The sequence below is a fragment of the Limnochorda sp. genome (assembly GCF_047459355.1).
In the GTDB taxonomy this organism is placed as follows: Bacteria; Bacillota; Limnochordia; order Limnochordales; family Limnochordaceae; genus Limnochorda.
On record NZ_VSCV01000013.1, the window covers coordinates 1 to 57,448 of the forward strand.

The 57,448-nt window shown below is 71.9% G+C and carries 49 protein-coding genes; 46 read left to right on the forward strand and 3 right to left on the reverse strand.

Features of this window, described 5'->3' with window-relative positions; translation table 11 throughout:
• Nucleotides 1-80: 80 nt before the first annotated feature.
• The 41 genes from FWJ67_RS06180 to hemC all read left to right on the forward strand — a co-directional run bounded on the left by FWJ67_RS06180 (nt 81) and on the right by hemC (nt 49,423).
• Nucleotides 81-2,084, forward strand: a complete 2,004-nt coding sequence (locus tag FWJ67_RS06180; protein WP_414482045.1) for a sigma-54-dependent Fis family transcriptional regulator — start codon at nt 81-83, stop codon at nt 2,082-2,084.
• 173 nt (nt 2,085-2,257) lie between these two features.
• Complete coding sequence (locus FWJ67_RS06185) at nt 2,258-2,971, forward strand: MIP/aquaporin family protein (protein ID WP_304174461.1); 714 nt, start codon at nt 2,258-2,260, stop codon at nt 2,969-2,971.
• A gap of 82 nt (nt 2,972-3,053) precedes the next feature.
• Nucleotides 3,054-4,055, forward strand: a complete 1,002-nt coding sequence (gene dhaK, locus FWJ67_RS06190; RefSeq protein WP_414482046.1) for a dihydroxyacetone kinase subunit DhaK — start codon at nt 3,054-3,056, stop codon at nt 4,053-4,055.
• A gap of 19 nt (nt 4,056-4,074) precedes the next feature.
• Nucleotides 4,075-4,713, forward strand: a complete 639-nt coding sequence (gene dhaL, locus FWJ67_RS06195; protein ID WP_304174465.1) for a dihydroxyacetone kinase subunit DhaL — start codon at nt 4,075-4,077, stop codon at nt 4,711-4,713.
• Nucleotides 4,714-4,751: 38 nt separating this feature from the next.
• Complete coding sequence (gene glpK, locus FWJ67_RS06200) at nt 4,752-6,266, forward strand: glycerol kinase GlpK (protein ID WP_304174467.1); 1,515 nt, start codon at nt 4,752-4,754, stop codon at nt 6,264-6,266.
• Between the two features lie 111 nt (nt 6,267-6,377).
• A complete protein-coding gene (locus FWJ67_RS06205) occupies nt 6,378-7,553 on the forward strand; it encodes an FAD-dependent oxidoreductase (protein WP_304174469.1) in 1,176 nt (391 codons plus the stop codon).
• Nucleotides 7,550-8,293 (forward strand): succinate dehydrogenase/fumarate reductase iron-sulfur subunit, encoded by a 744-nt coding sequence (locus FWJ67_RS06210; protein ID WP_304174471.1) that lies wholly within the window; start codon nt 7,550-7,552, stop codon nt 8,291-8,293. The genes FWJ67_RS06205 and FWJ67_RS06210 overlap by 4 nt, the downstream gene beginning before the upstream one ends.
• Nucleotides 8,294-8,298: 5 nt before the next feature.
• Nucleotides 8,299-8,703 (forward strand): succinate dehydrogenase, cytochrome b556 subunit, encoded by a 405-nt coding sequence (gene sdhC / locus FWJ67_RS06215; protein ID WP_304174473.1) that lies wholly within the window; start codon nt 8,299-8,301, stop codon nt 8,701-8,703.
• Between the two features lie 22 nt (nt 8,704-8,725).
• A complete protein-coding gene (locus FWJ67_RS06220) occupies nt 8,726-9,091 on the forward strand; it encodes a hypothetical protein (RefSeq protein ID WP_304174475.1) in 366 nt (121 codons plus the stop codon).
• A gap of 48 nt (nt 9,092-9,139) precedes the next feature.
• Nucleotides 9,140-9,673: a type 1 glutamine amidotransferase domain-containing protein gene (locus tag FWJ67_RS06225; protein WP_304174477.1), complete on the forward strand. Its 534-nt coding sequence runs from the start codon at nt 9,140-9,142 to the stop codon at nt 9,671-9,673.
• Between the two features lie 5 nt (nt 9,674-9,678).
• A complete protein-coding gene (gene ptsP, locus FWJ67_RS06230; RefSeq protein WP_304174479.1) occupies nt 9,679-12,261 on the forward strand; it encodes a phosphoenolpyruvate--protein phosphotransferase in 2,583 nt (860 codons plus the stop codon).
• Nucleotides 12,262-12,391: 130 nt separating this feature from the next.
• Nucleotides 12,392-12,982 (forward strand): glycerol-3-phosphate 1-O-acyltransferase PlsY, encoded by a 591-nt coding sequence (gene plsY, locus FWJ67_RS06235; RefSeq protein ID WP_304174481.1) that lies wholly within the window; start codon nt 12,392-12,394, stop codon nt 12,980-12,982.
• 251 nt (nt 12,983-13,233) lie between these two features.
• Nucleotides 13,234-14,184, forward strand: a complete 951-nt coding sequence (lipA, locus tag FWJ67_RS06240) for a lipoyl synthase (protein ID WP_414482047.1) — start codon at nt 13,234-13,236, stop codon at nt 14,182-14,184.
• A 74-nt stretch (nt 14,185-14,258) separates the two neighbouring features.
• Entirely contained in the window at nt 14,259-15,536 is a 1,278-nt protein-coding gene (gene yfmF / locus FWJ67_RS06245; RefSeq protein WP_304174485.1) for an EF-P 5-aminopentanol modification-associated protein YfmF, read from the forward strand.
• The gene (gene yfmH, locus FWJ67_RS06250) at nt 15,536-16,810 is read left to right on the forward strand and encodes an EF-P 5-aminopentanol modification-associated protein YfmH (RefSeq protein WP_304174487.1); all 1,275 of its coding nucleotides are present in this window, start codon (nt 15,536-15,538) and stop codon (nt 16,808-16,810) included. Before yfmF ends, yfmH begins: the two co-directional genes overlap by 1 nt.
• A gap of 26 nt (nt 16,811-16,836) precedes the next feature.
• Nucleotides 16,837-17,808 (forward strand): DMT family transporter, encoded by a 972-nt coding sequence (locus FWJ67_RS06255; protein ID WP_414482048.1) that lies wholly within the window; start codon nt 16,837-16,839, stop codon nt 17,806-17,808.
• Nucleotides 17,808-19,091: a tetratricopeptide repeat protein gene (locus FWJ67_RS06260; protein ID WP_304174491.1), complete on the forward strand. Its 1,284-nt coding sequence runs from the start codon at nt 17,808-17,810 to the stop codon at nt 19,089-19,091. The genes FWJ67_RS06255 and FWJ67_RS06260 overlap by 1 nt, the downstream gene beginning before the upstream one ends.
• A 74-nt stretch (nt 19,092-19,165) precedes the next feature.
• Nucleotides 19,166-19,810, forward strand: coding sequence for a class I SAM-dependent methyltransferase (locus FWJ67_RS06265; protein WP_304174493.1), 645 nt, complete (start codon nt 19,166-19,168; stop codon nt 19,808-19,810).
• 106 nt (nt 19,811-19,916) lie between these two features.
• Complete coding sequence (cwlD, locus tag FWJ67_RS06270) at nt 19,917-20,654, forward strand: N-acetylmuramoyl-L-alanine amidase CwlD (RefSeq protein ID WP_304174495.1); 738 nt, start codon at nt 19,917-19,919, stop codon at nt 20,652-20,654.
• Nucleotides 20,655-20,753: 99 nt separating this feature from the next.
• A complete protein-coding gene (gene murA / locus FWJ67_RS06275; protein WP_304174497.1) occupies nt 20,754-22,028 on the forward strand; it encodes a UDP-N-acetylglucosamine 1-carboxyvinyltransferase in 1,275 nt (424 codons plus the stop codon).
• A 271-nt stretch (nt 22,029-22,299) separates the two neighbouring features.
• On the forward strand, nt 22,300-23,322 hold the full coding sequence (gene argC, locus FWJ67_RS06280; protein WP_414482049.1) for an N-acetyl-gamma-glutamyl-phosphate reductase: 1,023 nt from the start codon (nt 22,300-22,302) through the stop codon (nt 23,320-23,322).
• A 30-nt stretch (nt 23,323-23,352) separates the two neighbouring features.
• Nucleotides 23,353-24,579, forward strand: coding sequence for a bifunctional glutamate N-acetyltransferase/amino-acid acetyltransferase ArgJ (argJ, locus tag FWJ67_RS06285; protein ID WP_304174501.1), 1,227 nt, complete (start codon nt 23,353-23,355; stop codon nt 24,577-24,579).
• A 30-nt stretch (nt 24,580-24,609) separates the two neighbouring features.
• A complete protein-coding gene (argB, locus tag FWJ67_RS06290) occupies nt 24,610-25,539 on the forward strand; it encodes an acetylglutamate kinase (protein ID WP_304174503.1) in 930 nt (309 codons plus the stop codon).
• A gap of 23 nt (nt 25,540-25,562) precedes the next feature.
• On the forward strand, nt 25,563-26,753 hold the full coding sequence (locus FWJ67_RS06295) for an aspartate aminotransferase family protein (RefSeq protein WP_304174700.1): 1,191 nt from the start codon (nt 25,563-25,565) through the stop codon (nt 26,751-26,753).
• A 132-nt stretch (nt 26,754-26,885) separates the two neighbouring features.
• The gene (locus FWJ67_RS06300; RefSeq protein WP_414482050.1) at nt 26,886-28,112 is read left to right on the forward strand and encodes an argininosuccinate synthase; all 1,227 of its coding nucleotides are present in this window, start codon (nt 26,886-26,888) and stop codon (nt 28,110-28,112) included.
• Between the two features lie 95 nt (nt 28,113-28,207).
• Nucleotides 28,208-29,590: an argininosuccinate lyase gene (gene argH, locus FWJ67_RS06305; protein ID WP_304174507.1), complete on the forward strand. Its 1,383-nt coding sequence runs from the start codon at nt 28,208-28,210 to the stop codon at nt 29,588-29,590.
• Between the two features lie 304 nt (nt 29,591-29,894).
• Entirely contained in the window at nt 29,895-30,317 is a 423-nt protein-coding gene (locus FWJ67_RS06310) for a flavodoxin family protein (RefSeq protein WP_304174510.1), read from the forward strand.
• A gap of 89 nt (nt 30,318-30,406) precedes the next feature.
• Nucleotides 30,407-32,092, forward strand: coding sequence for a dihydroxy-acid dehydratase (ilvD, locus tag FWJ67_RS06315; protein WP_369686594.1), 1,686 nt, complete (start codon nt 30,407-30,409; stop codon nt 32,090-32,092).
• Between the two features lie 582 nt (nt 32,093-32,674).
• Nucleotides 32,675-34,501, forward strand: coding sequence for a biosynthetic-type acetolactate synthase large subunit (gene ilvB, locus FWJ67_RS06320; protein ID WP_414482641.1), 1,827 nt, complete (start codon nt 32,675-32,677; stop codon nt 34,499-34,501).
• Entirely contained in the window at nt 34,498-35,013 is a 516-nt protein-coding gene (gene ilvN, locus FWJ67_RS06325; protein WP_304174511.1) for an acetolactate synthase small subunit, read from the forward strand. Before ilvB ends, ilvN begins: the two co-directional genes overlap by 4 nt.
• A 46-nt stretch (nt 35,014-35,059) precedes the next feature.
• On the forward strand, nt 35,060-36,067 hold the full coding sequence (gene ilvC, locus FWJ67_RS06330; RefSeq protein WP_304174513.1) for a ketol-acid reductoisomerase: 1,008 nt from the start codon (nt 35,060-35,062) through the stop codon (nt 36,065-36,067).
• A 45-nt stretch (nt 36,068-36,112) separates the two neighbouring features.
• The gene (gene serA / locus FWJ67_RS06335) at nt 36,113-37,732 is read left to right on the forward strand and encodes a phosphoglycerate dehydrogenase (protein WP_414482642.1); all 1,620 of its coding nucleotides are present in this window, start codon (nt 36,113-36,115) and stop codon (nt 37,730-37,732) included.
• A 32-nt stretch (nt 37,733-37,764) separates the two neighbouring features.
• A complete protein-coding gene (locus tag FWJ67_RS06340; RefSeq protein WP_304174517.1) occupies nt 37,765-39,369 on the forward strand; it encodes a 2-isopropylmalate synthase in 1,605 nt (534 codons plus the stop codon).
• 2 nt (nt 39,370-39,371) lie between these two features.
• Nucleotides 39,372-40,508: a 3-isopropylmalate dehydrogenase gene (gene leuB, locus FWJ67_RS06345; RefSeq protein ID WP_414482235.1), complete on the forward strand. Its 1,137-nt coding sequence runs from the start codon at nt 39,372-39,374 to the stop codon at nt 40,506-40,508.
• 42 nt (nt 40,509-40,550) lie between these two features.
• On the forward strand, nt 40,551-42,173 hold the full coding sequence (gene cimA / locus FWJ67_RS06350; RefSeq protein ID WP_304174521.1) for a citramalate synthase: 1,623 nt from the start codon (nt 40,551-40,553) through the stop codon (nt 42,171-42,173).
• A gap of 318 nt (nt 42,174-42,491) precedes the next feature.
• Nucleotides 42,492-43,844, forward strand: a complete 1,353-nt coding sequence (gene glmM / locus FWJ67_RS06355) for a phosphoglucosamine mutase (protein ID WP_304174523.1) — start codon at nt 42,492-42,494, stop codon at nt 43,842-43,844.
• A gap of 42 nt (nt 43,845-43,886) precedes the next feature.
• Nucleotides 43,887-44,300 carry a holo-ACP synthase gene (locus FWJ67_RS06360; RefSeq protein ID WP_304174525.1) on the forward strand — a complete coding sequence of 138 codons (414 nt, stop codon included), beginning with the start codon at nt 43,887-43,889 and terminating at the stop codon, nt 44,298-44,300.
• 12 nt (nt 44,301-44,312) lie between these two features.
• Entirely contained in the window at nt 44,313-45,902 is a 1,590-nt protein-coding gene (locus FWJ67_RS06365) for an NAD(P)H-hydrate dehydratase (protein ID WP_414482236.1), read from the forward strand.
• Nucleotides 45,883-47,016, forward strand: a complete 1,134-nt coding sequence (alr, locus tag FWJ67_RS06370; protein ID WP_414482643.1) for an alanine racemase — start codon at nt 45,883-45,885, stop codon at nt 47,014-47,016. The genes FWJ67_RS06365 and alr overlap by 20 nt, the downstream gene beginning before the upstream one ends.
• 81 nt (nt 47,017-47,097) lie before the next feature.
• Nucleotides 47,098-48,501, forward strand: coding sequence for a glutamyl-tRNA reductase (hemA, locus tag FWJ67_RS06375; RefSeq protein WP_414482238.1), 1,404 nt, complete (start codon nt 47,098-47,100; stop codon nt 48,499-48,501).
• Between the two features lie 4 nt (nt 48,502-48,505).
• On the forward strand, nt 48,506-49,423 hold the full coding sequence (gene hemC, locus FWJ67_RS06380) for a hydroxymethylbilane synthase (RefSeq protein WP_304174533.1): 918 nt from the start codon (nt 48,506-48,508) through the stop codon (nt 49,421-49,423).
• Between the two features lie 61 nt (nt 49,424-49,484).
• Here the strand turns inward: hemC and FWJ67_RS06385 are convergent, their stop codons facing one another.
• The gene (locus FWJ67_RS06385) at nt 49,485-49,715 is read right to left on the reverse strand and encodes a hypothetical protein (RefSeq protein WP_304174535.1); all 231 of its coding nucleotides are present in this window, start codon (nt 49,713-49,715) and stop codon (nt 49,485-49,487) included.
• 163 nt (nt 49,716-49,878) lie between these two features.
• Between FWJ67_RS06385 and FWJ67_RS06390 the strand changes: the two genes are divergently transcribed.
• On the forward strand, nt 49,879-51,276 hold the full coding sequence (locus tag FWJ67_RS06390; protein WP_414482644.1) for a glycosyltransferase family 4 protein: 1,398 nt from the start codon (nt 49,879-49,881) through the stop codon (nt 51,274-51,276).
• A 66-nt stretch (nt 51,277-51,342) separates the two neighbouring features.
• Here the strand turns inward: FWJ67_RS06390 and FWJ67_RS06395 are convergent, their stop codons facing one another.
• Entirely contained in the window at nt 51,343-52,932 is a 1,590-nt protein-coding gene (locus tag FWJ67_RS06395; protein WP_369686596.1) for a glycoside hydrolase family 57 protein, read from the reverse strand.
• A 19-nt stretch (nt 52,933-52,951) separates the two neighbouring features.
• Complete coding sequence (locus tag FWJ67_RS06400; protein ID WP_414482645.1) at nt 52,952-53,788, reverse strand: DUF4912 domain-containing protein; 837 nt, start codon at nt 53,786-53,788, stop codon at nt 52,952-52,954.
• Nucleotides 53,789-53,980: 192 nt separating this feature from the next.
• On the opposite strand from FWJ67_RS06400, the gene nagA reads away from it, so the two are divergent.
• From nagA to FWJ67_RS06420, 4 genes are all read left to right on the forward strand, one after another.
• The gene (gene nagA, locus FWJ67_RS06405) at nt 53,981-55,276 is read left to right on the forward strand and encodes an N-acetylglucosamine-6-phosphate deacetylase (protein WP_414482240.1); all 1,296 of its coding nucleotides are present in this window, start codon (nt 53,981-53,983) and stop codon (nt 55,274-55,276) included.
• 4 nt (nt 55,277-55,280) lie between these two features.
• A complete protein-coding gene (gene nagB / locus FWJ67_RS06410) occupies nt 55,281-56,039 on the forward strand; it encodes a glucosamine-6-phosphate deaminase (RefSeq protein WP_304174546.1) in 759 nt (252 codons plus the stop codon).
• 103 nt (nt 56,040-56,142) lie between these two features.
• A complete protein-coding gene (rapZ, locus tag FWJ67_RS06415) occupies nt 56,143-57,012 on the forward strand; it encodes an RNase adapter RapZ (protein WP_304174548.1) in 870 nt (289 codons plus the stop codon).
• Between the two features lie 73 nt (nt 57,013-57,085).
• Nucleotides 57,086-57,448 (forward strand): hypothetical protein (locus FWJ67_RS06420; protein WP_414482646.1); only part of this gene is annotated, 363 nt, incomplete at its 3' end.

Genomic DNA, 57,448 nt, shown 5'->3' on the forward strand with positions numbered 1-57,448 from the left:
CCCCCGCCCCGAGCCCGCCCCCGCCCTGGACGCCTGACGGGCCCCGAGGCCCCGACCATCGGTGAGGAGGGGGATCGACGGTGGAGCCGCTGGAGTCGTGGGATGTGACCCATTTCCGCCGCCTCGAGGCGGCGTGGGGGGCGTTCGTCACCGCCCGCAGCCTGCCCGCCCAGGTGGATCCGGCGGTGGTCCGCTCCTGGCAGCGGTGCGCCCCCCGCCTCAATCCCGAAGCCGCGCCCTTCTTCAAGCGGGTGCCCGACCACGCCCTGAACCGCCGCCTGACCAGCCTGCAGCGGCTCATCGAAGCGGCCAAGCCTGAGATGGAAGATATGTACCAGGCCATTGAGGGTTCCCGCACCCTGGTCCTGTTGACCGACGCCAGCCTCTGCCTCCTGGAGATGGTGGGGCATCCAGCCACCGCCCGACGGGCGGCCAGCTTGGGGATCCGGCCGGGCCTCTACTGGTCCGAGACCTCCCTGGGGACCAATGCCTTCGCCCTGGCCCACCGGGAGGGCCGGCCCGTGGTGGTGGCCGGGGCCGAGCACTACCTCCGATGGTTCCACCAGCAGTTCACCGCGGCGGCACCCATCCACACGGCCGACGGCCGGATGGTGGGGATTGTGGGGCTTTTGGGCCCCCTGGCCAGCGGTTCGGCCTACGTGGGCGGCGTCGTCTTGGGAGCGGCCCGGGCCATTGAGGCCTCCATGGGCCGCTTGGACTTTACCGAGCAGCTCCTCCGGCAGGAGGGGGCGCTCCAGGCCGTCCTCGATGCCGTCGCGGAGCCCGTCATCCTCTGGGATCTCCGGGGGCAGATCACCCACCTGAACGCTCCGGCGGCCCAGTGCCTGGGCGTGGAGCAGCGGGCGGTGGTGGGGCGGCCCCTGGAGGAGCAGGTGGTCCTGCCCGCGGGGGTCTGGGAGCGGCTTCGCCAGGGCCATGCCGTCGGGGAGGTTGCCTTGCGCCGTCCCGGCTCCCAGGAGATGGGCCCGGGCCGGGGGGCACTGCGGGGCCGGGCGCTGCCCCTCCTCTTCGGGCCCGATGAGCGGCCCCGGCTCTTCCTCCTGATTCTGCGGGAGGCGGGCCGGCTCCGGCCGGCGGCGCCCGGCCCCCGAGCCGAGCGGCCACCGGAACTGGCGGGCTTCTCCCCCTACGCCCAAAGGATCCGGAAGCTGGTGGAGGCCGCCCAGCGGGGCCAGGGGCCGGTGGTGGTGGAGGGCGAGTTCGGTCTTTCCCGGGAAACGGTGGCCCGCCTCATCCACCAGGGAAGCGAGCGCCGGTACGGCCCGTGGGTGGCTCTCAACTGCTCGGGGCTGGCCCCCGGGGATCTGGTGGCCGCCCTGGCGGGGACCCGAGCCGGCCCGGGGCAGCCGCGGACCGGCGGCCTTCTGGCCATGGCCCAAGGGGGCACCCTCTTCCTGGACAGCGCGGAACTGCTGCCCGAGGAGGCTCAACGGCTGCTCCTGGTGCTGCTGCAACGGAAGCACCTGCCCTCGGGCGGGGGTCTCGGCGATGTGCGGGTGATGGTGGGCATCACCCAGCCCTTGCGGGAGCTGGTCCGCCGCGGCAGCCTCCGGAAAGATCTGGCCGTCGCCCTCGACTGCTTCACCGTCGATCTCCGCCCCCTGCGGGAGCGGCGGAGCGACCTGCCGGCCATCATCCGGGCCGTGCTGGAGCGTCACGCGGCCGCGGGCCTGCCCCGGGCCACCTTGAGCGCGGAGGCCGAGGAGCTCCTTCTCCGGCACCCCTGGCCCGGGAACACCACCGAGCTGGCCCATGTCTTGGAGCAGGCGGTGCTGGTGGCCCGGGACGGCGTCATCCGTCCCCACCACCTCCCCCAAGAGCTCCGCCACCACGGCCTGGACCTCGGGCCGGCCCGGGTGAAGAGCGTGGAGGAGGCGGAGCTGGAGACCATCCTCCAAGCGGGGTGGGCGACGGGCGGGCGGGTCACCCAGATGGCGGCCCTGCTGGGCATCAGCCGGACCACCGTGTGGCGCCGGCTGCGGAAGGCGGGCATCCACCCGTCCTTTTTCAAGACCGGCCACCGGGCCGACGGGCTCCCGGTGCACGAAGATGTTGCACCTTGAAACCATCGGTCTCAGAAAACGTTGGGATTTGGAACCGTTTGGTACTTCGTCTTGAGAGGAGGGTGGGCCTGTGCCAGCATGGTGGCAGACCTCCGGCTGCCATGACGGAGCAGGGGCATCGGAACGGCTGCCAACGTGGCACGGGCCACTTTCGAAAGGCGAGGTGAGAACGGATGTCCGGATTCCTGGCAGAACTGGTGGGCACCTTCATCCTCGTGCTCATGGGTGATGGGGTGGTCGCCAACGTCCTGCTGAAGAGGTCCAAGGGCGAGGGCTCTGGCTGGATCGTCATCACCACGGGCTGGGGTCTCGCGGTCGCCTTCGGTGTCTACGCGGTCGGTTGGATGTCGGGTGGCCACCTCAACCCGGCGGTCACCTTGGGGCTGGCGGCGGCAGGCATGTTCCCCTGGGATCAGGTGGTCCCCTACATCGTGGGGCAAATGATCGGTGGGTTCCTGGGGGCGGTGGCGGTCTACCTCACCTACCTGCCCCACTGGGAGGTCACGGAGGATCCGGCCACCAAGCTGGCCGTCTTCGCGACCGCGCCCCAGATCCGCCGCTCCGGCGCCAACCTGCTGACGGAGATCATCGGCACCTTCATGCTCCTGTTGGGCGTCGGTTTCATCTTCAACGTGAACAACGGCCTCGCGTCGGGTGTGGGGCCGCTGGCCATCGGCTTCTGGGTCTGGAGCATCGGGCTCTCCCTGGGCGGCCCGACGGGGTACGCCATCAACCCGGCCCGAGACCTGGCCCCGCGGATCGCCCACGCCGTGCTCCCCATCCCGGGCAAGGGCAGCTCCGACTGGGGCTACGCCTGGGTCCCTGTGGTGGGGCCCATCATCGGCGGGATCCTGGGCGGCCTGACCTACGCGGCGCTCTGGCTCTAGCCTCCGCCGGCAGCCGGAGGCTCGCCACGCTGGCTGGGAGCTTGGGCTTCGGCCCGGCTGAGATGGGTGAGGAGGTGACGGCATGAAGAAGCTGATCAACCATCCCGAGCGGGTGGTGCGGGAGGCGCTGGAAGGGCTGGCCGCCGCGCACGGTGACCTGGTCCGGGTCCACTTCGACCCCGACTACGTCTACCGGGCGGACGCCCCGGTCCAGGGGAAGGTGGCGGTGATCTCAGGGGGAGGAAGCGGCCACGAGCCCATGCACACCGGCTTCGTCGGCCAGGGCATGCTGGACGCGGCCTGCCCGGGGCAGGTCTTCACCAGCCCCACCCCTGACCAGATGGTGGAGGCCGCCAAGCAGGTGCACGGGGGCGCCGGCGTCCTCTTCATCGTGAAGAACTACTCCGGCGACGTGATGAACTTTGAGATGGCAGCGGAGCTCCTGGAAGCCGAAGGGATCCGGACGGCCAGCGTCATCATCGATGACGACGTGGCCGTGGAGAACAGCCTCTACACCCAAGGCCGGCGCGGGGTGGGCTTGACGGTGCTGGCCGAGAAGATCGTCGGGGCCGCGGCTGAAGAAGGGTACGACCTGGAGCAGCTCAAGGCCCTCTTGGAGCGGGTCAACGCCAACGGCCGGAGCATGGGGATGGCCTTGACCTCCTGCACCGTCCCCCACGTCGGCAAGCCCACCTTCGAGCTGGCCGAGGACGAGATGGAGATCGGCATCGGCATCCACGGCGAGCCCGGCCGGCAGCGGATGAAGCTGAAGCCCGCCGATGAGGTGATCACCATGCTCTTCGAGAGCGTGGTGAAGGACCTCCCCTTCCAGGCCGGCGACCGCTGCCTCCTCTTCGTCAACGGGATGGGCGGCACCCCGGAGATCGAGCTCTACATCGCCTACCGGAAGGCGAAGGCCCTGGCCGATGAGTACGGGCTCCAGGTGGTCCGGAGTCTGGTCGGCTCCTACATCACCTCGCTGGAGATGCAGGGCGTCTCCCTCACCCTCTTGCGGCTGGACGATGAGATGATCCGCCTCTGGGATCGTCCCGTCAAGACCCCGGGCCTCCGGTGGGGCGTGTGAAGGGTGGGACGCTGAGACGGTGGTGATCAGCAAAGAAGCGGTTCTGGCGTGGATTCGAGCCTTTGCGGCGGCCGTCGAGCAGCACAAGGAGTACCTCACCGAGCTGGATGCCGCCCTGGGGGATGCGGACCATGGGGCCAACATGCACCGGGGCCTCCAGGCGGTCCTAGACCGCCTGAACGGCGTGGCCGACCGGGACATCGGCACCATCCTCCGCACCGTGGGCATGACCCTGGTCTCCAGCGTCGGTGGTGCGAGCGGCCCCCTGTACGGCACCTTCTTCCTCCGGGCCGGCACCGCCGCCGGCACCAAGATGGAGCTGACCGCCGACGACTGGCTCCAGATGCTGGAGGCGGGGATCCGGGGCATCGTCGACCGGGGCAAGGCCCGGCGGGGTGAGAAGACCATGCTGGACGCCCTGGGCCCCGGGCTGGACACGCTGAAGGCCAGCCTCCAGGAGGGCCAGCCCCTGAACGAGGCCCTGCGGCGGAGCGCGGAGGCGGCCCGGGAGGGGATGGAGGCGACCATCCCCATGCTGGCCACCAAGGGCCGGGCCAGCTACCTGGGCGAGCGCTCGGTGGGGCACCAAGATCCGGGGGCCACCTCGGCCTACCTCTTGCTCCAGACGGCTGCGGAGACGTGGACCGCCGGCGCGTGAGGCCCGCGCCGGAAGGGAAGACGGAAGGAGGGGCATCGATGGCCAAGTATGTGGCTGCCATTGACCAGGGGACAACCAGCACCCGCTGTATCATCTTCGACCGCGCCTCGAACATTGTCGCGGTGGCGCAGAAGGAGCACCGGCAGATCTACCCCCAGCCTGGCTGGGTGGAGCACGATCCCATGGAGATCTGGGAGCGGACCCAGGAGGTGGTCCGGGAGGCCCTGCAGAAGGCGGGCATCACCGGCGCCGACCTGGCGGCCGTGGGCGTCACCAACCAGCGGGAGACCACGGTGGTCTGGGACCCCCGCACGGGCAAGCCTTACACCAACGCGCTGGTCTGGCAGGACACCCGGACCCAGGACATTGTCGATGAGCTGAGCGCCGACGGCGGCCCCGACCGGTTCCGGGCCAAGGTGGGGTTGCCCATCTCCACCTACTTCTCGGGGACCAAGCTCCGCTGGATCCTGGAGAACGTGCCCGGCGTCCGGGCGGCGGCCGAGCGGGGGGAGGCCATCTTCGGCACCATCGACACCTGGCTCATCTGGTGGCTGACGGGGGGGCCGGGCAAGGGCGTCCACATCACCGACGTGACCAACGCCAGCCGGACCATGCTCATGAACTTGGAGACCCTGTCGTGGGATGATGAGATCCTGAACATCCTGGACATCCCCCGGCAGATGCTGCCCGAGATCCGGCCTTCCAGCGATCCCAACCTGTACGGAACCACCGATCCCAACGGCCCCTTCGGCGCGGCGGTGCCCGTCTGCGGCGACCTCGGCGACCAGCAGGCGGCCCTGGTGGGCCAGACGGGCTTCGACGTGGGTGAGGTGAAGAACACCTACGGCACCGGCTGCTTCGTGGTCTTCAACACGGGGACCCGGCGGGTGCCCTCCTTCAGCGGGCTCTTGACCTCGGTGGCGTACCAGTTCGGCCAGGACGCGCCCGTTTTCTGCCTGGAGGGTTCCATCGCCATCACCGGTGCGTTGGTCCAGTGGCTGCGGGACAACCTGGGCCTGATTAGCAAGTCCTCCGAGGTGGAGGACCTGGCCCGGACGGTGGAGGATTCGGGCGGCATCTACTTCGTCCCGGCCTTCTCAGGCCTCTTCGCCCCCCACTGGGACGGCAAGGCCCGGGGGCTCATCATCGGCATGACCCGCTACATCAACCGGGGCCACCTGGCCCGGGCGGTGCTGGAGGCGACCGCGTACCAGACCCGGGAGGTGCTGGACGCGATGCGGAAGGACTCGGGCGTGGAGCTGGCCCGGCTGAAGGTGGACGGCGGCATGGTGGTCAACGAGCTGCTCATGCAGTTCCAGGCCGACGTCGCCGGTATCCCCGTCATCCGGCCCAAGGTGGCGGAGACCACCTCTCTGGGCGCCGCCTACGCCGCCGGCTTGGCCGTTGGCTACTGGGAGAACCTGGAGGAGCTCCGCCAGTACTGGCAGGAGGACAAGCGTTGGGAGCCCCAGTGGGACGAGGCCCGGCGGGAGCGGGCGTACCGGGGCTGGCTCCGGGCGGTGGAGCGGGCCAAGGGATGGCTTGAAGACTGAAGTGGGTGAAGGCGGTGCCGGCTGGGACCGGCACCGCCTGGCCGGGTCCGGGGCCCGGCCCCGGACCCGGCCGGAAGGGAGGGAGCGCCTGTGGGGGGTGGTGGACCCCATGTGGTCGTGGTTGGGGCGGGCTCGACGGGTGCCGCCATCGCGCACGATCTGGCCCTGCGGGGCTTCGCCGTGACGGTGGTGGAGCGGGGGGAGGTGGGCTCGGGCACCACCGGGCGGAACCACGGCCTGCTCCACTCGGGCGCCCGCTACGCGGTGACCGATCCCGTCGCCGCCCGGGAGTGCATCGAGGAGAACCTGATCCTGCGCAAGATCATGCCCGAAGGTCTGGAGCTGAACGGGGGCTACTTCATCGCGCTCACCCCTGAGGACATGGACTTCCGCCAGACGTTCCTGGAAGGGTGCGAAGCCGCGGGCATCCCCACCCGGGAGCTGACCAAAGAGCAGCTCCTCCGGATGGAGCCCCGCCTCAGCCCCAAGATCCTGGGCGGGGTGATGGTCCCCGACGGGGTCTTTGAGCCCTACCGCTTCTGCCTCAGCTTCCTGGCGTCGGCCCAGGCCCGGGGGGCCCGGGTCCTTACCTACCACGAGGTGGAAGGGGTGCTGGTGGAAGGCGGGCGAACCCGGGGGGTGCAAGTGCGGGACCGGATCCGGGGCCGGGAGCTGACCATCACCGCCGATGCGGTGGTCAACGCGGCGGGCCCCTGGGCAGCCAAGGTGGCCGCGACGGCCGGCTGCCGGGTGCCCCTGATCCTGGCGCCGGGGGTGATGATCGCGGTGGGGGTCCGGTACAGCCACCGGGTGGTCAACCGGCTGGCGCCGCCGGGGGACGGCGACATCATCGTGCCTCAACGCTTCACGTCCATGATCGGCACCACCTCCTGGACGGTGCAGGATGCCGATCTCATCCCCATCCCTCCCGACCACGTGGAGCGGATGATGGACGCGGGTGAGGCCTTCTTCCCGGGCTTCCGGCGGCAGCCCAAGCGGGGCGTCTTCGCGGTGGCCCGGCCCTTGGTCGGGCCCGAAGAGGACCAGGCAGAGGGCGAGGGCTTCGAGCGGGCCGTGACCCGGGACTTTGCGTGCAAGCATCACGAGGCGGAGGGGGCGGCCGGTCTCTTCTCGGTGACGGGCGGGAAGACCACCACCTCCCGGTTGATGGCTGAGGCGGTGGTGGACCAGGTGGGCCGCTGGCTCGGCTTCGAGCGGCCCTGCCAGACCCGGACCGAGGTGCTCTTGCCGCCCCGGCGCTTCTTCACGGAGCGGGTGGTCTCATGAGCTGGCGACTGACCCTGAAGATTCACCGTTGGCAGCCAGGGGATCGGGCCCCTTATTACGATCACTTCACGGTGGAGGTGCCCGAGGAGGCGTATGTCCTGGACGCCATCGAGAAGGTGTGGGCCGAGCAGGACCGGAGCCTGGCCTTCCGCCACGCCTGCCACCACGCCTCGTGCGGCTCCTGTGGCCTGCGGGTGAACGGGCGGGAGAAGCTGCCGTGCATCACCCCCGTCACCGACTACCCCAACGGGTCCACCATCCAGATCGATCCCCTGCGCCACTTCCCCTTGGTGCGGGACCTGGTGGTGGACATGGGGCCCTTCTCCCAAGCGATGGAGGCGGTCCGCTTCTCCATCATCCGCCACGCGAGCGAAGGGGTGCCCGACGCCCGCTCCAGCGAGCCACCCATCCTCCCCGAAGAGGACCATGAGGCGACCCGGTTTGAGAACTGCCTCGAGTGCGGCCTCTGTGTCTCCGCCTGCCCCATCGCCGGCTCCGCGTTGAACTACCTGGGGCCGGCGGCCCTGGCGGCGGCGGAGCGGATGCTGGTGGAGCCCCGGGGGGTGGATCCCCTGGCCGTCTGGGAGGCCATCGACCACGACGATGGCCTCTGGCGGTGCCACGGCGCCTTTGAGTGCTCGGCCGCCTGCCCGTCGGAGGTGGACCCGGCCGCGGCCATCATGCGGCTCCGGCGGTACGGGCCCAAGGTGGGACAGGTTGCCCGTCAACAGAGGAGGTGAGGAGGGTGCCGAACGCGGACAAGGGGCGTGTCCCAGCGGAGCGGTCCCGTCGGGTGAGCCGGTGGTTCGATCCCCGGGGGATCGCACCGGGCCAGCTGGCCTTTGTCCTCCACCGGATCACGGGGTTGGGGCTGGTCTTTTACCTCTACCTCCATCTGGCGGTCCTCAGCCTGCTCGCCCGGGGGCCCGAAGCCTGGGACCGGTTCATCGACCTGGCCAAGACGACGCCCATCTTGATCCTCGACGTGGTCCTGATCTTCGGGTTGCTCTTCCACGCCCTCAACGGGCTCCGCCTGACGCTGGTCTCCCTCAACATGGGCGTCAGGCGCCAGACGGCCCTCTTCTGGGGGGCCGCCCTGGTGACGGTGGTTCTGACCGCCGTCGCCGGTTGGATGATCTTCCGCATGTGATGGGGACGGGGGGCTGACGACCATGGCGGAACAGAAGAGGCGTTCCAAGAGCCGCAGGGCCTTCTGGTGGCAGGTGATCTCCGGCGTCTTCCTGGTGGTCCTGGCCACGGTCCACATGGTGGCCAACCACTTCGTGGTGCCCGGAGGCCTGCGCACCTACGCCGATGTGGTGGCCTACATCGGCACCCCGGCCATCTTCCTTCTGGAGACGGTCTTCCTCATCATGGTGACCGTCCACGCCCTCTTAGGGGTGCGGGCCGTCCTCCTTGACCTGTCGCCGTCGGAGACGACGACCCGCCGCCTCGATCGCGTTCTGGTACTCTTAGGGGTGGTAACCATGATCTACGCGACGGGGCTGATGGCTGTGGTGGCCCGGGGTGGTCTCTGACGGGCCCACGGAGGCTCTCCGCCCCGACCAACCGAGGAGGGACGACCGATGAAGCTTGAGGGGCGCCGGGTGGCGGTGCTGGTGGCCGACGGCTTTGAAGACCTGGAATTCTGGGTGACGGTGATGCGCCTGCGGGAAGAGGGCGCCGAGGTGACCGTCCTGGGCGAGCGGGCCGGGCAGCGCTTCCGGGGGAAGAACGGCCTGGAGGCCGTGGCCGACGCCTCCTATGAGGAGACGACCGCCGACGAGTGGGATGCCATCGTGGTGCCGGGCGGCTGGGCCCCCGACAAGCTCCGCCGCTCCGAGGCGGTGAAGACCCTGGTCCGGACGCTGAACGACCGCGGCCGGGTGGTGGGCCTCATCTGCCACGCCGGGTTGGTAGCCATCTCCGCCGGCATCGTCAAGGGCCGGCGGGCCACGGGCTCCCTGGGCATCAAGGACGACCTGATCAACGCGGGCGCCCAGTGGGTGGACGAGCCGGCCTTCCGGGACGGCAACCAAGTCTGGGGGCGGGTGGTGGCCGACATCCCGGCCTTCTGCCGGGAGCTGGTCCAGGCCATCGCCGAGCAGCCCAAGGGCTGAGGCCTATGGCGGGGCTGGTGATCGTCTCCCACAGCCATCGGCTGGCTGAAGGGGTGGTGGAGCTGGTCCGGCAAGTGGCCGGCCCCACCGTGCCCGTGGCGGCCGCGGGCGGGCTGGATGCGGAGCAGATCGGCACCAGCCCCGAGCGCATTCTGGAGGCCATCCGCCAGGTGGGCGAGGGCGACGTCCTGGTCCTGATGGACCTGGGGAGCGCCCTCCTCTCCGCGGAGATGGCCCTGGAGTTCCTCGCCCCTGAGGAGCGCCAGCGGATCCGCCTGGTGGCCGCGCCCCTGGTGGAGGGGGCGGTGGCCGCGGCCGCGGTCCTCGCCGCGGGAGGGGATGTGGAGGGCGCGGTCCGGGAGGCGCGGGAGGCGCTCCGGCCCAAGCTGGACCACCTGGGCGAGGCGCCGGCGGGGGCAACGACGGTGGAGCCTGGCGGCGCCGAGGTGGTCCGGGTCGAGGTGGTGTTGCCCAACCCGGCGGGCCTGCACGCCCGCCCCGCGGGCCAGCTGGTCCGGGAGGCGGCCCGCTTCGACGCCCGGATCTGGGCCCGGAACAAGCGCCAGCCCCAACGAAGGGCGAGCCTGGCCAGCCTCAATGAGCTGGCCCTCCTCGACGCCCGCCAGCACGACACCCTCATCCTGGAGGCCTCTGGCCCCCAGGGCCGGGAGGCTCTGGAGGCGCTGGCCGCCCTGGTCCGGGCCGGCTTCGGCGAGATCGATCCGCCCGCCAGCCCAACACCCGGCGGCGACCAGGAGGCGGGACTCGGGCCCGGGGGCGCGGCGGTGGCGGGGGCCGGGCCGGCGCCGGCGGAGGCCCCGGCACCTCCGGCGCCCGGCACGGTACTGGAAGGGGTGGCCGTCACCCCGGGGGTCGCCTGGGGCCGGACCGTCCAGCGGCGCCGCGCCCAGGCTTGGACCCCTCAGGGGCCTGACCGGCCGCCCGAGGAGGAGTGGGCCCGCCTGGAGGCGGCCCTCCACCAGGTGGCCGCGGAGCTGGCGGCCCTCCAGGCCGGGGCGGACGCGGCCGAGGCGGCCGCCATCTTCGAGGCCCAGGCCCTTTTCTTGCAGGATCCCATGCTGCTTGAACCGGCCCGGCGGGCGGTGGAGGCGGGCCAGCCGGCCGCCGTGGCGTGGCTGGAGGCGTGCCGGGCAACGGCCGCCGCCTACCGGGAGCTGGCCAACCCCCTCCTGCGCCAGCGGGCCGCGGACGTGGAGGATGTGGGCCAGCGGGTCTTCCGCCGCCTGACGGGGCAGGCAGCCGACCCCGCCGGGGAACGGCTGGAGCCCGGGACCATTCTCGTCGTTGACGAGCTCTGGCCCTCGGACGTGGCCTGGCTCCGGGACCAGCCGGTGGCGGCCGTCTGCGCCGCCCAGGGGGACCGGACCTCCCACGCGGCCATCCTGGCCCGGAGCCTCGCCGTCCCCGTCATCGTCGGGCTGGGGGCGGCCATCCTCCAGCTGCCCGAGGGGACCCCAGGGGCCGTTGACGGCCTCAGGGGGCGCTTCTATGTGGCCCCCGACGATGGGACCCTCCAGGCGCTGGCCCAGCGGGCCGCCCACTGGCAGGCCCTGGAACGGCGGGCCCGGAACGAGGCAGGCCAGCCCGCCGCGTTGCGGGGCGGCCGGCGGGTGGTGGTGGCGGCCAACGTGGGCACCCCGGAGGAAGCCCGGGAGGCCGCCCGTCTGGGGGCCGAGGGGGTGGGGCTCTTCCGTACCGAGGTCCTCTTCGTGGGCCGGCCCCAGCTCCCCGACACGGCCGCCCAGGAGGCCCTCTACCGCCAGGTGGCCCAGGCGGTGGCGCCCCATCCGGTGGTCCTCCGCACCTTGGATGTGGGGGGCGACAAGCCCCTGCCCCAGCTGGCCCCTGCCCAGGAGGCTAACCCTTTCCTGGGGGTGCGGGGGCTGCGGCTCACCCTGCAGGCGCCCCACGTGCTGGAAGGGCAAGTCCGGGCCGCGTTGCGGGTGGCCGCCGACCATCCCCTCCGCCTCCTCTTGCCCATGGTCTCCACCCTGGATGAGCTCCTCACCGTCCGGCGGCTGGTGGAGGGCTGGCGGGAGGAGCTGCAGGCCGAAGGGGTGGCGGTGCCGCCGGTGGCGCTGGGGATCATGGTGGAGGTGCCGTCGGCCGCTCTCGTCGCCGAGCGCCTGGCCCCCCACGCGGACTTCTTCAGCCTGGGCACCAACGACCTCACCCAGTACACCCTGGCCGCCGACCGGGGCAATCCGGGGGTGCGCCACCTGGCCGACGGGCTCCACCCGGCCGTCCTCCGCCTCATCGGGCAGGTGGTGGAGGCCGCCCGGGTCCACCGGCGCCCCGTCGCCGTCTGCGGCGAGCTGGCCTCCGATCCCGAGGCGATCCCCATCCTGGTGGGACTGGGCGTGGACGAGCTGAGCATGGTGCCCCAAGCCATCCCCACCGCCAAGGCCCTCATCCGCCAGCTGGAGGAGGCGGCCACCCGGGACCTGGCCCGGGAAGCCCTGGCCCTGGCCACGGCTGCGGAGGTCCGGGCGTTGGCACGCCAGTTTCTCGATGGGCTGGCTACCAAGGACGGGGAGGGGCCCGGCCGCCCGCCCGGCGGAGACTAGGCCCTGCCTTCGCCTGATCGTCCCGACCCCTGCAGGCTTCCGGAGGGAGCCCCATCCTGCAGGAATCAACAGATTCCTATGGAAACTGATTCGTATCTTCTCTGGAGCGATCAGGCGAAGGGTGGGGGCCATGGCGTGGAGCATTTGGCTGGCCCTGGCGGCGGCCAGCTATCTGATCGGTTCGATCCCTTTTGCCTTCTTGGTGGGTAAGCTGTGGACGGGGATTGACATCCGCAAGGGCGGCAGCGGCAACGTGGGCGCCACCAATCTGTTCCGGCTGGCGGGCTGGGGGCCGGGGCTCCTTGGCTTCCTCCTTGATTTTGCCAAGGGCTTTGGCCCGGCCCTGGCGGGGCTGCACCTGGGCGGCCCGGTGGGCGGTTTGCTCATCGGTTTGGCCGCCGTCGCCGGGCACAACTGGTCCGTCTACCTCCGGGGCCGGGGCGGGAAGGGGGCCGCCACCAGCCTGGGCGTCCTCGTGGCGGTGGCCCCCGTGGGCGCCCTGGTGGCCGTCGCTCTCTTTGTGCTGGTGGTCTTGGCCACCCGGTACGTCTCCTTGGGTTCCATGACCGCCGCCGCGTCCGCTCCCGTCACCCTCTGGCTCCTCGGCGCGGGGCGGGCGGAAGTCCTCATCGCGGCCCTCCTCACCGTCATCTTGGTCCTCCGGCATCGGTCCAACATCGCCCGGCTGTTGGCGGGCACCGAGAACCGGGCCAACTACTAGCCGGGCCCGGGCGGAGAGCAGGAGTCGGCCTGGAAAAAGGGGAATCCCCTAGGAGCCTTACGGGGCACGAAAGGGGAGCCAGGGGACCGGGCCGGGCGGTGGCGGACCGCCATGGCCGCCGGGAGGCCCCGGAGCGCCTCGAGGGACGGGATGGTCCGGGGGCTCGCCGTCGGGCCGCCGAGTCGGCGGTCCGTCCCCGGGACAAACTGGCGTCGGGGAGCCTGGGCGAACCACGGAAGGGTGAGGTCCTGTTGACGTTTCCGGGCGAGGAGGAAGGCCGGCGGCCGCCGGCCCGGAAGCCGCGCTGGTTGCTGAAGCCGGTCCCCAACCCCGCGGGCATCCGGCGGATTCGCGGCCTTCTGGATGAGCTCCGCCTGAACACGGTCTGCGAGGATGCGGGCTGCCCCAATCGGGGCCAATGCTGGAACGACGGCACCGCCACCTTCATGATCCTGGGCAGCCACTGCACCCGCAGCTGCGGCTTCTGCAAGGTGCTCACCGGCCGGCCCGAGGCCCTCGATCCCACCGAGCCCCTCCGGGTCGCCCAGGCCGTCAAGCGGCTGGGCCTGCAGCACGCGGTGATCACCTCCGTCGCCCGGGATGACCTGCCCGACGGCGGCGCCGAAGCCTTCGCCCGGACCATCGAAGCGATCCGTGCCCTCTGCCCCGGCACCACCATTGAGGTGCTCATTCCAGATTTCAAAGGATCGGTCGAGGCTCTGGCCCGGGTGATGGAAGCCGGGCCCGACGTGCTCAACCATAACGTGGAGACCGTGCCCCGCTTGTACCGGCGGGTGCGGCCCCAAGCCAAGTTTGACCGGAGCCTCTTCATCCTCCGGAAGGCCCGGGAGCTGCGCCCCGGCGTCTACACCAAATCGGGCCTGATGGTGGGGCTGGGCGAGCGGGAGGAGGAGGTCCTGGAGGTGATGCAGGCCCTCCGGGGGGTGGAGTGCGACTTCCTCACCATCGGCCAGTACCTCCAGCCGTCGCCCGACCACCTCCCCGTGGAGGAGTACATCACCCCCGCCCAGTTCCAGCGGTACCGGGAGCTGGGGGAGGCCCTGGGCTTCCTCTACGTCGCTTCCGGCCCCTTCGTCCGTTCTTCGTTTGACGCGGCCGCGGCGCTGAGGGCGGCTGAGCGCCTCCGTTTGCGCCAGGCCAGCGGGGCGAGCGGTCTCCCGCCGGCCTCGAAGGGAGTGTGACGCCTCTGGACACCGCGACGCGAGCCTCGGTTGGCTCCGGCCCCACCTTTGTCCGGCAGGAGCTCCGACCCGGTGTGGGGCTCTCCGTCTGGCGGACCTCCAAGTTCAAGACCAACCTGGTGGAGGTGACCCTCCGGCAGCCGCTGGATGAGGCCCGGGTGACCGCCAACGCCCTCCTTCCCTTCGTCCTGCGCCGGGGCACCCGGCGGCACCCCACCAGCCTGGAGATGCACCGGTTTCTGGAGGAGCTGTACGGCGCCGATCTCTCCGTGGAGATCTCCAAGATCGGCGAGAGCCACAACCTCCGCTTCCAGGTGGAGGTGGCCGCCGACCCGTTCCTCCCGGGCGAGCCGGATCTCTTCCGGAGGGGCCTGGGGCTCTTGCGGGAGGTGCTCCTGGAGCCCCTGGCCGACGGAGCGAGCTTCCACCCGCCTTATGTGGAGCAGGAGCGGGAGAACCTCCGCCGGGCCATCGAGGGTTTGATCAACAACAAGCGCCAGTACGCCATCGTCCGGCTCATCGAGGAGATGTACCGGGGCCGGCCCTACGGCGTCTACAAGTACGGCCGGGTCGAGGATCTGGACCGGATCGACGCCGCGAGCCTCTACCAGCACTACCAGGAGGTGCTCGCCACCAGCCCCGTGGAGATCTTCGTGGTGGGCGATCTGGACCCTGACCAGGTGGCCCGCTGGGTGGAAGAGGAGCTGCCCCTCCACCCCACCCGGCTCCGGCCCGTGCCGCCCGCCCGCTCCGCCCCCGCCCACCTGGATGGCCGGACCATCCGGGAGGAGCAGGAGGTCCAGCAGGGCGTGCTGGTGATGGGCTGGACGTCGGGGGTGAGCTACGCCGATGAGGGCTTCGAGGCGATGGTGGCCGCCAACGGGCTGTTGGGCGCCTTCCCCCACTCCAAGCTCTTCGTCAACGTCCGGGAGAAGGCCAGCCTGGCCTACTTTGCCTTCTCCCGCTTTGAGGTGAGCCAAGGCTTCATCTACGCCAGCGCCGGCATTAACGTCGAGGAGTATGAGCGGGCCCGGGCCATCATCGAGGCGCAGGTGGCCGCGGTGCAGGCGGGAGATTTCACCGACGAGGAGCTGGCCAAGTGCCGCGCCTCCCTCATCCACGGCTACCGGGCCATGCAAGACTCGGCCCGGCGCATGATCGACGCCCGGCTGGTGGGCCTGGCCAACGGCCGGCCCCGGGAGCCGGAGGAGATCATCGGGCGCCTGGAGCGGTTGGAGCCCGCCGCCATTCGGAAGGCGGCGCAGACCCTGGAGCTGTCCACGGTCTACTTCCTGGAACGGCCCCAGCAGGCGACCGTCGACCGGGCCGCGGCCCAAGAGGAGGCCCCGTGATGGAGCAGTATCGGAGCCAACTCCTCCAGGAGGAGGTCTTCCACACCCGTCTGGAGAACGGCCTGCAGGTGTACCTCTTGCGGAAGCCTGGCTACCGGCGGTTCTACGCCACGGTGGCCACCCGCTACGGGTCCGTCGACTCCCGGTTTGTTCCCCCGGGGGGCCACGAGCCCGTGGAGGTGCCCGCCGGGATCGCCCACTTCCTCGAGCACAAGCTCTTCGAGGAGGAGGGGGGGAACGTCTTCGACCGGTTCGCGGAGCGGGGCGCCTCGGCCAACGCTTTCACCAGCTACACCCTGACCGCGTACCTCTTCTCCTGCACCAGCAGCTTCCACGAGAACCTCCGGACCCTCCTGGACTTTGTGGCCAAGCCCTACTTCACCGACGAGCTGGTGGAGAAGGAGCGGGGCATCATCGAGCAGGAGCTAAAGATGTACGAGGACCACCCCGACCGGGTGCTGGTGCGGAACCTCTTGCAGGCCCTCTACCATGCCAACCCGGTCCGGATCGACATCGGCGGCACGGTGGAGTCGGTCCGGCAGATCACCAGCGAGCAGCTCTACACCTGCTACCAGACCTTCTACCACCCGAGCAACATGGTGCTCTTCGCGGCGGGCGACCTGGATCCCGAGGCGACCCTCCAGGTGATTCGGGAGGCGGCCCCGAACGGCCAGGCCCGGGCTGAGATCCAGCGCTTCTACCCCGAGGAGCCGGCAACGGTCCGGGAGCGGCGGGTGGAGCAGAGGATGGCCGTCTCCCGGCCCCGGTACGCCCTGGGGCTGAAAGATCCGGTGACGGGGCTGACGGGGGAGGCCCTCATGCGGCGGGAGATCGCCCACAACATGCTCCTCCACATGCTCTTCGGGCGGAGCTCCCCCGCCTACCATCGCCTGTACGAGGCGGGTCTGATCGATGACGGCTTCGGCGCCTACTACACCGCCAGCCCCCTCTACGGCCACGCCGTCATCGGGGGCGAGACCGACGATCCCGACCGGCTGCATCAAGAGATCGTCGGCCTCCTGGAAGACTTCCGCCGGGAGGGCTTTGCCGAGGCCGACTTCCAGCGGGCCAAGCGCCAGGCCCTGGGCGCCTTCCTGGATGCCTTCAACTCCTTGGAGTTCATCGCCCACAACTTCATCAGCTACCACTTCCAGGAGGGGAACTTCTTCCGCTACCCGGAGATCATCCAGGAGATGCCCGCGGAGGAGCTCCGGTCCTACCTTGACTTCTTCGACCTGGACCGGGCGGCCATCTCCATCGTGCGGCCGCGATGAGCGGCGGGCAGGGGGATCGAGGACCGATGGGCGCAGGTTCGGGGGCTGGGCCCGAGGTGCGGCGGGCGTGGGCGGGCTGGGTGGTGGCGCTGGGGGTGGGGGCCGTCTCCTGTGCAGCGGTTCTGGTCCGCCTCTCCCAGGCGCCGCCCGAGACCCTGGCCTTCTACCGGCTGCTCTTCGCGCTGGCCGTCCTCGTCCCGGCCAGCCTCACCCCGGGGCGCCGGGGGGCTTACGCGCGGTTGAGGGCCCAGGACTGGGGGCTGGGGATCCTGGCCGGCACCTTCCTGGCCCTCCACTACGCCACGTGGTTCGCCTCCGTCCGCCTCACCTCGGTCTTGAGCGCGACGGTGCTGGTCACCCTCCAGCCCTTCTTCGTGCTCCTTCTCGGCTTTCTGCTCTGGCGCCGGCGGGTTCCGGTGCGGGCAGGGGTGGGCCTGCTCCTGGCCCTGGCCGGCAGCTTCCTGATCGGCGGGGGCAACCTGGCCCTGGCCGAGCGCTCCACCCAGGGCGACCTCCTGGCTCTCCTGGCCGCCTTCCTGATCTCGGTCTACTTGGTGGTGGGCGAGGTGCAGCGGGCCCGCCAAGATCTCTTGACGTATTCCTGTGTGGTCTACGGCTCGGCGGCGCTGGTGCTGGCCCTGGTGGCGTGGGCCCGGGGCTCCCCCCTGGGGGGCTTTCCGCTCCGGGAGTGGTGGATCTTTGGGGGTCTGGCCGCCGGCCCCACTCTGCTTGGGCACACCCTCTTCCTCTGGGCCCTCGCCTACGTGCCCGCCGCCTTCATCGCGGTGGCCATCTTGGGTGAACCGGTGGCCGCCACCTTCTGGGCCTGGCTCTTCTTGGGCGAGGTGCCCGCCCTCCACCAGGTGGTGGGCGGCGGCTTGATCCTCGGGGGTGTGGCGTGGTATCAATTGAGGGCGTCCTCGGCGCCGGAGGCCCCAAGGGTTTCGGTCCCGGCCGAGCCCGGAGCTCCTTCCGGGCCGGTGCCGGGCGGGAGGTGATGGTGACGCGCCGTCGGGGTTGGCTGGTGATCTTCCTCAGCTTCAGCCTGGTCCTGCCCGGTTCCCGGGCCCTGGCCCAGGAGCTCTCCCTGGAAGCCGCGGAGCAGCTGCGGGCCCAGGTCTTCCAGGCCTTGGAGCCGGCGCCCGCGTGGGAAGGCTGGGTCCGCCTGGCCCCCGATCAGGAGCCGGCGCGGGTGACGGCCCTGGGCCTCCGGCGCCTCCGGATCGACGGGCCAGGAGAGCCGGGCCCGATCCACGTCTGGAACGAAGGGTGGACCTATGTCGGGTCCGAGCGGGAGGGGTGGCTGGGCCCGTCGCCGGCGCTGGTCACCCTCTACCAGAGCACCCTGCTCCCCTTCCTCTTCTTGGACCAGCTGGCCCGGGCCCCCCTGGTGGGCGTGACCGTGGAGGGGGCCGGCTGGGCGTTGGAGCTTCAGGACCGGGAGCTGGGCCGGGTCTGGGTCGAGGTCGAAGGGGCCCGGCCGGCCCGGATCTGGGCCGAGGACGAGACGGTCCTCTGGGAGCTGGAGCCTGCTCCTGAGGCAGCCCTCCATGCGTCCTTGCACCTGCCCGGCGGGCCCCACCTCCGCCTGGTGCTGGAGCCCCTGGAGACGGGCTGGGTGAGCCGGGCCGCGGACGGGCCGGAGTGGGTGGGGCGGCGAGCCGTGGACCCGCCGGAAGAAGCCTTCTTCCGGCCCGGCCGACTGGGCCAGCTGCTGGCCGCCCTCGACCGCTACGAGGCGGCCAGCGCTGAGGGCCAGCGGGCCGAGGCCCGGCGGGCGCTCCGGGAGGCGATCCGGCTGGCCCCCAACCGAACCGCCCTCTACACCGAGCTGGGGGTGCTGGAGTTGCGGGCGGGGAACTGGCAGGGGGCCCTGGCCGCCTTCGACCAGGCCTTCCAGCTGGACCCGGACGACCCCTTGCTGGCCAACAACCTGGCCTACCTCCTGATCGACACGGGCCTTGACCCCCACCGGGGGGTGGCCCTGGCCCGCCAGGCGGTGGAACGGCGGCCCGATGAGCCGGCCTTCCTGGATACCTTGGGCTGGGGGTACACCGTGACGGGCCAGCTGGAGCAAGGGGCGGCCGCCCTCGCCCGGGCCAGGGAGCTGGCGGCGAGCTTGGGGATGGCGCCGGCGGTCCAGGCGGAGATCCTCTACCATCTGGCCGAGACGCTGGCCCGGATGGGCCGGACCGACGAGGCGGCGGACCTGGCCCAGGAGGCGGTCCGGCTTGACCCGGAGCTGGAGCCGGCCCGGGAGCTTCTGGAGCGGCTGGGGTGACGGGAAGGTGACCGGGGGCGGGTGGCCGCGGGCGGGGGAAGGGCCCGCGGCAATGATCGATTGAGGTTGGAGCTATGGCCGGTGAGCACTACTACACGGAAGAACCCAAGGTGCCCCATGACCGGCGGCTGATCCACTTTGAGGCCGGAGCGGAGCGCTACCAGTTTTGGACCGATCGGGGCGTCTTCTCCCGGCAGCGGGTGGACCGGGGGACCCGGCTTCTCCTGGCGGAGATCGAGATCCCGCCCGCGGGGCGTTTCCTCGACCTGGGGGCCGGTTACGGTGTGATCGGTATCGTCCTGGCCCGCCGGGCCCCAGAGGCCTGGGTGGACCTGGTGGAGAAGAATCGCCGGGCCGCGGCCCTGGCCCGGGTCAACCTGGCCCTAAACGGCGTGACCAACGCCCGGATTCTGGAAGGGGACGGGTTCGAGCCCGTCGCCGGCCAGCGGTACCACCTGATCGTGACCAATCCGCCCTTGCGGGCCGGCCGGGCCCTGGTGGAGCACTGGATGGACCAAGCCTACCGCCACCTGGTTCCGGGAGGCCGCTTCTATATGGTGGCCCGCACCTCCCAGGGAGCCCGAACCCTCGAGAGGCTGGTGGCCCGCCGGTTCGGCTCGGTGGTGGAGGCGGCCAAAGGGGGCGGCTTCCGCCTCTTCTACGGCGAGCGCGGGGAACGGGGGGATGAGGAGGGAGGGGCCGGGACGCCTCCCGTCTGAGGCCCGCGCCCCGGCCCAGGGGTCCACGGGGTTGGGGGCAGGAGCGCATCATCGGCGGCCCGCCTCATAAGATTCCGGCGAGTCTCCTTCGCCGGGGGGCGGACCGGTGGCGTTCTTTGCGGCTGTCCGCGTGCGGGTGCTGGTGGCGGGGCTCGCCCTGCTCCTGGTCGTCCTGGCCGCCGGCGGGTGGGGCGCCCGGCAGGTTCTGGGCCGGCGGGCGGCGCCGGCCGTCGCCCTCCCCCCCGGCCTGGCCGCCCGCCACACGGTGGTGGTCGATCCGGGGCACGGGGGGCCCGATCCGGGGGCGGTGGGCGCCGCCGGCACTCTGGAGAAGGATGTGGTCCTGGCCGTCGCCCAGGAGCTGGCCCGCTACCTCACCCAGGCAGGGATCCGGACCCTCCTCACCCGGACCGAAGACCGGCGCCTGGCCGAGGAGGCGGGGAGCCTCAAGCACCGCCAGGTGGAGGATCTCAACCGGCGGGCGAGGCTGGCCCAGGAGGCGGGGGCGACCCTTTTGGTGAGCATCCACGCCAACGCCTTTCCCAGCCCCCGCTGGAGCGGGGCCCAGACCTTCTACCAGGAGGGCGAGGCGGAGAGCCGCCGGCTGGCCGAGGCCATTCAGGCCCAGCTGGTCCGCCGGCTGCCCCCCAACCGGCGCCAGGCCCGGCCCGCCGACTACCGGCTCCTCCGGGAGGCGGAGATGCCGGCGGTGATCGTGGAGGTGGGCTTCCTCTCCAACCCTGAGGAGGAGCGGAAGCTGCGGGATCGGGCCTATCAGGGCCGGGTGGCGGAAGCGATTTTTCACGGAATCATGGATTATCTTTCCGCCTCCGCAGGACGATAAGAATGGTGGCACCAGGAAGGAGCTTGCCAACCCGGGCAGGAAGTCTAGCCCGTGGGTGCTTTGGGGGAGCCGGGTTGACACTCGAGGTGACGCGAACCGATGCAGCTGGTCATTGAAGGAGGCCGACCTCTCTCGGGAGAGGTGACCATCTCCGGGGCCAAGAACGCCGCCCTCACCATCTTGCCGGCGGTGGTCCTCACCGAGGGCGAAAGCGTCCTGGCCAACATCCCGGACATCGCCGACGTCCGGGTGATGCTCCGCCTCCTGGAGGGGATCGGCGTCGCCGTGGAGCGGGAGGAGGACCGGATCCGCCTCGAGGTCCGGGGCCCCTTGAACCCTGAGGTGCCGTACGCGGACGGCAAGCAGCTCCGGGCGTCCAGCCTCCTTCTCGGACCACTGGTGGCCCGCCTGGGCGAGGCCCGGGTGCCCCTGCCGGGCGGGTGCAAGATCGGTTCCCGGCCCATCGACCTCCACCTGAAGGCCTTGGAGGCCCTGGGGGCCCGCTGCACCGTGGAGCACGGGTACGTCATCGCCGAGGCGCCCTACGGCCTGCACGGCGGGCCTATCTACCTGGACTTTCCCAGCGTGGGCGCCACGGAGAACGCCATCATGGCCGCCGTCCTGGCCCGGGGGACGACGGTGATCCACAACGCGGCCCGGGAGCCGGAGATCGTCGACCTGGCCACGGCCCTCAACCGCTTCGGGGCCAAGGTGGTGGGCGCCGGCACCGACGTGATCCGCGTCCGGGGCGTGGACGGGCTTTCGGGCGGGGAGCACACCATCATCCCCGACCGGATCGAGACGGGCACCTACCTCTTGGCCGGCCTCATGGGGGGCGGGCCCATCACCGTCCGGCACGTCATCCCCACCCACGTGGAGCCCCTCCTGGCCAAGCTGGAGGAGGCGGGGGTCCGCTTCATCGTCGAGGGGGACCAGATCCGGGCCTGGCTGGAGGGCCGCCCCAAGGCGGTCCAAGTGAAGACCTTGCCCTACCCCGGGTTCCCCACGGACCTCCAGCCCCAGATGACCTCCTTCCTCCTGCTGGCCGAGGGGACAAGCATTGTCTCCGAGCGGATCTTCGAGGACCGTTTCGGCCATGTGGACGAGCTGAAGCGCTTGGGCGGCCGCATCAAGACCGAGGGCCGCACCGCGGTGATCGAAGGGGTGGAGCGGCTCACGGGCGCTCCCGTGACCGCCACCGACCTGCGCCAGGGGGCGAGCCTGGTCATCGCGGGGCTGGCCGCCGAGGGCGAGACGGTCATCGACGGTCTGGAACACCTGGACCGGGGGTACGAGCGGCTGGAGGAGAAGCTGGCCGGCCTCGGGGCCCGGGTCTACCGGGTCGAAGAGGTGGAAGAGCGGGTCTGGGTGTAGCCTCATCTGGGACGCGGGGGCGAGCGCCGGCGGCGTTCGCCTTCTCTTTTTGCCCTTTTCCAGCGCCTCCCTCAGGATCCTGGGGGCTGCCGAGGGGGTTGGGGGCCTCGGGCTCAGACCCGGACCCCCCACGGGCCGGCTCCCGTCCCGAGTCTCCCCACATGATCCCCAATCCGAGAAAAAGCTTGCATGAATATGCGCCTCCATAGTATACTCATGCCATCATCGCCAGGGGCAGGATCACCCGGGCCCAGGCAAGGAGGCGGGCGCGGTGCAGGTGGGTGTTCTCGGCGCGAGCGGCTACGCGGGGAGCGAGTTGGTCCGGCTCCTCCTCCAGCACCCGGCGGTCACCGGTGTGCGGTGCTTCTCCCGCGCCTCGGCCGGCCTCCCGGTGGCGGCCAGCCTGCCGGGTCTGGCGGGCTATCCCGGAGCCTTTGAGGCGTGGGAGGACGGCCTGCTGGAGGAGCTCGACGTGCTCTTCACCGCCTTGCCCGCCGGGGAAGCCCTGCCCATCTTGAAGGCGGCCCATGCTGCCGGGGTGCGGGCCATCGATGTGGGCTCCGACCTGCGCCTGGCCGCCGCCGAGTACCCCCGCTGGTATGGGTATGACCACCCGGAGCCGGCCCTGCTGGACGAGGCCGTTTACGGCCTGCCAGAGCTCTGGCCAGAGGCGGTGCGGGCGGCCCGCTTGGTGGCCAATCCCGGCTGCTACCCCACCGCCGTCCTCTTGGCCCTCGCGCCCCTGGCCCGGGAGGGCCTCTTGCCGGCCCAGATCCAGGTGACGGCCACCTCGGGCCACTCGGGGGCCGGACGGACACCCCGCCCGGCCAGCCACCTTCCGGCAGCTCTGGAGAACGTCCAACCGTACGGCTTCCCCGGCCACCGGCACGTTCCAGAGATGGAGCGGTACTTGGGCCGCCTCGCGGGCAGGCCCGTCCAGGTGGCCTTCCTGCCCCAGCTGGTGCCGGCCAGCCGGGGGATCCTGGCCACCATCTGGGTGCCCGCCCCGGCGGGATGGACCCAGGCGCAGCTGACCGAGCTCTACCGGGCCTTCTACCAGGGCGCGCCCTTCATCCGGGTCCTGGAAGAGGGCCTCCCCCAGACGGCCTGGGTGCGGGGGACCAACCGGGCGGACCTGGCCGCGGTCCTGGACCCCCCCACGGGCCAGATCGCCTGCACCGCGGCCATCGACAACCTGGTGAAAGGCGCCGCCGGGCAGGCGGTCCAGAACATGAACCTGATGCTCGGCTTGGAAGAGGACCTGGGGCTGCCGCGGTACGCCCCGGCGGCCTAGGCCCTTCTGGCTTACGAGGAGGGAGCCCATGTGGCCGTCGTCCACCAGCAGGTGCCGGGGCCCCGGCCGGTCCCCGGGGGCCTGAGCGGGATCCGAGGCTTGCGGAGTGCGGGGGTCCATTGCGGCATCAAGAGCCGCTCCCCGGACCTGGCCGTCCTGGTCACCGACGGGCCGGCGGTGGCTGCCGCCACCTTCACCACCAACCGGGTGCAGGCCGCTCCGGTCATCGTCACCCGGGAGCATCTGAGCCGGAGCGAGACGGTCCGGGGCGTGGTGATCGCCTCGGGGGTGGCCAACGCCTGCACGGGCCACCAGGGCCTGGAGAACGCCCGGACCATGGCGGCCCTCCTGGCCCAGCACCTGGGCGTGGCGCCCGAGGAGGTGCTGGTCGCCTCCACCGGCGTCATCGGCAAGCAGCTCCCCATGCCCAAGGTGGAGGCGGGGATCGCCGCCGCGCTGGCCCAGGCCCGCGCCGACGGGGGTGCGGACGCGGCCCGGGCCATCTGCACCACCGACACCCGGCCCAAGGAGGCGGCGGTGGAGGTGGCCTTGCGGGGGGGCGTCGTCCGGGTGGGGGGCATGGCCAAGGGGTCGGGGATGATCCACCCCAACATGGCCACCATGCTCGCCTTCGTGGCCACCGACGCCCAGGTGGACCGGGCGTGGCTCGCCCAGCGGTGGCGCCAGTCGGTGGCGGCCACCTACAACCGGATCACCGTCGACGGGGACACCTCCACCAACGACATGGCGGTGGTCCTGGCCACCGGCGCCTCAGGAGTGGCCCCCCAGGGGCCCGAGGAGGAGGCCCTCCTGGGCCGGGCCCTGGACTGGGTCAACCTGGAGCTGGCCCGGATGATCGCCGCGGACGGTGAGGGGGCCCAGCACCTCTTGGTGGTCCGGGTGACGGGCGCGGCAAGCCCGGCCGAGGCCGACGGGTGTGCCCGGGTCATCGCCGCCTCGCCCCTGGTGAAGACGGCGATCGCCGGCAAGGATCCCAATTGGGGCCGGATCCTGGCCGCCGCAGGGCGCGCCGGGGTGGCCCTGGACCCCGACCGGCTGGAGCTGTGGATCGGCGGGGTGCGGGTGGCCGCTGGGGGCATGGGCCTGCCCGGGGCGGAAGCCGCGGCCCGGGAGGCGATGGAGGCCTTCGAGGTGGAGATCCGTCTGGATCTGGGGGTGGGCGAGCACGAGGGCCTCGCCTTCGGCTGCGATCTGACCGAGGGGTACGTCCGGATCAACGCGGCCTACCGCACCTAGAGAGGGCCGCGTGGGGGAGGAGGCAGGGCGGTGAGCGGGCCGATGGTGCAGGCGCCCGGGGAAGCGCCGGGTCAGGGGGAGGCCGGGCTGCCGGTGGAGCTGGAGCAGCGGGCCCAGGTGCTGGTGGAGGCCCTCCCCTACATCCGCTCCTTTGCGGGGAAGAGTTTCGTCATCAAGTACGGCGGCAGCGCCATGGTCGACCCCGGCCTCCAGCAGCAGGTGATGACCGACGTGGTCCTGCTCAAGTACGTGGGGCTCCACCCGGTCATCGTCCACGGGGGCGGCGGGGAGATCAGCCGGTGGATGGAGCGGCTGGGGATGGAGCCCCGCTTCGTCGAGGGGCTGCGCGTGACCGACGGGGAAACCATGCGGGTGGTCCAGATGGTCCTGGTGGGGAGCGTCAACCAGGCCCTGGTCACCCTCATCAACCGCTTGGGCGGGCGGGCCGTGGGCCTGTCGGGGGCCGACGGCGACCTCATCCTGGCCCGCAAGCGCCGGTTCCCCGGCCGGGAGGACCTGGACCTGGGGTACGTGGGGGAGGTGGAGCGGGTCAACGCGGGGCTGATCCGCCTCCTGGAGGAGCAGGGCTACATCCCCGTCATCTCCTCCATCGGCGTGGGGCCCGACGGGGAGCCCTACAACATCAACGCGGACACGGTGGCCGGGGCAGTGGCTGCCGCCATCCGGGCCGACAAGCTCATCCTCCTCACCGACGTCCGGGGCGTGCTGCAGGACCCCGCAGACCCCGCCAGCCTCATCAGCACCCTCGATCTGGAGGAGGCCCGCCGGTTGGTGCGGGAGGGCCTGGTGGGAGGTGGGATGATCCCCAAGCTGGAGGCGTGCATCCAGGCCCTGGAGGGGGGCGTCCCCCGGGCCCACATCATCGACGGCCGGCGCCGGCACGCGCTCCTCTTGGAGCTCTTCACCGACCGGGGGATCGGAACCATGGTGGTGGCCTGAAGGAGGGGAAGGGTGTGGACGGCATGGACCACCTGATGCCCACGTACCGGCGCCACCTCCTCCTGGCCCGGGGCGAGGGGAGCTACCTGGAGGACACGGCCGGGCGCCGCTACCTGGACTGGGTGACGGGGATCGCGGTCAACGCGCTGGGCCACCGCCATCCCCGGGTGGTGGAGGCCCTCCGGCAGGCGTCGGAGCGTTTTCTCCACGTCTCGAACCTGTACCGGACCGAGGTCCAGGAGGCCCTGGCGGCCCGCTTGAGCCGGCTGACGGGCCTGGACCGGGTCTTCTTTGCCAACTCGGGCACCGAGGCCAACGAGGCGGCCATCAAGCTGGCCCGGCGGTTCTTCGCCGCCCGGGGCGAGCCCGACCGGTATGAGATCGTGAGCGTCCGCCACGGCTTCCACGGCCGGACCCTGGGGGCTTTGGCCGCCACCGACAAGCCCCAGTACCACCAGGGGTTCGGGCCCCTGCCCCCGGGCTTCCGCCGCATTCCCCGCTCCGACGAGGAGGGCGCCTTCCAGGCCCTGCGGGCCGCCATCGGGCCCCAGACCGCGGCGGTCATCCTGGAGGTGGTCCAGGGGGAGGCGGGGGTCTACCCGCTGGACCCGGAGTACGTTCGGGAGGTGCGCCGCCTCACCGAGCACTGGGGGGCCCTCCTCATCGTGGACGAGGTCCAGACGGGCATGGGCCGGACGGGCCCCTTCGCCGCCTACCAGCAGGTGGGGGTCCAGCCCGACATCTGCACCCTGGCCAAGGCCCTGGGGGGCGGCCTGCCCCTGGGGGCCACCTGCGCCCGGGAGGAGGTGGCCCAGGCCTTCCAGCCGGGGACCCATGGCTCCACCTTCGGCGGCAACCCCGTCGCCTGCGCGGTGGCCCTGGCCGTCCTGGACGTGCTGGAGGAGGAGGGCTACCTGGGGCCCGAGGGCCGGATCAGCCGGCTGGCCCAAGCTTTGGGCCGGGGGCTGGCCCGCCTCCAGGCCCAAGGCGTGCCCATCACCGCCATCCGCCAGGCGGGGCTGATGGTCGGGGTGGATCTGGCCCTCCCGGCCAGCGGGGTGGTGGCGGCGGCGGAAGAGGCGGGACTCCTCATCAATGCGACGGGACCCCACACCCTGCGGCTCCTCCCGCCTTACACCTTGAGCCCCGAGGAGCTGGAGGAGGGGCTGGCCAAGCTGGAGCGGGCCCTGGCCCAGGCGGCCGGGCAGGCTTAGGGCGTCGGGCGCGGCCCCCAGAGGGAGCGGAGTGGGTCGGGCCAGGCGGGGCCCTTCTCGCCCTGCCCGGCGACGGACTGGAGCGAGCGCCCGTTGGGCGGCGTTTTGTGAAGGAAAGGGAGGCGGTCGTGGATGGCGACGAACGGGCAGGTTCGCAAGGTGGTCCTGGCCTACTCGGGCGGCCTGGACACCTCGGTGATCATCCCCTGGTTGAAGGAGCACTACGGCTGCGCGGTTGTGGCCATGGTGGCCGACGTGGGCCAGGAGGAGGATCTGGACGAGATCCGGCAGAAGGCCCTGGCCAGCGGGGCCGACCGGGTGTACGTGGAGGATCTGAAAGAGACCTTTGTCCGGGAGGTGATCCTCCGCGCGGTCCAGGCGGGGGCCGTCTACGAAGACGGCTACCTCCTGGGGACGGCCATGGCCCGGCCCGTCATCGCCGCCCGCCAGGTCCAGATCGCCGACCAGGAAGGGGCCGATGCCGTCGCCCACGGGGCGACGGGGAAGGGGAACGACCAGGTCCGCTTTGAGCTGACCTACCGGGCCCTCCGGCCCGACCTCAAGGTGATCGCCCCCTGGCGGGAGTGGGAGCTCCGCTCCCGGACCGACTGCATCCGCTACGCCCAGGAGCGGGGCATCCCCGTGCCGGCCACGGTGGAGAAGCCCTACAGCATGGACGAGAACCTCTGGCACACCAGCTACGAGGGAGGTGTGCTGGAGGATCCGTGGCACGGCCCCGATCCCACCATGTTCCGCCGGGCGGTCAACCCCGAAGAGGCCCCCGATGAGCCGGAAGAGGTGGTCCTCGCCTTCGAGCAGGGAGTGCCCACGGGGCTCAACGGGCGCTCCCTGGACCTGGTCGCCTTGGTCCAGGAGCTGAACGAGCTGGGCGGCCGCCACGGGGTGGGCCGGGTCGACCTGGTGGAGAACCGGCTGGTGGGGATGAAGTCCCGCGGCGTCTACGAGACCCCCGGCGGCACCATCTGGATGGCGGCCCAGCGGGCCCTGGAGACCCTGGTCTTGGACCGGGCCACCGCGCACCTGAAGGCCCAGCTGGCCCACCGGTACGCCGAGCTCATCTACGACGGGCTTTGGTACTCGCCCCTGCGGGAGGCCCTGGACGCCTTCGTGGCCACCACCCAGAAGCGGGTGACGGGCGAGGTGCGGCTGAAGCTCTACAAGGGGAGCGTCCAGGTGACGGGCCGCCGGTCGCCCCACAGCCTGTATGACCCCGAGTTCGCCACCTTTGAGGCCGAGTCGGTCTACCGCCAGGCGGACGCGGCGGGCTTCATCCGGCTCTTCGGCCTGCCCCTGGAGATTGCCGCCCGCCGCCGGGCGAAAGACGGGGGGCAGGGGTGAGACGGGGCCGCCTGGCCGGACGGGCCTGGCGGCGAGGACGGGTCAGGCCCCGCGGGGCGTCAGGAACGGGTCTGGTGGACAGAAGGAGGATGGCGATGCAGGCCAGGTCAGGACGGTTCCACGAACCCTTGGACGCGATGGTGGCCGCGTTCCAAAACTCCTTCCCCTTCGACCGCCGCCTCTTCCGGCAGGATATCGCGGGGAGCCGGGTCCATGCGCGGATGCTGGCCCGCCAAGGGATTCTGACGGAAGCGGAGGCGGCCGCCATCCTCCAGGGCTTGGACCAGGTGGAGGCCGAGTTCGCCGAGGGGCGCTTCGCGGCCCGTCCTGAGGACGAGGACATCCACATGGCCGTGGAGCGCCGGCTGGTGGAGCTGGTGGGGGAGGTGGGCAAGAAGCTCCACACCGCCCGGAGCCGGAACGATCAGGTCGCCCTCGACCTGCGCCTCTGGCTGCGGGAGGAGCTGGACCGGCTGGACGGGGAGCTGGCCGACCTCCAGGCCGCCTTCGTCGAGCTGGCCAGCCGCCACCCCCGGGCCATCATGCCCGGGTACACCCACCTCCAGCGGGCCCAGCCCATCCTCCTTGCCCACCACCTCCTGGCCTACGTGGAGATGCTGGAGCGGGACCGGGACCGGTTCCGGGACTGCCGCCGGCGGCTCAACCGCTCGCCCCTGGGCGCTGGGGCCCTGGCTGGGGTGCCCTACCCCATCGATCCCCACTGGGTGGCACACGAGCTGGGCTTCGACGGGCCCTTCGCCAACAGCCTGGACGCCGTCTCGGACCGGGACTTCGTGGTGGAGTTCCTGGCCGCGGCCAGCCTCCTCATGGTCCACCTCTCCCGCTGGGCCGAGGAGCTGATTCTCTGGAGCAGCCAGGAGTTCGCCTTCGTGGAGCTCCCCGACCGGTTCGCCACCGGCTCCAGCATCATGCCCCAGAAGAAGAACCCGGACGTGCCCGAGCTGGTCCGGGGGAAGACGGGCCGGGTGGTGGGCCATCTGGTGGGCCTGCTGGTCACCCTCAAGGGGCTGCCCCTCGCGTACAACAAGGACCTCCAGGAGGACAAGGAGCCCCTCTTCGACACCGTCGACACCCTCCACCAGACCCTCCGGGTGCTGGCCGAGCTGGTCCGCCACCTGGAGGTGGACGAGGCTCGGATGCGGGCGGCCGCGGACCAAGGGTACCTGACGGCCACGGAGCTGGCCGACGGCTTGGTGCGGAAAGGCGTCCCCTTCCGGGAGGCCCACCACGCGGTGGGGGCCCTGGTCGCCTACGCCCGGGAGCTGGGCCGGCCCCTCCACCAGCTGACGGCGGAGGAGCTGGGCCGCTTCCACCCCCAGCTCACCCCCGACCTCCTCCCCCTGACCGAGCCTGAACGGGCGGTGGCGGCCCGGACCAGTTGGGGCGGTACGGGCTACGAGCCGGTGGCCGCGGCCCTGGCCCGGGCCCGGCGGTGGCTCCAAGGCGAGGACACCTGACCGCACCCCAGCCGAGCCCGTCCCGGGAAGACCCCCAAGGCCGCCCGCCGAGGCCGGCTGCCCGAAGCCGGAACGATTCGCGCCTGTCCAGTGGCCCGGTGCTGGTTTGCCTTTTTCGAGGAATGGGGCCTTCCCTTCCCGAAGGGACAAGGGACGGCCCCGCGCCGCCCATCCCCGGCAGGATCCCCGGGCCGGGTGTCGAAGGACGTGGCCAATCTGCCGCCGGGCGGCGCCGGACCGTCGACCACCAACGGCGAGCCGCCGCGGTTCCGCCGTTGGGCCTATCACAGGGAGGGATCGGCTGGTGCGGGCGCTGGTCTTGTACGGCTCAGATCGCCGGCTGGAGCCGGTGGCCCAGGGGGTGGCCGCAGGGCTGGAGGCTGCAGGGGTGGCGGTGGACCAGAAGTCCATCGGGGAGGCGGGGGACGGCCCCATCAGCACCGGGCAGTACCAGCTGGTGGTGGTCGGGTCCACCTCCCAAGGGCTCTTCGGGGGGCGGGTGCCCGAGGAGGTGGCCGACGCCCTGCCCCGGTGCAGCCGCCTTCAGGGGAAGGTGACGGCCGCCTTCATCATCCCGGGCGTCTTCGGCGCCGCCAAGACCTTGCGGGCCCTGATGGCCCTGCTGGAGCGGGAGGGCGCCTGGGTGCAGGACTTTGCCGCCCTGCGGAACGAGCAGGAAGCCCGGGCCTTTGGCTCCCGGCTGGTCAACCTCCTGAAACCCCGGTGAGGAAGGCCGGTCCGGCGAGGGCGGGCATGGCCCTGGTCATGGGGCGGCCGCCCGGCGGGCGGAGGGCTTGGGAAAGAGGGGGAGCAGACGTGGCGAACGTGGTGGCGACCCGCCGCCGGAGCGACATGATCAAGCGGGGGATCGATCGGGCCCCCCACCGGAGCCTCCTCCGGGCGGCCGGCGTGCGGGAGGAGGATTTTGACAAGCCCTTCATCGCGGTGGTCAACTCCTACGTGGACATCGTGCCGGGGCACGTCCACCTGCAGGCCTTCGGCCAGCTGGTGAAGGAGGCCATCCGGGAGGCTGGGGGGGTGCCCTTTGAGTTCAACACCATCGGGGTGGACGATGGCATCGCCATGGGCCACCTGGGGATGCGCTACTCCCTGCCCAGCCGGGAGTTGATCGCCGACTCGGTGGAGACCATGGTCACCGCCCACTGGTTTGACGGCATGATCTGCATCCCCAACTGCGACAAGATCACGCCGGGCATGATGATGGCCGCCATGCGGCTCGACATCCCCACCATCTTCATCAGCGGGGGGCCCATGCGGGCCGGCCGGTTGAACGGGCGGGCGGTGGATTTGATCTCGGTCTTCGAGGCGGTGGGCGGGCACCAGGCGGGCCGGGTGAGCGACGAGGAGCTTCTCGCCCTGGAGCGGGTCGCCTGCCCCGGCTGCGGCTCCTGCTCGGGGATGTTCACCGCCAACTCCATGAACTGCCTGGCCGAGGCCCTGGGGCTGGCCCTGCCGGGGAACGGGACCATCCTGGCCGACACCCCCGAGCGGGAGGCCCTGGCCCGGGAAGCGGCCCGGCGGATCGTGGAGCTGGTGGAGGAGGGCCTCACCCCCCGGCAGCTGGTCACCTTGGAGAGCCTGGACAACGCCTTCGCCCTGGACATGGCCATGGGCGGCTCCACCAACACGGTCCTCCACGGCCTGGCCATCGCCCACGAGGCCGGCATCGAGTACCCCTTGGAGCGGCTGGACGCCCTCTCCCGCCGGGTGCCCCACCTGTGCAAGGTGAGCCCCGCCTCCAGCTACCACATCGAGGACGTCCACCGGGCGGGCGGCATCCCCGCCATCCTCAAGGAGCTCGCTCGCATTCCGGGGCTCCTTCACCTGGAGACGCCCACGGTGGCCGGCAAGACCCTGGGCGAGATCGTGGCCGAGGCGGAGGTGACCGACCCCGAGGTGATCCGCCCCCTGGAACGGGCCTACAGCCCCGAAGGGGGCCTGGCCGTCCTCTTCGGAAACCTGGCCCCCCTGGGCGCGGTGCTGAAGACGGGGGCCGTCGACCCGGAGATCACCGTCCACGAGGGGCCGGCCGTCATCTACGACTCCCAGGAAGAGGCGGCCGAGGGGATCGCCCGGGGCGAGGTGCAACCGGGCGACGTGGTGGTCATCCGCTACGAGGGGCCCAAGGGCGGCCCGGGGATGCCCGAGATGTTGGCGCCCACCTCGGCCCTGGTGGGCCGGGGGCTGGGGAAGAGCGTCGCCCTCATCACCGACGGGCGTTTCTCCGGCGGGACCCGGGGCATCTGCCTGGGGCACATCAGCCCCGAAGCGGCCGAGGGTGGCCCCCTGGCCCTGGTGGAGCCGGGGGACCGGATCCGGATCGACATTCCCAACCGGCGCCTGGAGCTGCTGGTGGACGAGGCGACCCTGGAGGCCCGCCGGCGGGCCTGGCAGCCCCCCGAGCCCCGAATCCGGCACGGGTACCTGGCCCGCTACGCCCGGATGGTCACCTCAGCCCACACGGGCGCCATCCTGCGCTGAGGGGTCCTGAGATCCCGCGCTTTGCCGGCGCCCCCAGGGTGGAGCCTGGGGGCGCCCTTTGTTCCGGTGGTCGGCCCCCGCGAGCCGTCTCCTCCTCTGAAGGGCCAGAGCCTGCAGGAGGCGGGGGCCCGGTTCTTCTTGGAAAGGGAGGAATGGATCCCAACTTCGGCGTCAATTTGGGTCTTGAGAGGGTTGACAGGGACGGTGCCCCTGGGTATCCTTAGAGCCAATACTTCTATGACCCGGCGGGATCGCCAGCGTCCCGCGGCGGTAGAACACGGCGATGACGGGGAGCAGTAGGTGGTCCGGGGAAGGCTCAGAGAGCCGGCGGGTGGTGGAAGCCGGTCCTCCCCAACCTCCGAACTCACCCCTGAGCCTCGGACCGAACGGCCCTTGAGGGCCCAGTAGGCTCCGACGGGAGGGTGCGCCCGTTACCGCGCCAGCTCGTCGCTCCCCACGAGAGCCGCGAGCGCAGAGGCCGGAGCCGCGAGGCTCCCGCGAACAGGGTGGTACCGCGACGTTGTTCGCCCCTGGCCGAAAAGGCCAGGGGCCTTTTTGTTCGTCCACGAAGGAGGGATCGGCATGGAAGCGGCGGCAGCCTCGGCTTGGGATGAACGGCATCAGCCCAACGGGCAGCCGGTGGGGGCGGGATCCCCGACCACCGAGACCTTGACCGGGGCCGACGTCCTCGTCCGGTGCCTGGAGGCCGAGGGCGTGGAGGTCATCTTCGGCTACCCCGGTGGGGCGGTCCTGCCCATCTACGACGCCATCTACAACCACTCCAGCCTTCGCCACATCCTGGTGCGGCATGAGGCGGGGGCGGTCCACGCCGCGGACGGGTACGCCCGGGCGACGGGACGGCCGGGGGTTTGCCTCGCCACCTCCGGGCCCGGCGCGACCAACCTGGTGACGGGTCTGGCCACCGCCTACATGGATTCGATCCCCCTGGTGGCCTTCACCGGGAATGTGGCCACCAGCCTCATCGGCCGCGATGCGTTCCAGGAGGCGGACATCACCGGGATCACCATGCCCATCACCAAGCACAACTTCCTGGTCCAGCGGGTGGAGGATCTGCCCCATATCATCCGGGCGGCCTTCACCTTGGCCACCACCGGCCGGCCCGGCCCCGTCCTGGTCGACCTGCCCAAGGATGTGGTGACGGCCACCATGACGGGCTTCCGCTATCCGGCCCGGGTCCGGCTCCGGGGGTACAAACCCACCCTCCACGGCCACCCGCGCCAGCTGGAGGCGGCCGCCCGGGAGATCGCCCAGGCGAAGCAGCCCGTCCTCTACCTGGGCGGGGGCGTCATCGCGGCCGGCGCCGCCCAGGAGGTGCTGGCCCTGGCCGAGCGGGCCCAACTGCCCACCACCAGCACCTTGATGGGGTTGGGCGCCTTCCCCCCGGACCATCCCCTCTGGCTGGGGATGCTGGGCATGCACGGCACCCCCGCGGCCAACTGGGCCGTCACCCACTGCGACCTGCTCATCGCGGTGGGCGCCCGCTTCGACGACCGGGTGACGGGCCGCACCGACCGCTTCGCTCCCCGGGCCCGGATCATCCACATCGACATCGATCCGGCGGAGATCGGCAAGAACGTGGAGGTCCACGTGCCCATCGTGGGCGACGCCAAGAAGGTGCTTCAGGCCCTCCTGCCTCTGGTGGAGCCCAAGGAGGAGCCGGCGTGGCTCGCCCAGATCGCCGCCTGGAAGAGCCAGTACCGCCTCCGCTACCAGACCCGGTCCGATGAGATCATGCCCCAGGAGCTGGTCGACCGCCTGGCCGCCAAGGCCGAGGAGCACGAGGCGGCCACGGGCCGGGAGGTGGTCCTCACCGCCGACGTGGGCCAGCACCAGATGTGGGCCGCCCAGTTCTACCCCTTCCGCCGCCCCCGCAGCTACATCAACTCGGGGGGGTTGGGGACCATGGGCTTCGGCCTGCCGGCGGCCATCGGCGTGCAAGTGGCCCGCCCGGAGGCGACGGTGGTCTGCCTGACGGGGGACGGCTCCATCCAGATGAACATCCAGGAGCTGGACGTGGTCCGGAGCCAGCGCCTCCCCGTCAAGGTGATCATCATGAACAACCGCTACCTGGGCATGGTCCGCCAGTGGCAGGAGCTCTTCTACGGCCGGCGGTACAGCCACTCCGCGCTGGAAGAGGGCCCCGACTTCATCCTCCTGGCCCAGGCCTACGGCATCCCCGCGGCCCGGGTGGACCGCCCCAGCCAGCTGGACGCCGCCCTGGAGGAGGCCCTCAACCACCCGGGGCCCTACCTGCTGGACGTGCGGGTCCGGCCCGAGGAGAACTGCTGGCCCATGGTGCCCGCCGGCGGCGCCATCGACGAGATGCTGGGCGTGGAGGAAGCGACGGGAGCCGGCCAGCCCGCGCCCGTCCAGGAGGTGCGGACGTGAAGCGGACCCTGTCCATCCTGGTGGAGAACCAGTCGGGGGTGCTGGCCCGGGTGGCCGGGCTCTTCAGCCGGCGGGGCTTCAACATCGAGAGCCTCTCCGTCGCCCCCACCGAGGACCCCACCCTCTCCCGCATCACCCTGGTCACCCTGGTGGACGAGAAGGAGCTGGAGCAGCTGACCAAGCAGCTCCACAAGCTGGTCGACGTGGTGAAGATCAGCGACATCACCGAGGATGACCACATCGAGCGGGAGCTGGCCCTGATCAAGGTGGCGGCCCAGCCCTCCAACCGGCAGGAGATCCTGCAGGTGGTCGACATCTTCCGGGCCCGGGTGGTGGACGTGAGCGAGCGGAGCGTGGTGGTGGAGGTGACGGGCGACCAGGCCAAGGTGGATGCCATGGAGCAGCTCTTGCGGCCCTACGGCATCCGGGAGATGGTCCGGACGGGCAAGGTCGCCATGGTGCGGGGCGCCCGCACGGCCCCCCAGGTGGTCCGGGAGGAGCGGGCCGGCTGACCCGTTCCCGAACGAGGTGACGATTTCAGCGCAAGGAGGAGACGTCATGGCCACGATCTACTACGACGCCGACGCTGACTTGGCCGCCTTGAAGGGAGAGAAGGTGGCGGTCATCGGTTACGGGTCCCAGGGCCACGCCCACGCCCAGAACCTGCGAGACAGCGGGGTGGAGGTCATCGTCGCCAACCGCCCCGGCTCCCACAACTACCGGCAGGCGGTGGCCGACGGCTTCGAGCCGGTGACGGCCGCGGAGGCGGCCCAGCAGGCCGATGTCCTCATGATCCTGGTGCCCGACCACCTGCAGGCCGCCCTCTACCAGGAGGAGCTGGCCCCCCACCTGCGGCCCGGCCAGGCCCTGGCCTTTGCCCACGGCTTCGCCATCCACTTCAACCAGGTGGTGCCGCCGCCGGATGTGGACGTCTTCATGATCGCCCCCAAGGGGCCGGGGCATCTGGTCCGCCGGCTCTACCAGGAGGGGAAGGGGGTTCCTGCCCTGGTGGCCGTCCACCAGGATGCGACGGGGCGGGCCAAGGCCCGGGCCCTGGCCTACGGGAAGGCCATCGGCGCGGGCCGGGCGGGGATCATCGAGACCACCTTCCAGGAAGAGGTGGAGACGGACCTCTTCGGCGAGCAGGCCGTCCTCTGCGGCGGGGCGACGGCGCTGGTGAAGGCGGGCTTCGAGATTCTGGTGGAGGCGGGCTACCAGCCGGAGATCGCCTACTTTGAGTGCCTCAACGAGCTGAAGCTCATCGTCGACCTGATGTACGAGGGCGGCCTGCGCTGGATGCGCTACTCCATCTCGGACACGGCCGAGTACGGCGACCTGACCCGGGGTCCCCGGGTGGTGGATGAGCACGTCCGCCAGAGCATGCGGGCCATCCTGGAGGAGATCCGGTCGGGCCGCTTCGCCCGGGAGTGGGTGCAGGAGAACCAGGCCAACCGGCCCGTCTTCCAGGCCCTCCGCCGCCGGGAGGCGGAGCACCCCATCGAGCAGGTGGGCGCCCAGCTGCGGGCCATGATGCCCTGGATCGAGGCGAAGGAGCCGCCTCAGTAAGGCAGCCCCCTCCGGGGTGGAGCTCGGCGGCAGGAGGTGAGACGGGTGCGGGCACGGGTTCTGGTCGCTGACGTGCTCGACGAAGCAGGCATCGAACGGCTCCGCTCGGAGCCGGACCTGGACGTGGAGGTCCGCCCGGGCTTGAGCCCCGAGGAACTCCAGGAGCTGATCCCCGCCTACGACGGGCTGGTGGTCCGCTCCGCCACCCAGGTGACGGCCCAGGTGCTCGAGGCGGGCCGGCGGCTGCGGGTGGTGGGCCGGGCGGGGGTGGGGGTAGACAACATCGACGTGGAGGCGGCCACCCGCCAGGGAATCCTGGTGGTCAACGCCCCCGAGGGGAACACCCTGGCCGCCGCGGAGCACGCCTTGGGGCTGCTCTTTGCCGCCGCCCGCTGGATCCCCCAGGCCCACGCCAGCCTCACCCGGGACCGGCAGTGGGACCGGAAGCGGTTCATGGGCGTCCAGCTCCGGGGGAAGGTGCTGGGGGTGGTGGGCCTGGGCCGCATCGGCTCGGAGGTGGCCCGACGGGCCCGGGCTTTGGGCATGCGGGTCTTGGCCTACGACCCCTTCATTGGCCCCGAGCGGGCGGAGGAACTGGGGGTGGAGCTCCGGGAGCTGGAGGCCCTCTTCCCGGAGGTTGACATGCTCACCCTGCACACCCCCCTGACGGAGCAGACCCGCCACCTCCTGGACCGGGACGCCTTCCGCCGCATGAAGCGGGGCGTCATCCTGGTCAACACCGCCCGGGGCGGCCTTATCGACGAGGAGGCCCTGCTCGAGGCCCTGGAGAGCGGCCAGGTGCGGGCGGCCGCGCTGGATGTCTTCGAGGAGGAGCCTCCTTGGAACAGCGCCTTGCTGGGCCACCCCCGGGTGGTGGCCACGCCCCACCTGGGGGCCTCGACGGAGGAGGCCCAGCTCCACGTGGCCCTGGAGATCGCCGAGCAGGTGATCCGGGCCCTGAAGGGCGAGCCCGTGGCCCACGCGGTCAACGCGCCCTCGGTGCCGCCGGAGCTCGCCCGGGAGCTGGAACCGTACGTGCGGCTGGCCCAGAAGCTGGGCGAGCTCTTCACCGCCTGGGCGTCGGGCGCCGGCGCCCGCTGGCCCAAGGTGGAGGTGGTCTACGAGGGCCCCATCGCCGCCCGGGATGTCCGGCCCCTGACCAACGCCCTGCTGGTGGGGCTCCTCCAGCCCGTCCTCCAGGGGGCGGTCAACGCGGTGAACGCGCCGGTGCTGGCCCGCCAGCGGCAGCTGCGGGTGAGCGAGGTGCGGGCCGGCGGCGGCAACGGCCCCTCCCGGATCACGGTGCGGGCCTTGAGTGACCGGCGCCCCGCAGGCCCGGGCCAGGCGGGCCCGCCCCAGGTGGCGGGGACCATCGACGACCAGGGCCGGCCCCTCCTCATCGCGGTGGACGGCTACCCGGTCCACGTCTCCTCCACGGGCTACCTCCTCCTGGCCTACAACCGGGACCAGCCGGGCGTCATCGGCTCGGTGGGAACCCTCTTGGGCCAGGCGGGGGTGAACATCGCCTTCATGCAGGTGGGCCGGAGCCGGCCGGGGGAGGAGGCGGTGATGGTTCTGGGGTTGGACGATCCCATTCCCGATGAGGTGGCCCGGGAGCTCCGGGCCCGGGACGATCTGTGGAAAGTGGTGATTGCCCGGTGGTAGCCTCCGGGCCCAACGGGAAAGGAGCGAGCGGTATGGAGCGGGTGCGGATCTTCGACACCACCCTGCGGGATGGTGAGCAGTCCCCCGGCTTCAGCATGAATCCGGAAGAGAAGCTGCAGATGGCGCGGCAGCTGGCCCGGCTCCAGGTGGACGTGATCGAGGCGGGCTTCCCCATCGCCTCGCCGGGAGACTTCGAAGCGGTCCGCCTGGTGGCCCGGGAGGTCCGGGGGCCCATCATCGCCGCGCTGGCCCGGGCCCATAAGACCGACGTGGAGACGGCCGCCCGGGCCCTGGAGGGAGCGGAGCGGCCCCGGATCCACACCTTCATCGCCACCTCCCCCATCCACATGGAGCACAAGCTCCGGAAGAGCCCCGCGGAGGTCCTGGAGATGGCGGCCAAGGCGGTGGAGCTGGCCCGGCGGTACGTGGACGATGTGGAGTTCTCCGCGGAGGACGCCACCCGGAGCGACCCCGACTTCCTGGTCCAGATCTTCACCGCGGCGGCCGAGGCGGGCGCCACCACCCTCAACGTCCCGGACACGGTGGGGTACGCCACCCCTGAGGAGTACGCCGCCCTGATCCGCTACCTCCGGGAGCGGATCCCTGGGGTGGAGCGGCTCACCATCAGCGTCCACACCCACGACGACCTGGGCATGGCGACGGCCAACGCCTTGGCCGCCATCGAGGCGGGGGCCCGGCAGGTGGAGGGGACCATCAACGGCATCGGGGAGCGGGCGGGCAACTGCGCCCTGGAGGAGGTGGTGATGGCCCTCCACACCCGCCAGGACCGGCTGCCCTTCCAGACGGGGATCGAGACCACCCAGATCTACCCGACCAGCCGCCTGCTGGTCGCCCTCACCGGGGTGGACGTCCAGCCCAACAAGGCCATCGTGGGCGCCAACGCCTTCGCCCACGAGGCGGGGATCCACCAGGACGGGGTGCTCAAGGAGCGGAGCACCTACGAGATCATGACGCCCCAGTCCATCGGCCTGCCCCAGAACCGCCTGGTGCTGGGGAAGCACTCGGGGCGCCACGCGGTGCGGGTGCGGTTGGAGGAGCTGGGCTTCCACCTGGATGCCGAGGAGCTGGAGCGGGTCTACCAGCGCTTCCTGGAGGTGGCCGACCGGAAGAAGAGCATCACCGACGCGGACCTGGCCGCGCTGGCGGGGGCGGAGGGCCGGCCGCTGGAGGAGCAGGTGGAGCTGGTCCACTTCCAGGTGAGCACCGGCACGGGGATGGACCCGGTGGCCTCCGTCCGGATTCGCCGGGGGGAGGAGATCCTGCGGGGGGCGGCCCGGGGCGACGGCCCCATCGATGCCCTCTACCGGGCCATCGACCAGGTGCTGGGGGTGGAGGTGGAGCTGGTCCACTACCAGCTCCAGGCGACGGGCGAGGGCCGGGACGCGCTGGGGCAGGTGACCGTCCGCCTGCGGCCCCGGGTGAACTCCGGGGCGCCGGGCGGTGAAGAGGAGGGCGCCGTCGAAGGGGCGTCAGCCACCCCGTCCCTGCCTGAGGTGATGGGCCACGGGTCCAGCACCGACATCCTGGAGGCGAGCGCCCGGGCGTACGTCCAGGCCATCAACCGGTTGCTGGCCGGCGACCCCCGCTCCCGGACCCCGGTGGAGGAGGTCGTCTGACCATGGCGGCTCAGAAGGCTCAGGCGGTGGGCGGCACCGTGCCGCCCGCACCCCTCCAGGAGGCGACCATCCTCCTTTTGCCCGGCGACGGCATCGGCCCGGAGGTGGTGGGGGCGGCCCGGCAGGTGCTGGAGGCGGCGGCGGGGCGGTTCGGCTTCCGCCTGCGGTTTGAGGAGGCTTTGGTTGGGGGCGCCGCCATCGACGCCACGGGGGAGCCCCTCCCCGAGGCGACCCTGGCCGCCGCCCGGCGGGCCCAGGCGGTCCTCTTGGGCGCGGTGGGCGGGCCCCGGTGGGATGAGCTCCCCGTCGACCGGCGGCCGGAGAAGGGGCTTCTCCAGCTCCGTCAGGCCCTGGGGCTCTTTGCCAACATCCGGCCCTTGCCCGGCTTCGTGGCGGCGTACGGCCACTCGCCCCTCAAGCCCCACCTGCTGGCGGGCGTCGATCTGGTGGTGGTTCGGGAGCTGACGGGCGGGCTCTACTACGGCCCTCGAGCCCGGGAGGCGCGAGGGCCGGGCGAGGCGGCGTACGATACCATGCTCTACCACACCCACGAGATCGAGCGGGTGGCCCGGGTCGCCTTTGACCTGGCCCAAAGGCGCCGGCCCCCGGGGGAGCGGCGGGTCGCCTCGGTCGACAAGGCCAACGTGCTCCTCAGCTCCCAGCTCTGGCGGGAGACGGTCCGCCGGGTGGCGGCCGACTACCCCGATGTGCGGCTGGAACACCTCTACGTGGACAACGCCGCCATGCAGCTGATCCGGGACCCCGCCCGGTTCGACGTGATCCTGACGGAAAACCTCTTCGGCGACATCCTGAGCGACGAGGCGGCCGCCTTGGCCGGGTCGCTGGGGGTGTTGCCCTCGGCCAGCCTGGGCGGCTCCGTCCCCCTCTTCGAGCCCGTCCACGGCAGCGCCCCCGACATCGCGGGGCAGGGGCTGGCCAACCCCATCGGCACCGTGCTGAGCGCCGCCCTGCTCCTCCGCTACAGCCTGGGGCAGGAGACGGCGGCCCGGGCGGTGGAGGCGGCGGTGGAGGGAGCCCTGCGGGACGGGGCCCGGACCGCCGACCTGGTGGGGAAGGGGGAGGCCTTCCTCAGCACCGAGGAGATGACCGCCGCCATTCTCGAGCGGCTCGGCGGGTAGGGGCTCGGCCCCGGCAGCCAACCTGGCCAAGGAGGGAGCGGGATGAGCGCTCTGGGCACCGATCCAGTCCTCTTGTACGACACCACCTTGCGGGACGGCACTCAGGGTGAGGGCATCTCCCTTTCGGTGGAGGATAAGTTGAGCCTCCTCCGGCTGCTGGACGCTTTCGGCATCGCCTACGTGGAAGGGGGGTGGCCCGGCTCCAACCCCAAGGACCTGGAGTTCTTCCGGCGGGCCAAGGGGATGTCCCTCCAGCGGGCCAAGCTGGCCGCCTTTGGCTCCACCCGCCGGCCCGGCATCCCCTGCGAGGAGGACTCCAACCTCCGGGCCCTCCTGGCCGCGGAGACCCCGGTGGTGACCATCTTCGGCAAGAGCTGGGACCTCCACGTCACCCACGCCCTGCGGACCAGCCTGGAGGAGAACCTGGCCATGATCCGGGAGAGCGTCGCCTTCCTGGCCGCGCACGGGCGGGAGGTCATCTACGACGCGGAGCACTTCTTCGACGGCTACCGCCGGAACCCCGAGTACGCCTGGGCCACCCTCCAGGCAGCCCGGGAGGGGGGCGCCCGCTGGATCGTCCTCTGTGACACCAACGGCGGCACCCTCCCCCACGAGATTGAGGCCATGACCCGGGAAATGGTCCAGCGGCTGGACCGGCCCGTGGGGATCCACTGCCACAACGATTCGGGCGTGGCGGTGGCCAACTCCTTGGCCGCGGTCCGGGCCGGCGCCCGCCAGGTGCAGGGGACCATCAACGGCCTCGGGGAGCGGACGGGGAACGCAGACCTGGTGGTCATCCTCCCCAACCTGGCCCTCAAGCTGGGCTGCCGCTTGGAGCCCGAGCCCCGGCTGGAACGGCTGCAGCAGCTCTCCCGGACGGTGAGCGAGCTGGTCAACCGGCCGCCCGATCCCTTCCACCCCTTCGTGGGGGAGAGCGCCTTCGCCCACAAGGGCGGCATCCATGTAAGCGCCGTCCGGCGGCACCCGGAGACCTACGAGCACATCCCGCCTGAGCTGGTGGGGAACCGGCGGCGGGTGCTGGTCTCGGAGCTGTCGGGGGCGAGCAACCTGCTCTACAAGGCCCGGGAGTACGGGCTCGATCTGGACCCCGACACCCCGGTGGTCCGGGAGGTCCTCCGCCACGTGAAGGAGCTGGAGCACCAGGGGTACCACTTCGAGGCGGGGGAGGCCTCCTTCGAGCTCCTCCTCCGGAGGGCCCTGGGGCTGGTGCCCACCTACTTCACCCTCGAGAGCTTCCGCCTCACCGTCGCCCAGGGCGGCCCTGACGGCAGCCCCGTGGCCGATGCCGAGGCGACCATCCGCCTCCGGGTGGGCGCCGAGCGGATCCACACGGCAGCCACCGGCAACGGCCCCGTCAACGCCCTGGACCACGCCCTGCGCAAAGCCCTGCTGCCCTTCTACCCGGCCATCGGCACTTTCCGCCTGGTGGACTACAAGGTGCGGGTGCTGGACGGCCAGGCGGGCACGGGAGCCCGGGTGCGGGTCCTCATCGAGACCGCGGCCGAACGGGCCCGCTGGGGGACGGTGGGGGTCTCCACCAACATCATCGAGGCCAGCTGGCTGGCCCTGGTGGACAGCATGGAGTACGGCCTGATGAAACTGGGGATCCAGGCCCCGGCCAGCGAGGCGGTCTCGACCGGATAGGGCGGGCGACGGGAGCGGCTCTCCCCGGGCGGAAGGCGGGGGAGCCAGGGCGTGGGCGAGAGCCTGCTTTGGGCAGGCTCTCCCTTTTTCGGCCCCGGGCGTCGCTCCTTCTTTTTCCTCGGAGGCTGTTTTGCGCCACGTCGCGCGCACACGCCCAAGCCTAGGCCCCATAGGCTACCGAGCGGGAAGGGATCGAGCCCAAACGGGGCGAAAGCGGGAGCCGGTGCGCTGGGAGGCTAACGGTAGGGCGCACAACTCTCGGGACCGGCCAGGGTGCCGGCGGGCGACCCTGACGGGACCAGGTTGAGGTGGCGAGGTGTGGGGCGACTCTTTGGGACCGATGGCATTCGTGGGGTGGCCAACCGGGAGTTGACGCCGGAGTTGGCCTTCCGTCTCGGCCGGGCCGTGGCCCAGGTGGTGGCCCACCGGGCCGGCGAGGACCGGCCCCGGGTGGGGATCGGGCGGGACACCCGCGCGTCGGGGGAGATGCTGGAGGCGGCCCTGGCCGCGGGGCTCGCCTCGGCCGGGTGCGACGTGGAGCTCTTGGGGGTGGTGCCCACCCCGGCGGTGGCCGTCCTCACCCCCCTCTTGGGCCTGGCGGCCGGGGCGGTCATCTCCGCCTCCCACAACCCGGCGGAGGACAACGGCATCAAGTTCTTCGGCCCCGACGGCTACAAGCTGCCCGACGAGGATGAGCTGGCCATCGAGGCCATCTGCGATGATCCCTCGCCCAACGGGCCCTGGCCGGTGGGGCGGGGGGTGGGCCGGATCCGCCGCCGGGAGGATGCCAACGAACGGTATATCCAGTTTCTGATGGAGAAGGTGCCCGTCGATCTCTCCGGCTTCCGGCTGGTGGTCGACTGCGCCAACGGAGCCGCCTTCCAGACCACCCCCGAGATCCTCCGCCGCCTGGGGGCGGAGGTGATCGCGCTCAACGTCGAGCCGGACGGGCACAACATCAATGTAGGGTGCGGGTCGACCCATCCCGAAGCCCTCCAGCAGGCGGTCCTGCAGTACGGGGCCCACGCGGGCCTGGCCCACGATGGCGACGCGGACCGGTTGATCGCGGCCGATGCCCAGGGCCGGCTGGTGGACGGCGATCGGATCCTGGTCATCGCCGCCATCCACATGGCGGAGCAGGGCCTCCTCACCGGCAACGCGGTGGTGGCCACCCGGTACAGCAACCTGGGCCTCACCCAGGCCCTGGCCCGCCGGGGCATCCAGGTGATCGCCGCCGAGGCGGGAGACCGGCAGGTGCTGGCCGCCATGCGGGAGCGGGGGCTGGTGCTGGGCGGGGAGCAGTCGGGCCACGTCATCTTCCTCCAGGAGACGACCACCGGGGACGGGATCCTCACGGCCCTGAAGCTTCTGCAGGTGATGCGGGAACGGGAGACGCCCCTGGCGGAGCTGCGGGACTGGATGCATGAGGTGCCCCAGCACCTGATCAACGTGCGGGTGGCCCGCAAGGACCAGCTGGGGTCGTCGCCCGCCTGCCAGGCGGCCATCCGCGACGCGGCCGCCCGGCTGGGCGAGCGGGGGCGGGTCTTCGTCCGGGCGTCGGGCACCGAGCCGGTGGTCCGGATCTTGCTGGAAGGGGAAGACCCCGAGCTCCTCCGGGTGCTGGGCGACGATCTGGCCGGAGTGATCCGGCGGGAGCTGGGGGATGCCTAGGGGGCCGGCCCGAACCCAGGGGGCAGGTCCCCGCCGCGGCCCGTGAGGAGGAAGGCCAGTCTGGAGATCATCGGCATCGGCACCGATCTCATCGAAGTGGAGCGGATTCAATCGGCTTGGGACCGGTTCGGCGACCGGTTCCTCAACCGGATCTTCGCCCCGGGCGAGCAGGCCTATGCCCTGAGCCGGCCTCACCCGGCCGAATCCCTGGCGGCCCGCTTCGCCGCCAAGGAGGCGGTGATGAAGGCCTTGGGGACAGGCCGGTTCGGGGTAAGCTGGCGGGAGATTGAGGTGACCCGGGAGCCCAGCGGCCGTCCCGGGATCGCCCTCTCCGGGCGGACCCGGGCCCTGGCCCGTTTTCTGGGGGTCCAGGGGTGGCACCTCTCCCTTACCCACGACCGGGAGGCGGCCATGGCTTTCGTCATCGCCCTGGGGCGGGCCGGCCGGTCTGGGTGAGGAGGGGACGGCATGCGCTTGGCGACCACCGCCCAAGCCCGGGAGGCTGACCGGCGGGCGGAAGCGGCCGGGATGCCCACGAGGATCCTCATGGAGAACGCGGGCGCCCAGGTGGCCGCCGCAGTGGCCCGTCTCGCCCCGGAGGGCGGGCCTGTCTTGGTCTTCTGCGGCAAAGGGAACAACGGCGGGGATGGCCTGGTCGCCGCCCGCCACCTGGTGGAGCGGGGCCGGCCGGTGCAGGTGTGGCTGGCCGCGCCCGAGGAGGCCTACCGGGGTGACGCCGGCGCCAACCTGGCCCTGGCCAAGGGGTGGGGGATCCCCTTGGCGCCGGCGCCGGTCGAGGCGGAGGTTCTGGACCGGGAGCTGGCCCGGTACGCCCTGGTGGTGGACGGGCTCCTGGGCACGGGGGTGCAGGGGCCCTTGCGGGATCCGTACCGGCTCTGGGTGGCCGCCCTCAACCGGTACACCGGCCCCATCCTCAGCATCGACCTCCCCTCGGGCCTCGACGGCGACCGGGGCGTGGCCGAGCCCGAGGCGGTCCGGGCCACCTGGACCATCACCTTCGGGTACGGCAAGCCCGGCCTCTACCTCCTGCCCGGGGCCGACTATGCGGGCCGGGTGGAGGTGGTCCCCATCGGCCTTCCCCCAGACGTTCTCGAGGGGCAGGGCGAGGTGGTGGAGCTTTTGGAAAGCCGCGCCGTCGCCCAGATGCTCCCGCCGCGGCCGGCCGAAAGCCACAAGGGGACGTACGGCCACCTGCTGGTGGTGGCCGGCTCCCGGAACATGGCGGGCGCGGCGGTGCTGGCCGCCCGGGGCGGGCTTCGGGGCGGGGCGGGGCTGGTCACCCTGGCCGTGCCCGCCAGCCTCCAGCGTCAGGTGGCGGCCGCCCTCCCCGAGGCCCTCACCTATGGCTTGCCCGAGACGGAGGCGGGCACCCTGGGGGTGGAGGCGGCGGAGGTGGTGGCCCAGCTGTTGGCCACCCGCCAGGCCTTGGCCATCGGGCCCGGCCTGGGGACGGCTCCCGAGACGGCCCAATTTTTCCAGGCGTTGCTGGAGCGTCCTGAGGTTCAGCACTGCCCGGCGGTGCTGGACGCGGACGCCTTGAACCTGCTGGCCCAGGCCCCCGAGCGGGTGGAGGCCCTGGCCCGGCGGCCCGGAGGGCTCCCCTGGGTCTTGACGCCCCATCCGGGCGAGATGGCCCGGCTCCTGGGCCGGAGCACCGCCGACGTGCAGGCCGACCGGCCCGGCGCCGTCCGGGAAGCGGCGGCCCGTTTCGGCGGGGTGGTGGTCTTGAAAGGGGCCCGGAGCCTGGTGGCCCATCCGTCGGGCCGGTGGGCCATCAACCCGACGGGAAACCCCGGCATGGCCACGGGCGGCATGGGGGATGTGCTCACCGGGCTGGTGGGGGCTCTCTTGGCCCAGGGGCTCGGGCCCTGGGAGGCGGCGGCGGCCGGCGTCTACCTCCACGGTCTGGCGGGCGACCTCCAGGCGGAGGCGAGGGGCCCCGCGGGGCTTCTGACCAGCGAGGTGGCCGACGCCCTGCCCGCGGCCCGGCGGCGGGTGCTGAGGGAGGCAGGCCTCAATGGCGCACGGGGGGACTGACGAGCGGTCGTGGGTGGAGGTGGATCTGGCCCGGATCCGGGCCAACGCGGCGGCCCTGGTCCGGGTGGCCGCGCCCGCCCGGCTGATGGCGGTGGTGAAGGCGGACGGCTACGGGCATGGGGCGGTCCCCGTGGCCCGGGCAGCCCTGGCGGGCGGGGCCTCGGCCCTGGCCGTCGCCACCCTCACCGAGGGGGAGGCCCTCCGCCAGGCGGGGATCGACGCCCCCATCCTGGTCTTTGCCCCCGCCCGGCCCGATCTGGCCCAGCGCTACGTCGCGCACCGGCTCCTGGCCACGGTGGTGGACTGGGACCAGGCCCAGGCCCTGGCCCAGGCTGCCCGGGAGCTGGGGGCCGAGCTCACCGTCCACGTGAAGGTGGACACGGGCATGGGCCGCCTGGGCTTCTTGCCCGAAGAGGCCCTCGCCCGCTGGGAGGCCCTGGCCGCCCTGGAAGGGCTGACCCTGGAGGGCCTCTACACCCACCTGGCCACCGCCGACGAGGCGGAGACGGCCTACGTCCGCCTCCAGTGGGAGCGGTTCCAGGGCCTCATCGACCACCTGGATGCCCGGGGCCTCCGGCCACCGGTGGTCCACGGGGCCAACTCGGCCGCGCTCCTCCGCCTGCCCGAGACCCGGCTGGACCTGGTCCGGGCGGGCCTGGCCCTCTACGGCATCCTGCCCCCCAACGTGCCCCCGCGCACCCGGCTCCAACCCGCCCTCACCTGGAAGTGCCGCATTACCGCCGTCCGCACCCTGCCCGCGGGCTGGGGGATCAGCTACGGGATTGAGCACGTCACCTGGCGGCCCACCCGGGTGGCCACCTTGGCCGTGGGGTACGCGGACGGCTACCGGCGGGCGCTGAGCGGGCGGGCCCAGGTGCTCATTCAGGGGCACCGCTGCCCGGTCTTGGGCCGGGTGACCATGGACCAGGTGATGGTGGACATCACCGACCTGGAGGAGGATCCGGGCCAGGAGGCGATCCTTCTCGGGGGCAGCGGCCCCCTGGCCATCGAGGCGTGGGAGCTGGCCCGGTGGATGGGGACCATCCCCTACGAGGTCTTCACCGGCATCTCCCCCCGGGTGGAACGGCGCTACCTGGGCGAGTTGGAGGGGTGAGGGCTGGGCCCGCCTTGGGGCTTGGCTTCCAGCGTGCTATAATGCTTCTGACGTCGGCCCCATCAGGGAGAGGGAAGGCAGTTGCACCTGTCTGTCGCGGGAGTGAGCCACCGGAGCGCCCCCATCGCCATCCGGGAGCAGCTCCACCTCACACCCGAGGCCACCCGCCAGCTCGTTCGGGAGGTGGTCCGGTCCGGGGAGGAGGTGGCCATCCTCTCCACCTGTAACCGGACCGAGTGGTACGTCCTCGACCGGGATGGGAGCACCTCCCGCCGCATCCGAGCGCGCCTGACCGGCGACGATCCCACCTTCCAACCCTACCTTTATCACTATGAAGGCGCGGCCGCCGCCCGCCACCTCTTCCGGGTGGCGGGCGGCCTGGACAGCTTGGTTTTGGGCGAGGCCCAGATCTTGGGCCAGGTGCGGGAGGCCTTCGAGCTGGCCCGGGAGGCGGGGACGGTGGGCCCGATCCTGGAGCAGCTGGGCCGGAAAGCCCTGGAGGCGGGGAAGCGGATCCGCTCCGAAACAGGGATCGGCCGGGGCACGGCGTCCATCAGCTCCGCGGCCGTGCACCTGGCCCGGGCCATCTTTCCCGACCTGGCCGGCAGTCAGGTGCTGGTCCTGGGCGCCGGCGAGATGGCCACCCTCACCGCCCGGCACCTGCGGGAGCAGGGGGCCCGGGCGGTGATCGTCGCCAACCGGAACCGGCACCGGGCCCAGCAGGTGGCTGCCGCCTGCGGCGGCCGGGCCGCCGGGTTCGACGAGCTGGAGCCCCTCCTGGTGGCGAGCGACATCGTCATCAGCTCCACCGCCGCCCCCCACGCGGTCATCCGGCGGGAGCTTCTGGAGCGGATCCTGCCCGCCCGGCGGGGCCGGCCCCTCTACATCATCGACATCGCGGTGCCCCGGGATGTGGAGGTGGCCTGCGGGGAGCTGGAAGGGGTCACCCTCCACAACATCGACGACCTGGAGCAGGTGGTGGCGGCCAACCTGACCCAGCGGGAGGCCCATCTGGAGGCGGCCGAGCGGGTGGTGGAGGAGACGGTGGCGGAGTTTGTGGCTTGGTGGCGGAGCCGGGCGGCGGCCCCGCTGATCCGGGCCCTCTTCGACCACGCGGCGGCCATCCGGGAGGCGGAGGTGGCCCGGGCCTTGCGACGGCTGGGCGAGCTCGATCCCCGCCAGCGGGAGGTGGTGGAGGCGATGGCCAGCGCCATCGTCAACAAGCTCCTCCACCGGCCCGTCACCCGGCTGAAGGCGGCGCTGGCCCACGGGGATGGCCGGGCGTACCTTCAGAGCCTGCAGGATCTCTTCGGCTTGGAGCTCCCACCCGGCGGGGAGCCGGGCCCGGAGGTCCAGCCTGCCGGGCCCCCTGGGGAGGGGCGGCCCCCTCGGCAGGGGGCGGGGGATGCCTGGCCTGAGCAGACGGGGCCCGATCCCTTCGGGCGCCAGGAAGTAGGACGGCACGAAGGAAAGGCGGTGGGCTGAGGCGATGGGCGGGGAGCGGCGGGTGGTGCGGGTGGGGACCCGGAAGAGTCCCCTGGCCCTCTGGCAGACCCGGTGGGTGATCGCCCGGCTCCAGGAAGCCTGGCCCGGGCTCCATTTTGAAGAGGTCCCCATGGTGACCCAGGGGGATCTGGTGCTGGACCGGCCCCTGGACCAGGCGGGCGGCCGGGGGCTCTTCGTGGCCGAGATGGAGGAGGCCCTGCTCGCGGGGCGGATCGACCTGGCCGTCCACAGCATGAAGGATCTGCCCATCGAGCTCGCCCCGGGGCTGGTCCTGGGGCCGGTGCCCCCGCGGGCCGACCCCCGGGACCTCTTCGTCTCCCGCCAGGGCTGGCAGAGCCTGGCCCAGCTGCCGCCCAAGGCCCGGGTGGGCACCAGCAGCCCCCGCCGGCGGGCCCAGCTCCTCGCCCAGCGGCCCGATCTGGAGATCGTGCCCGTCCGGGGCAACCTGGGGACCCGCCTGCGCAAGCTGGAGGAGGGCCAGGTGGACGGCCTGGTCCTGGCCGCCGCCGGGTTGGCCCGCATGGGGTACGAGCTGGCCGGCTTCCCGCTGGAGCCCCCGCTCTTCCTGCCCGCGGTGGGTCAGGGGGCGCTGGCCCTGGAGCTCCGGGCTGACGACCCCTGGCTGCGGGAGCGGCTGGCACCCCTGGGGGACCCAGCCGCGACCGCGGAGGTGGCCGCGGAGCGGGCCCTCCTCCGGCACCTGGGGGGCGGCTGCCACCTGCCCATCGCCGCCTGGGCCCGGGCGTCTGGGGACCGGCTCACCTTGCAGGCTCGGGTGATCAGCCCCGACGGCGCCCGGCACCTGGACGGCCAGCTCACCGGCCCCCTGTCCGAGGCTGCCTCTTTAGGAGAGCGGCTGGCCGGGGAGCTCCTGGCCCGGGGGGCCCGGGACCTCCTCTGAGGGCCTCCCCGGACCGCCGCGGCTTCGCCGGGCCGGCGGTCCATCAGGGCCGGCCGCGGCCTTACCGCCGCCGTTGGGCTCGGGCCGCCTTCCCCGTGGGCCGGGGCGGGCGGCCCCCTTCGTAGGGCCAGTGCTGGTCCGCGTCGTCGGGACTGTCCAAGCCCACCAGGCTCTGGGGGTCCCCCAAGGGTTCGGCGCCCGACAGGGGATCGTCGGGGCTGTCCATCCCCACCAGGTTCGCCTCCCTCCGGTCGATCCGCGCCTCGAGCCGGGGCTTCTTGCCCTTTGCCACGACCATTCCTCCTCTGGGCGTCCTCACCCTGAGTCTGCCCCGCGCGCCGGGGCGCATCCCCTGCCAAGGCCGGGGGGATCCTTCCACCTGGGAAGGTTTCCTGAGTCCCACTTCAGCCCAGGCCCCGGCCTGCACCCGGGGGCTGGGCAGGGGAGGCGGCGTGGTGGCGGTCCGGGTCTTGATGCTCAGCTGGGAGTACCCGCCCCGGGTGGTGGGGGGGCTGGCCCGCGCGGTCTGCGGCCTCTCCCGGGCGCTGGTCGCCCGGGGGGTGGAGGTGACGGTCCTCACCCTGGGGGAGGCGGGCAGCCCCTTCCGGGAGGAGGACCGGGGCGTGGAGGTGATCCGGGTCCGGAACGGCTTCCCCAGCTCGCCCGATCTCATCCCCACCATCGCCCACTTCAACTTTGATCTGATCCAGGCGGCGGTCCCGCTGATGGAGACGGGCTTCGACCTGATCCACGCCCACGACTGGCTTGTCGCCTACGCCGCCCGCACCCTGAAGCACGGCTACCGCCTGCCTCTGGTGGCCACCCTCCACGCCACAGAACACGGCCGCAACCAAGGCCTCCATACGCCGCTCCAGCGGTACATCCACGACATGGAGTGGACCCTCACCTACGAAGCGTGGCGGGTGATCCTCTGCAGCGAGGCCATGCGGGAGGAGGCGTCGCGGCTCTTCCACCTTCCCGGAGACAAGACCCTGGTTCTGCCCAACGGGATCGAGCCCGACGAGGTGGCCGTGCCCGAGGGGGAGGACCTGGCCGCCTTCCGGCGGGCCCACGCCGCCCCGGACCAGCCCATGATCCTGGCCATGGGCCGCCTGGTGCCGGAGAAGGGGTTCCACGTCCTCTTGGATGCCTTCCGCCTTATCCTGGAGCGCACGCCCAAGGCGAAGCTGGTCCTCGCCGGGGAAGGCCCCCAGCGGAAGGCCTTGGAGGAGCAGGCCGAGCGGTTAGGCATCGCCCAGCACGTCTACTTCAAGGGCTTCGCCACCGATCCGGTGCGGAACCGGCTCCTCCACGTGGCGGACGTGGCCGTCTTCCCCAGCCTCTACGAACCCTTTGGGATCGTCGCCCTGGAGGCGATGAGCGTGGGGCTGCCGGTGGTGGCCGCACGCAGCGGCGGGCTGGCGGAGGTGGTGGAGCACGGCGAGACGGGCTTCTTGGTGCCGCCCGGCGATGCGGGCGCCTTGGCCGACGCCCTGGTGCCCCTCCTAATCAGCCCTGGGCTGCGGGAGCACTTGGGACGGAAGGGCCAGGAGCGGGCCCGGACCCGGTTCGGGTGGGTCCGGGTGGCGGAGCGGACCCTCGAGGCGTACCATCGCATCTTGGAGGAGCGGCGCCAGGTGCGGTGGCTCTCCCTGCTGGACGGGGTGCGCCCCCGCGACCGGCGGGCCGACGGCGGCGCCGGCCTGGAGGTTCTGCCCTCCCGGTATACGGGCGACGGAACCCTGGCGCCTGCCACCCCCGCCCCGGCGCCGGGCGCCGCAGCCCAGGGGGGCCGCGCCGGGCGGGCCGCCCGGCCGGGCCATACCAGCCCAGGCCCCGCCTCGGCCAGCTAGGCTCCGGCTCGCCGGCTGGGCGCGGCCTGGGAGCCGCACTGCTTCCTTCCCGGCGCGCGTCCGCCGTTATCCTCCCGCGGCCTGCGGGGCCGGGGCGGGCTGGGGGGCGTAGACTCGGTAGTCCAGGAAGGGGAAGAGGTTGTCCCGCTCCTCCAGGAGGCCCAACCGGTACCCGTCGATGGTCCCCCGGAGTAGGTCGTGGTAGAGGGTGTGGAACCGCTCCAAGTGCTCCACCGTCCGCCGCCGGGCGTACTCCACCATGGTGCCCGTCTTCATGATGAAGGCCCAGTCGCTGGCCTGGGCCAGGAGGAGCTCCCGGGCTGCCTGGTTGAGGGCCCGCCGCTGGAGGCCTTGGGCCTCGGGGAAGCGGCGAGCCAGCTCCACCATCCGCTCCGCCGCCTTGTGGAGGTGGCGGTAGATCCAGTCGTTGCTCCCCTCGAGCCAGACCTCGTTGTAGCCCTTGTAGCCCCAGCTGGACAGGGTGGGCTCCACCAGGGCCAGCTGGGTGAGGCGGTCCAGGTGGCGGCCGGGGGTGGTGGTCCGGACGCTGGGGTTGGCCGCCATGAAGCGGAGGACGTCTTCGAGGAAGTCGGGTCCTTCAAACCACCAGTGGCCGAAGAGCTCGGCATCGTAGGGCGCGAGCACCACCGGCGGGTCGTCCATCCCCCCCGCCAGGTACTCCACCTGCTTGGCCCGGTTGAAGACGAAGTTGCCCGCGTGGACCCGGGCCCGCTCCCGGGCGGCGTCGGGGTCGTAGAGTTCCTTGTGGGGTGTGGGGCCGGTGATCCGGTGGTACTTGAAGCCGGTGTTGCCCCGGATCCCCGCCCGCAGGTAAGGCTTGATGTACTCCCAGTCCAGGTCCCAGCCGATGTCCCGGTAGAAGTCCCGGTAGGCAGGGTCGCCCGGGTAGCCTTCGGTGGCGCTCCAGACCTGCTTGGAGGACTCCCAGTCCCGGCCGAAGACGGCCAGGCCCGCCCCCGTCACCACCGGCTGGTAGACCGCATGGGGAGGCCGGGGCTGGCCGAAGAGGAGGCCGTGGGCGTCCACAATGGTGTACTCCACCCCGTGGCGGCGGAGGATCTGGTCGTGGCCCGGGTGGAAGCCGCACTCGGGAAGCCAGAAGCCCCGGGGCTGGCGCCCGAAGAGCTCCCGGTAGGCGTGCACCCCCACCGCGATCTGGGCCTCCACCGCTTGGGGCACCACGTCCATAAGGGGCAGGTAGCCGTGGGTGGCGGCGGAGGCGAGGATCTCCACCCGGCCCGCCTCCTGGAGCCGGGCCAAGGGGGTGATCAGATCCCCCCGGTACCGGTCATGGTAGAGCAGGGCCACCCGGTCCCAGTGGTCCGCATGGAAACGGGCGAGGCGATGGAGCTCCGGGTGGTGCCGGGTCCGGTGGAGCTCTCGGCGGCCCAGGTCCTGCATGAGAGCCACGTGCCGGCGGAAGCGCTCCTGGAGGAGGGGGTCCCGGAGCATGGCGGCGAGGGTCGGGGTGAGGGTGAAGCTCAGGTGATAGGGCACCCCTTCCTCGGCCAGGCGCTCCAGCCGGTCCAGGAGCGGAATGTAGCACTCGGCCATGGCTTCATAGAGCCAGGCTTCTTCCAGGGCGTCGGGATGCTCCGGGTGCCGGACGAAGGGGAGGTGGGCGTGGAGGACCATCGCCACCCACCCCAAGGGTTCAGCCACCGGTGGTCGCCTCCTTGGTGCCGGACCCGGTACCGGGGCCGGGGAAGCTGGCCCGGGTCACCAGGGTGGCAAAGCTCCGGGTCAGCCGGCCGTCGGGGCTGACCGCCTCCAAGCCAAAGGGAAAGCTGCCGTCAGGGAGGGCCAGGCGCAGGGTGAAGGTGCCGTCGGGCGCCAGGGGGACCCGCTCCCGGTTGAGCCAGAGGGTGGCCTCGGGCCGGGTGCGGCCCCGCAGGATCAGCTCCGCCGTCACCTCCAGGAAGAGGTCCTCCTGGGGCTGGGCCCAGGCTTGGGCAGGGCTGGCGCCGGGGCTGGTCACCCAGGCCAGAGGCGACCCCTCGGCCAGGGGCAGGCTGATCTTCCAGGCCCGGCTCTCCACGTACTGGGGAGAGCCGTGCTCGTCCACCCCCCGGAACTGGCGGAGGACCACCTCCTCGGCCCGGCTGACGGGGGGCGCGGTCAGGTGGGCCGGTTCCCGGGGTGGGGTCGCCACCAGGTTGGAGCGGCTGATGGGGGTAAAGCGGCCGCCCGGTCCCCGGAACCCCAGCTCCGCCTGGAAGCGGTGGCCCGGCCGGCCCACGTGGAGGTACCAGCTCTCCGCGTGGCCGACGGCCACCTCCTCCGGTGGGCCCGTCTGGGAGAGGTCGTGGAGGCGGAGGAGGGGGGTGAGGGCCTCCGGGGGGCAGCCCTGATCCCGGCACGCCCGCTCCATCGCCTGAGGGGTGAGCTCCCAGTAGGCAAAGAGGGTCTCGGGATCGCGCACCAGCAGGGTGACGCGGTCCTCCCCGTAGCGCGCCGGCAGGGGCGGGGTTGGAGGCTGAGGCTGACGCACCGGTGGATCCCCCTTCAAGTGGAGCGGGCGCGGTGGAGCGTGAATGGCCGAAGTTACTATGTTCGAGGCCTAGGGTGGATATGCGCCCGATGGGTGGGGCAGGGAACCGGTTCGGTGGGGAAGAAGTAGAGGGGCGCCCGAACCAGCCCGCCATCGCTGTCGGGGAAGGTCCTGGGCACGGGGGGTATGGGGATGTCGGAGGCAACGGCTTGGCTCCTCCGGGGGGCCAGGATCCATCAAGGCACCCAGTGGGCCGATGAGGCGGTCCTTGCCGCGGTGGGGGGGCGGATCGCCTACGTCGGCGACCTGCGCAAACTCCCGCGCCGGCTGGAGGGAGCCGGCGTCGAGGTGGGCCGCCAGAGTCTGGAAGAGATCCACACCGAGGGCGGCTACCTCTGCCCCGGCTTCATTGACGTTCACCTGCACGGCGGGGGCGGGGCCGACGTGATGGACGCCTCGCCCGGCGCGCTGAGCCAGCTGGCCCGCACCCATGCCCGCCACGGCACCGTCGCCTTCCTGCCGACCACCGTCACCGCGCCCTACGAGCAGCTCCACCGGGTCTTGGAGGCGGTGGAGGAGACGGCCGGCGCCCGGGAGGAGGGGGCGGAGCTCCTGGGCGTCCACCTGGAAGGGCCCCACCTGAACCCGGCCCGGGCCGGCGCCCAGAACCCCGAGTTCCTGACGCCGCCGTCGCTGCCGGAGATGCAAGCCCTGCTCGAGCGGTTCCCCGGCCGGGTGCGCTGGGTGACGGTGGCGCCTGAGCTGGAGGGGGCCCGGGAGCTCATCCAGTACCTCCGCGAGGCCGGGGTGGTGGTCTCCATCGGCCACTCGGACGCCACCTATGAGCAGGCGATGGTGGCCTTCCAGTGGGGGATCAGCCACGCGACCCACACCTTCAACGGCATGAACCCCCTCCACCACCGGGCACCGGGGGTGCCCGGCGCGGTCCTCACGGCCCCCGGGGTCTCGGCGGAGATCATCGCCGATGGGTTCCACATCCATCCCGGGGTGGCCCGGCTCCTCTGGCAGGTGAAAGGGCCCGACCGGCTCCTCCTGGTGACCGATGCCATGCGGGCCACCGATCTGCCCGACGGCCGGTATGATCTGGGGGGCCTGGAGGTAGATGTGGTGGGCGGGGCGGCGCGGCTCGCGGGGCAGGAGACCCTGGCCGGCAGTACCCTCACCCTGGAGCGGGCCGTCGCCTGGATGGTGGAGGCGGTGGGGCTCTCCTTGGCCGAGGCCGTCCAGCTGGCCAGCCTCAACCCGGCCCGGCGGCTGGGTGTAGCCCACCGGTTGGGCAGCCTGGAGGTAGGGAAGGATGCCAGCTTGGTCCTCCTGGATGATGCCCTCCGGGTCCGGCTCACCCTGCGCCAGGGGGAGCTGATCTACGACGGGCAGGGCGACGAGTTTGAGGACGCCGCCCACGGCGGGGCCGGGGCCTTGGACGGCGAGCCGTCTGAGATGCTCGATCACGAGGAGGCGTACTGAGAGGATGCAGATCCGGGTTGTGGCCCAGGCGTCGTCGGTCGCCGAGGGGGTGGCCCGCGAGGTGGTCCGCCAGCTCAACAAGAAGCCCGACACCGTTCTGGGCTTGCCCACCGGGGCAACACCCGAACCCCTCTACCAGAAGCTGGTGGAGATCTACCGGCGGGGCCAGGTGAGCTTCGCCCAGGTCACCACCTTCAACCTGGATGAGTACCTTGGCTTGGGGCCTGACCACCCGGCCAGCTACCGGGCGTACATGGAACGCCACCTCTTTGGGCACGTGGATATCGACCCGAGCCGCATCCACATCCCCGACGGCCTGGCGCCCGACCCGGACCGGGAGTGCCAGGAGTATGAGGAGGCCCTCCGGCGGGCGGGCTACCCCGACCTGCAGATCCTGGGCTTGGGCCGGAATGGCCACATCGGGTTCAACGAGCCGGGGACGCCCTTCGGGAGCCTCACCCACCGGGTCCGCCTGACAGAGAGCACCCGGGAGGCGAACCGCCGCTTCTTCCCCCCGGGTGAGGAGCCGCCCACCGAGGCGATCACCATGGGGGTCCGCTCCATCATGCAGGCCCGGCGGATCCTGGTGCTGGCCACCGGCGAGGCCAAGGCAGAGGCGGTGGCCAAGGCCATCCTGGGGCCGGTCACCGAAGAGGTGCCGGCGTCGGTGCTCCAGCTCCATCCCAACGTCACCTGGTGGTTGGACGAGGCGGCAGCCCACCTCTTGGAGCCCGACCTGCGCTGGGTGGACCGATCCCTGTGAGGGCCGGCTCGGTTGGGGGCGGCTGGGCCGGCCGTCGGGGGTCAAGGGCGGGACGGATCAGGTGGGGAGGCCTTCTCCCTCCGTTCGGCCGGGGGTGGGAGCCATGAAGTTCGTGTTGGTGACGGGGCTGTCGGGGGCCGGCAAGAGCGAGGCGATGCACGCCTTCGAGGACTTGGGCTACTTCTGCGTGGACAACATGCCGCCGGCCCTCATCTCCAAGTTCGCGGAACTCTGCCTCCAGTCCCAGGGGCGGATCACTCAGGTGGCCCTGGTCTGCGACATCCGGGGCGGGCTCTTCTTCCAGAGCCTCTTCAACGCCCTCCAGGAGCTGGAGACCATGAACATCCAGTACCAGATCCTCTTCCTGGAGGCGTCCGACGAGGTCTTGGTCCGCCGCTTCAAGGAGACCCGCCGGCGCCACCCCCTGGTGGGGGAGGAGGGCTCGGTGCTGGAAGGCATCCGCAAAGAGCGGAAGGCCCTGGACGAGCTCCGGGGCCGGGCCACGTTGATTCTGGATACCAGCCACCTGACCGGGCGGGAGCTCCGGGCCCAGATCTCCGAACGCTTCGGGGGCGAGCCCAGCCGGCGGATGATGACCACCATCATCTCCTTCGGCTACAAGCACGGGGTGCCCTTGGACGCCGACCTGGTCTTCGACGTCCGCTTCCTGCCCAACCCTCATTACGTCCAGTCCCTCAAGGCTTTGACGGGCAACGACCCGCCGGTGGAAGAGTACGTGCTCCGCTGGCCCGCGGCCCAGCGCTTCTTGCGGGAGACCGAGCGGTACCTGGCCTTCCTGCTGCCCAACTACGTCCAGGAGGGGAAGAGCCATCTGGTGATCGGCGTCGGCTGTACTGGCGGGCAGCACCGATCGGTGGTGATGGCCAACCGCCTGGCCGACTTCCTCCGGTCCCAAGGTTATCCGGTGGTGGTGGAGCACCGGGAGATCGAGAAGCGCCAGCAGAAGGCGTAAGAGAGGAGGGAGCAGGCTGGCTGCCGGGCGTCTCTGGTCCGCGGCGGGCCCTCCCCGCCCGCGGTTCGGCGCCGTGGTGCGCCAGGAGCTGGCCGCCGAGCTGCCCCGGGCCAGGCGGTGCCGGAAGGCGGAGCTCGCGGCCCTCATCCACCTCTTGGGCCGCCTGCTGCCGGGACCCCGCTTGGAGATCCGGGCCAGCGAGGCGCCCGTGGCCCGGGCGGTCTACCGGCTCCTCCGCCACCTCTACCGGACGCCCCTGGAGCTGGCCTACCACCGGAGCGCGGGCGGCCGGGCCAACCGCTACCTGGTCCGGGTGCCCTCGGAAGTGGCCACCCGGGTCATCCTCCGCTCCTTCCGGCTCACCCAGCTGCCCCCCCCCCAACCCCCCCCCCCCCCGCCCCGTCCCCCCCCCCCCCCCCCCGCCCGCGCGCCCTCC

What these genes read in the sequence shown, in the direction of transcription:
- FWJ67_RS06185 (WP_304174461.1), top strand. Translation starts at nt 2,258, where the DNA reads ATGTCCGGATTCCTGGCAGAACTGGTGGGCACCTTCATCCTCGTGCTC.
- dhaK (WP_414482046.1), top strand. Translation starts at nt 3,054, where the DNA reads ATGAAGAAGCTGATCAACCATCCCGAGCGGGTGGTGCGGGAGGCGCTG.
- glpK (WP_304174467.1), top strand. Translation starts at nt 4,752, where the DNA reads ATGGCCAAGTATGTGGCTGCCATTGACCAGGGGACAACCAGCACCCGC.
- FWJ67_RS06210 (WP_304174471.1), top strand. Translation starts at nt 7,550, where the DNA reads ATGAGCTGGCGACTGACCCTGAAGATTCACCGTTGGCAGCCAGGGGAT.
- FWJ67_RS06220 (WP_304174475.1), top strand. Translation starts at nt 8,726, where the DNA reads ATGGCGGAACAGAAGAGGCGTTCCAAGAGCCGCAGGGCCTTCTGGTGG.
- FWJ67_RS06225 (WP_304174477.1), top strand. Translation starts at nt 9,140, where the DNA reads ATGAAGCTTGAGGGGCGCCGGGTGGCGGTGCTGGTGGCCGACGGCTTT.
- ptsP (WP_304174479.1), top strand. Translation starts at nt 9,679, where the DNA reads ATGGCGGGGCTGGTGATCGTCTCCCACAGCCATCGGCTGGCTGAAGGG.
- plsY (WP_304174481.1), top strand. Translation starts at nt 12,392, where the DNA reads ATGGCGTGGAGCATTTGGCTGGCCCTGGCGGCGGCCAGCTATCTGATC.
- yfmH (WP_304174487.1), top strand. Translation starts at nt 15,536, where the DNA reads ATGGAGCAGTATCGGAGCCAACTCCTCCAGGAGGAGGTCTTCCACACC.
- FWJ67_RS06255 (WP_414482048.1), top strand. Translation starts at nt 16,837, where the DNA reads ATGGGCGCAGGTTCGGGGGCTGGGCCCGAGGTGCGGCGGGCGTGGGCG.
- FWJ67_RS06260 (WP_304174491.1), top strand. Translation starts at nt 17,808, where the DNA reads ATGGTGACGCGCCGTCGGGGTTGGCTGGTGATCTTCCTCAGCTTCAGC.
- FWJ67_RS06265 (WP_304174493.1), top strand. Translation starts at nt 19,166, where the DNA reads ATGGCCGGTGAGCACTACTACACGGAAGAACCCAAGGTGCCCCATGAC.
- murA (WP_304174497.1), top strand. Translation starts at nt 20,754, where the DNA reads ATGCAGCTGGTCATTGAAGGAGGCCGACCTCTCTCGGGAGAGGTGACC.
- FWJ67_RS06295 (WP_304174700.1), top strand. Translation starts at nt 25,563, where the DNA reads ATGGACCACCTGATGCCCACGTACCGGCGCCACCTCCTCCTGGCCCGG.
- FWJ67_RS06300 (WP_414482050.1), top strand. Translation starts at nt 26,886, where the DNA reads ATGGCGACGAACGGGCAGGTTCGCAAGGTGGTCCTGGCCTACTCGGGC.
- argH (WP_304174507.1), top strand. Translation starts at nt 28,208, where the DNA reads ATGCAGGCCAGGTCAGGACGGTTCCACGAACCCTTGGACGCGATGGTG.
- ilvB (WP_414482641.1), top strand. Translation starts at nt 32,675, where the DNA reads ATGGAAGCGGCGGCAGCCTCGGCTTGGGATGAACGGCATCAGCCCAAC.
- ilvC (WP_304174513.1), top strand. Translation starts at nt 35,060, where the DNA reads ATGGCCACGATCTACTACGACGCCGACGCTGACTTGGCCGCCTTGAAG.
- FWJ67_RS06340 (WP_304174517.1), top strand. Translation starts at nt 37,765, where the DNA reads ATGGAGCGGGTGCGGATCTTCGACACCACCCTGCGGGATGGTGAGCAG.
- leuB (WP_414482235.1), top strand. Translation starts at nt 39,372, where the DNA reads ATGGCGGCTCAGAAGGCTCAGGCGGTGGGCGGCACCGTGCCGCCCGCA.
- cimA (WP_304174521.1), top strand. Translation starts at nt 40,551, where the DNA reads ATGAGCGCTCTGGGCACCGATCCAGTCCTCTTGTACGACACCACCTTG.
- FWJ67_RS06365 (WP_414482236.1), top strand. Translation starts at nt 44,313, where the DNA reads ATGCGCTTGGCGACCACCGCCCAAGCCCGGGAGGCTGACCGGCGGGCG.
- alr (WP_414482643.1), top strand. Translation starts at nt 45,883, where the DNA reads ATGGCGCACGGGGGGACTGACGAGCGGTCGTGGGTGGAGGTGGATCTG.
- hemC (WP_304174533.1), top strand. Translation starts at nt 48,506, where the DNA reads ATGGGCGGGGAGCGGCGGGTGGTGCGGGTGGGGACCCGGAAGAGTCCC.
- FWJ67_RS06395 (WP_369686596.1), bottom strand. Translation starts at nt 52,932, where the DNA reads ATGGTCCTCCACGCCCACCTCCCCTTCGTCCGGCACCCGGAGCATCCC.
- nagA (WP_414482240.1), top strand. Translation starts at nt 53,981, where the DNA reads ATGTCGGAGGCAACGGCTTGGCTCCTCCGGGGGGCCAGGATCCATCAA.
- nagB (WP_304174546.1), top strand. Translation starts at nt 55,281, where the DNA reads ATGCAGATCCGGGTTGTGGCCCAGGCGTCGTCGGTCGCCGAGGGGGTG.
- rapZ (WP_304174548.1), top strand. Translation starts at nt 56,143, where the DNA reads ATGAAGTTCGTGTTGGTGACGGGGCTGTCGGGGGCCGGCAAGAGCGAG.